Source organism: Alteromonas macleodii ATCC 27126, from assembly GCF_000172635.2.
GTDB classification, from domain to species: Bacteria; Pseudomonadota; Gammaproteobacteria; order Enterobacterales; family Alteromonadaceae; genus Alteromonas; species Alteromonas macleodii.
The window spans coordinates 3,056,592-3,114,262 of sequence record NC_018632.1 but is presented as its reverse complement, the minus strand read 5'-3'; the positions used below and the strand labels follow the sequence as shown (position 1 = coordinate 3,114,262).

The following is a 57,671-nucleotide window of genomic DNA, read 5'->3' as shown; positions in this document are numbered from 1 at the left end:
GAAGACGATTACGACTTCTAGCGATAACCCGGGAAATAGCAAGCAAATTATGCAGCTGGTTAAAAGCATTTGTTCGTATAAAGAAGGTCAGCCCAAAGCAATTAAAGCTATGATCACGGGTATTCCTAACGTGGGTAAATCGACGCTAATAAATATTTTGGCCGAGCGAATCATTGCGAAAACTGGCAACGAGCCAGCTGTAACGAAAAGCCAGCAGCGCATTAATTTGGGCAGCGGTATTATCTTGTTTGATACACCGGGAGTACTGTGGCCTAAGCTTGAAAACCCACATTCAATTTATCGGTTAGCTTCATCGGGTGCTGTTAAAAACACCGCGATGGAATACGACGATGTCGGTTTTTTTGCAGCCGATTATCTAATCAAAGCGTATCCAGAGGTAATGAAAGAGCGCTATAAGCTGGACGAGCTGCCCGACACTGAAATTGAATTTTTAGAAGCCGCCGCTAAAACGCGCGGAGCAATTCAAGCGGGGGGCCGCGTTAATCTTCATAAAATATGTGAGATCCTGCTTAAAGAACTGCAGTCGGGCAAGTTGGGGCGAATAACCCTAGAGACTCCGGAAATGCTGGAAGTTGAAAAAGAAGAAATGGCACTCGAAGCGGCGAAGAAAGCTGAAGCGAAAGCCAAGCGTAAAGCAAAATTCAAAACAGGTTCGTTGACGCCAGATAAGAAAGATCGGAAAGAAAAACGAGAAGAGAAACGTCAAGAACAAAGCCGTAGAATGAAGAAAAACAAGCGCTAACCCAAGAATAGACTTAATCGATTAAGAAAAAGGTTGCAAAAATTCGGCATTACTTGATACTAACATTAGGTTAACAACTTTTGTTGGATGTTTTATGCGCGTATTTTTGCTCCTTCTATTGGCCGTCTCCTTGCCTTCAATTGCTAATGAGTTATCGGTTCTCTCCCCAGATAAAAAAGTAAAGTTATCGTTTACAGATGATGGCGAACTCGCGCAATATCGTGTGTCATTTAACGGGGAACCCGTTTTAGGGCTCGGTAAGCTTGGTTTCACTTTTGCAAAAGCTCCTCCTTTATACCGCGACTTCGAGGTAGAAGAGGTGAGCAGGCACTCTGTAGATCAAACATGGCAGCAGCCGTGGGGAGAGCAGCGAGATATTCGCGACAATCACAATGAGCTTTTGGTCAAGTTCTATAACCCAAGTGACAAAGACCGCACTTTTCTTGTAAGGGCAAGAGTTTTTAACGATGGCATCGGCTTTCGCTATGAGTTGCCAACAAGCGGTAATCGAATAATTACTAGAGAGCTAACTGAATTCAACTTGGTAAACTCTCATCAAGCCAAAGCGTTTTGGATCCCCGCCCATGGTCGAGATAGATATGAGTATGTGTATCAAGCCACGAACCTGCAAGACGTTCACACCGCTCACACGCCATTCACAGTGAAATATGAAAATGGCACTCATGTCGCTATCCATGAAGCTGCCCTTGTTGATTACGCGGGTATGAGCCTTAAAAGGCAAGAGTTAGGGCGTTTTACAGCGTCGCTGGCACCTCGTCACGACGGGAGTTTGGTGCATAAAACTGGTAGTTTTGTTACCCCATGGCGCACTATTACGTTAGGAAATGACGCAACGGATTTGATTAATTCGTACCTTGTTTTGAATCTTAATGAGCCAAATAAGCTCGGTGACGTGAGCTGGGTTGAGCCAGGCAAATACATAGGTATTTGGTGGGGAATGCACATTGATGAGTATACGTGGGGCTCTGGAGATAAGCATGGTGCTACTACTCAGCGCACAAAGCAATACATGGACTTCGCCGCTAAACACGGTTTTGATGGTGTATTGGTTGAAGGTTGGAATAAAGGTTGGGATGGTGATTGGATAGCGAATTCAGAGCTATTTTCTTTCACAGAAAGCTATCCAGACTTTGATATTGAAGCGGTGACCAGCTACGGCGATAAAGTTGGCGTGAAGTTAATAGGACACCATGAAACATCAGGAGGAATAACCAACTACGAAGCGCAGATGGAAGACGGTTTTGCCCTGTACAACAAGCTGGGGGTTTCTCAAATTAAAACGGGCTATGTTGCCCATGGCCAAAATCTCAAAGTGCGCGACGACAACAACGTACTGCGCTATGAATATACCGACAGCCAGGACGTGGTAAACCATTTTATTAAAAACGTCACAACCGCTGCGAAATATCAGTTGTCTATCAACACTCATGAGTCGGTAAAAGATACTGGCCTTCGCCGTACTTATCCGAACTGGATATCGCGAGAAAGCGCTCGAGGTCAGGAATACAACTCAGGGTGGGCGGCACCTAATCCACCCAACCATATTCCTATGTTGGCGTTTACTCGCATGCTCGCTGGTCCTATGGATTTCACACCTGGCATTTTCAACTTTGACTATGTTCGGAAAAATGACGGCGGAATAGAGTGGGGCAAAGGAGAGGTTATGCGCCCTCAAACAACACTTGCCAAGCAACTGGCCCAATATGTAGTGCTGTACAGCCCTATCCAAATGGCTGCAGACTTGCCTCGTAATTATGAGAATAATTTACCGGCGTTTCAGTTTATCAAAGACGTCCCTACAGACTGGTCTCATAGTAAAGCGCTTCAAGGGGAAGTGGGCGAATATATTGTAATGGCGCGTAAAGCGAGCAAGCACAAATCCTACTCTGGAAACGATTGGTATGTTGGTGCAATTACGAATGAAGAAGCCAGAGAGTTATCACTACCGCTAACCTTTCTAGAGGAAGGTCAGCAGTATGAAGCGCAGCTCTATCTAGATGGAGAGAAAGCGCATTGGAAATCAAACCCCTACGCAATGAACATTGAGAAAAAGGTAGTCACATCTGCCGATGTCTTGTCATTAAAGCTTGCGCCATCGGGGGGAGGAGCGATACGCTTTAAATTACTAGCGCAATAATAGACAGGGTGTGATGTTGGATAAGATTCAGTATTTTGATAAAGCGTTGTTTGAAACGCTTAAACAGTCGGCTGAGGAAAGTCCTCGCCGACGGGCTAATTTGAACGTACATAAATCTTATACCGACATGGTACAGCGTTTGTTTATTGCAATGATGCCTGACTCCTACGTGCGGCCTCATCGACATGTACAGTCTCATAAGTGGGAGTTCTTCATGGTGGTAGAGGGCGAATTAGACATTCTATTCTTCAGCGACGATGGCGAAGTCGAAAACAGAGTAACGCTAACCGCTCGTGGAGAGACCTGCGGAATTGAGATTCCACCTAATACCTGGCACGCAACGGTGTGTCATAGCCCAGTAGTTTTCATGGAAGTTAAACAAGGGCCTTACGAAGTCACCGATGATAAAGGTTTTGCAAGCTGGTCTCCTGAAGAAGGAAGCGATCAGGTCCCCAATTTTCTAGCATCACTTAAGCAAGCGGCGGTGGGTGATAACGTACGTTTTTTAAAGCCTCTACTTGCCTAATAAAGCGCTTATAGCCGGCTTTCGGCACTTTCCTTTTTGGAAAGTCATTGCTATTGCTTATCTACATGGTATGGTTAAGGATAAGTGACAGAAGGCCGCTGCTATATATTTAAAAAGCACCGAGGCCAATACATTTAGCTTAGTCGCGGCAAAGGGCCGATTGTACAAGCACATTGTGAAAAGAGAATTATCATGCAAAACGTTTCAACTGGTTATTTTTATAATTTTAATTACTGATTGCACCTGACCGTCGGTGTTCAGGGGCAAGTATTGGCTTCTGGGCACTGCAGGTAGAACGTTTTGCAAAAGCCCAGAAGGTATCACCATCTGGGCTTTTTTAATGCCCGTAATTCTCGGTAAAAGACAATGAAAGAAATCACACTAGGTGACATCAGAAAGCAGCACAGAGTTAAACAGGAAGTAGTAGCAATGGCGTTATCGGTCACAGCTTCTGGTGTAAGTAAGTTGGAATCAAAACGTATTCAGGACGTTTCACTTCAACGTGCGGCTGCATATTTAGCTGCGGTTGGCGGGAACATGAAAATTGAAGTAACTATGCCTGATGGCGCTACTTTACAAGTAGGGTAGTAGGGCGTGTTAATTTGTTGCTGCATAAATGCACAGCAAGGAACGACAAATCCTAGTTGTAATACCAGTCCTCATAGATAATTACCCACTCAGCGAGACTTAAAATGTTCGTAATCGCTGCGTGTTACCGCAGGTATAAATATGGCTAATCCAACCACTGCTGGGTTGGACTTGCCATGTTATTGATTACTTTTTAATACAAGTTCGCACTACGTATCCTAGTGATAGTATGCCGCGCTATTTTCTCTAAAGCGGCGTGACGTAGCAAACGTGTGTAGCCATTCGTTAAAGGAAATACCCCGCGCACTCTGCTCATTATAAAATGGGCTAGGTGAGGATACTGGGAAGGCATTATCTTCACAAAAATCGTTTAGCACCATGTGGCAGGTGCCTTCACCAAGGTAAAATTGATAATTCCATGTGAAAGCTGACAGCGCATGAAGTGACGCATTAGCCTGAAGCTGCCAGCCAAGTATGTAGCCTAAATCAGATTCTGTTACACCCCATGTCGTTGGGTCTAAATTACCTCTAGAGACCTGATCAGAGATTTTAGAAAACTGAATTTGAACAATGTCGGTTCCTGTTGAATATTGCGCCCGCATAGATAATTACCCACTCAGCGAGACTTAAAATGTTCGTAATCGCTGCGTGTTACCGCAGGTATAAATATGGCTAATCCAACCACTGCTGGGTTGGACTTGCCATGTTATTGATTACTTTTTAATACAAGTTCGCACTACGTATCCTAGTGATAGTATGCCGCGCTATTTTCTCTAAAGCGGCGTGACGTAGCAAACGTGTGTAGCCATTCGTTAAAGGAAATACCCCGCGCACTCTGCTCATTATAAAATGGGCTAGGTGAGGATACTGGGAAGGCATTATCTTCACAAAAATCGTTTAGCACCATGTGGCAGGTGCCTTCACCAAGGTAAAATTGATAATTCCATGTGAAAGCTGACAGCGCATGAAGTGACGCATTAGCCTGAAGCTGCCAGCCAAGTATGTAGCCTAAATCAGATTCTGTTACACCCCATGTCGTTGGGTCTAAATTACCTCTAGAGACCTGATCAGAGATTTTAGAAAACTGAATTTGAACAATGTCGGTTCCTGTTGAATATTGCGCAAAACGGTTCCAAGGGTACTGATAAGCTAATCGCAGCATCACCTGCTTATTGAGCATTAGATGGTTAAAATTGCCAATCAGTGATTGGAAATTACGTGGTAGTGTATCTTCTATCCCCCATGGCCCTTGATAGTTTAGTACTGTTTGCGTAAAGCCTCGGGATATAACACCAAGCGACGCATCAGCGAAGAGGGCAACCTTTGTGCGACCAAACAGCGATTGAAAGTAGGGGAAGTTGAACGTTGCACCATAACCGCCCGCACTGCTTCCACTGAGTAGCACTTTGTTGGGTGATAAATCATCGTTGTTCAGTTTTTCTTTAATCCACTGCATAACAACTAGCGCGTTGTCGTGACCACGGTGCTTTAAAGTAACTTCGGCACCAGGTAGACCTGTAACGATACCAAGCTCGTCAACGTACTGCGTGTCTTTTGAGCCTAAGTGTAGGTCGCCAGTACAGTAGGGAATGAAAACTTTTGACCAAGTTTGAAAAGGGTTCTCTTGTGTATCTTCAAATATTCCGCCTGAAATAAATGGCGTATTTTCGATTACGGCTGATGGGTTATAAGCGGCTCGCGACATCGGGTTGTCGTCAAACTCAAGCTGCATTGACGCTAAGCAAGTGGCACTGTCCCAGCAGGCGCCACCACCATTAAAATAGATAAGTAGGTTATCACTTTCTCCTTTTTCGAAATAAAACGAGAATGGGTTGGGTGCTAACCCCTCTGGTCCCGGTAAAGCAGGAAGAGAACATGATGGGTAAACGGTTTTTTCACCGCCGCCAGGTACTGATACCACCACCTCATTTTCAGGAGTGATTTGCTCCCATTGTGCAAAGGCATTATGGGCACAGAAACTCAGTGCCATTACAGCAAAATAGCGAAAACGTTTAGCGTAAGAATGCATAAACAATTCCTTTTGACATAGATAAACATGGTTTGAATAGTAAGTTTGATTCGGCTGTTATGAGAAAATTGAACTTCCTGAAACTTTCTCAATCGATCTCATTAGCGCGTAACTACGACAATTCATAGCGAGCGCTATACATTCATGATCGTGAATTGCGCCACGAACTGTGGCTATAGCCTACGCACTAGGTTATAGCATTTATCCACTCTGTCTAGCGTTGATGTGGAGTTTTAAAGCATTGAATAAACATATTTTTACGACTAATCGCTTTAACTAAAATACTTCTGGGTTAAAATATAGCTAAATCGATTACAAGGAGTCTTACATGGCCGTTCACGAAATTACCCACCCGCTTATTGCGCACAAACTAGGGCTTATGCGATACGCTAAAATTAGCAGCAAAGATTTTCGCGAGCTTGCCTCTGAAGTAGGGAACCTTCTGACTTATGAAGCAACGCGAACACTGCCTACTGAAAGAGCGACGATTAAAAGCTGGTCGGGGGATGAGGTAGAAGTAAGACAAATTAAAGGTAAGAAAATTACTGTTGTCCCTATTCTTCGTGCTGGCTTAGGTATGCTTGAAGGCGTACTGGAACTTATTCCAAATGCGAAGATTAGTGTAGTCGGTCTGTACCGTGATGAAGATACACTGCAGCCAGTTGCCTATTTTGACAAGGTAGTAAAAAACATTGATGAACGTACCGCACTGATTGTTGACCCCATGCTGGCAACAGGCGGTACGTTGATTGCAACAATCGACCTTCTGAAAAAGAAAGGGTGTCGAAGAATAATGGGACTATTCCTTGTTGCTGCGCCTGAAGGCATTAAAGCCGTTGTTGAAGCACACCCTGATGTTGATATCTTTACCGCCGCAATCGATGATAGATTGAATGAGAAAGGCTATATCCTACCGGGATTAGGAGATGCTGGAGACAAAATCTTTGGCACGCGCTAAGAGCGAAAATCTCTAAAAATTAAGCCATTGAGCAATTTGTTACACAACTCATCGAATTAGCGCTAAATTTCACGCGTTAAACGTTTAAGTTAATGATATAGTCAGAGGGTAGTCAGAGCGCACGCTTGCTACCCTTTTTTGTTTTTAAATCTGGGTAGTTAGTTTCGTGAAAAGAGCTAAAAATAATGAATAAAACAAAACTTACCCTAAAAGATGTTGCTGAACAGTTGGGCGTTTCAACGGCAACCATTTCAAATGCATTTAACCGCCCGGACCAATTATCAAAAGCGAAGCGCGAAGAGATTTTAGCGCAGTGCAAAAAGATTGGTTACAGCGGCCCCAATAAAGCAGCACAGATCCTCAGAAAGGGCACATCAAATATTGTGGCTTTAGTATTAGCCGACAGCATTTCATATATGGTGAGTGACCCCGTCGCGAGTACTTTTATTAAAGGTGTTTCTTCTGCGCTTCAAGAAAATGGCAAGCATTTGTTACTGTACGCGGGCGACTCTGACAGCATTCTTGATGTTGTAGATTTTGTTGATGGTTTTATCTGTTACGGACAACCGCGCAACAGCAACTTGGTAGCGGAGTTGGCAGTGTCGCCAAAACCTGTGGTCACCGTTGACTTTGATATCGAAGACAAGCCATCTATTAATATTGATAACGAAGAGGCGGCCTATCGCGTTGCGTCTCATGCGTTAAATGAAGGTGACAATGTGGCAATCTTTGGGCTTCGCCTGATTGACTCGCCTTCTACATGTCGTATTTACGATAGTCCGTTGATTGACGTAGACAGCTCAATTGCTCACCGTCGACTTGATGGTTATTTAAGGGCCGCTGAAGAAAAGAACATCACGGTAAGCAATGAGCGTATTTGGCACCTTCCAGAAAGTGACAGACACTTTGCAAGACAGGCAGCCAAAGAAGTACTGACCAGCTCTCCAAGACCTAATGTGGTTTTGTGTATGAGTGACATTATAGCACTTGAGCTACTTCACTTAGCCTTGGATATGAATATTAAGGTACCGGAAGAGCTGAAAATTACAGGGTTTGATGGTATTGGGGAAGCCGAGCGTGCGCGCCCGCGTCTTACTACAGTTTGCCAATCCAGCAGTGGCAAAGGCGTAGAAGCAACAAAAGCATTGCTTAATCAAGTAACAGCAAAGAGTACGCTGCCTTTTGAATTGCAAGTCGGCGAGACGGTATAGGCTGAGCCAAGAGGTTCAGCCCGCGTTAAATAAGGCAGATTGCTTATCAAAGTTTAACGAGCAGCGATTAAAAAATGCGGCAAGTTTCTTTTCTTCAAAAAGATCGCCGCTTTCCTTCAAAGAAGCGGGCTGATTGAGTGCCGGTGGCGGGTATACACCATAGCCAGACAACAAACAGTGCCATGACGTAGTGCTGAAATGTCGACCAATACCTTGCCGCTTTATTTCCTCAACAATATCCCCTTTTCTGTACCACACATCAAGTAAACTAAGCAGTGATTCGGACAGCTTCATGTTAGCTCTGTTGTCTCTCCAATAGTCACTGTCGTTGCGCCCGTTTAGCTTGTAATGACACACGATATAATCTCGGACGCGTTCAAAGCGCTCTGAAACTTCCCGATTAAACGCCTGTCTCTGTTGAGCACTTGTTTCGTTGAAAGAATAGTTGTCCGCGAAAAGCTCGATGCTCGTTTGAACTAGGTGTAGTGCCGTTGCTTCTAAAGGCTCAATAAACCCTTGCGATAAGCCTAGTGCAAGACAATTCTTCTCCCAGTGTCTTTCACATTGACCTACACGCATAGATAAATGCTTTGCTTCAACGTCGGTATTTTCCATCCCCAATGCGCGTCGCAATTCACATTCTGCAGCGTCTTTCTCTTGGTACTGCTGACTATACACATATCCGTTTCCCGTGCGGTTGCGAAGCGGTATCTGCCAACGCCAACCGTTCGACATGGCAACCGACTCGGTTTCAACCGGTAAATTAGCGCATGCTGGTGTAGGCAACACAACGGCCGAGTCATTGAATAGGTTGTCACTAAAGTCCCTAAACGGTACGCCTAGCGTCTTTTGTAAAAGGAGTCCTGAAAAACCCGTGCAATCTATGAACAGATCTCCATCAAGTTTTTGTCCGTCTTGACAAACGAGATGTGAAATGTCGCCAGATGGTGAGGTATGCACCGATTCAATATTACCAACAACGTGATATACGCCTTTTGATTTAGCGAGCTCGCGTAAGAATCGTCCAAGTTTTAGAGAGTCAAAGTGGTAGCCGTATTCTATATCGAATGGAAAATTATGTGAGGGAAGAGGGGCAAGGTTTTTCTTTGCCAAATACCCCGCCATAAGAAACTTATCAGGTCGAGTTTCAACATCGAGACCCAGCCTTCTGGTTAAGGCATTAACGTGAAATGCCCGTTCACTAAAAACATCTAGCTGGCTAATAAAGGGATGAGAGTAGCTGTGTGAATTATTGCCATTCCAGCCCGTGAACTTGATATTAACTTTATACGTTGCTTGGCACTCTTCCATCCAATCATACTCGGGAATATCAAGAGTTTGGAAGAAACGCTTGAGAGTAGGTGTCGAGCCTTCGCCTACGCCTATTGTGCCAATGTCTTCTGATTCTATGAGTGTGATGGTCACAGCTTGATTAGCCCAGCGGTGAGCTAAAAGGTTGGCAGCCATCCAACCTGCTGTGCCGCCTCCAGCAATAACAATTCGGTGTGGTGTTGTCATTAAAGGCTCTGCAATAAAAGAAGGGTGAAATTAAACAGTATCAGAGTTGCGCATTACTGCCACACTTTACATGGCAGTAATGCAAGGCACGTATCCACTATCTAAAGATGCGTGCCATTATTTTCGTACGTTCAAAAGGGATAGTCCCTTTTAATAGAACGAATAGTTGAGGTTTAGCATATAAGAAGGACCAAACTCGCGGCGGAGCGTAACAATGCCCGCATCATCAATGGTTTCTTCTTTCTCATCAGTCAGGTTGACGCCTTGTAACGATACTCTTAGCCCTTCCAAGTACTCAATTCCGCTATCTGCAAAATCGTAGCTAATTTGAGCATCGACTTGGGTAACGGCGTTACGAGTTGCTGGCTCAATTTTGTTTGAACCTCCACGCTGATATGTGAGGAACTCAGAACGATCGGTTGCCGCAACCCTAATCTCAAAGCCGTTCATCTCATAGTACGCTGTAATGCTGTACGTATTGTCTGATTGGCCTGGAATGGCTGTTCCATCTTCAAGCTCCGCATCTAGGATTGTTGCAGAAGCGGCAATACCAAATCCATCCAGAGAGTCAGTGAGCATTCTCAAAGGAACATTGGCCGTTAGCTCAACCCCTTTCATTTCACCTTTTAGGCCATCTTCGAAGAATGAATAGAAGCCTTGGTCTGGCGGAGTTACTAAATCGCCCACTTCGTAAGGCGTGTCTTGCGGGCCGTAGTTACCAGCAACATCCACGATCCTGTCATGGAATCCAGGGATGAAGTAGTTAGCACCGTCATTGGTCACGTCATTCGTGAAATCAATAAGCTGGTTACCGTCGCGGGTCCAATTGACCAAATCTTTATAGAAAAGCGCAATCGAGACATAACCTTCTTCCTCGAAGTAGTTTTCAAATGAAATGTCAAAGTTGTTGGCTTCTAACGGACGAAGGGTTGGGTTACCTGTAAATTTAGACCAAGGTGACCCGAACTCTCTCACCGCCGCCTCAGAATTCTCTGTGGCAATCAGCTCAATATTTTGATCAAACTTAACAAAGCCCGATGCTTTCATTTGGTCGATACGCGCTCGACTAATGGTTTTCGATGCCGCCAAGCGCAGGTAGCGATTCTCATTAAGTTCGACACTTACGTTCAGGCTAGGCAGGAAGTGAGAGTAATCGTCGCCATCGGTAATAATACAGTCCGCATCGACCACTTGGTTGCCATCGTCGTCACACACGGCAAAGTTCGGGCCTACAATACCAATGAAACCCGTTGAGCTTTGGTCCGTTTGTACATATTGTGCACCCACGTTACCTTTTACATTGAAACCTTGAACTTCAGTCTCAAAGTCTAGCTGGGCGTACAATGTAGTTACTTCTTCATCAATGGTGTAGGTATCACCTAAACGATCAGGCTCTAGAAGCCCTGCATCATTAAGCGTATATTCACCATCGTTGTAAGGGGCAAAGCCGTCGTAGGCTACAACGTAACCCATGCCAGCCCAGGTTAAGTCAGCTAAGCCGTTGTACAGATACTGCTCAGGGATCGCTTCAGAAAATGGATAAGATGATGCGGTTGCGAAGAAACCTTTGTTATCTTTTGCTTTGTATCGGTCGCTATAGTTTACGCCGGCCGTAAAAGTGTTGAAGATTCCCCAATCTACATAACCAACTGCCTCAAAACGTATTGTGGTCAGCTCTTCTTCAAAATCAGCAAAGTTCAGGAAGCCATCTTGGGCGTTGAAATAGCTGTAAGGTTGACCATTTGCCTGTAGAACATCGGTGGTAAACTGATCGGCAATGTTAGCCATACCGCCCCCCCAAACTTGAGGACCCGCAAGCTGTAACATGGTGGGATCAGAGAATGCATCAAGGCCGCTACTGCCGGTAAAGTAAATACCATCAGTGCTCATTTCGAATTGACGTGAACCTAATTGCCCTTCGCCGAGCGCACCAGAACGCGCTAAACCAGCGTATGATTCACCACGCAAGTCACGTTTGTTCGACTCACTGTCCGCCACGTCTAAAGTAAGAGACCACTCATCGGTTATGTCGTATTTGATATTTAAACCGAAGGTTTGAAGCTCGCCATCTTTTTGCGCGGGATCTGTACGCAGTACTGGATTCGCGTTAACTTGCGTGCCCGAGTTGTTAATGCCTGTACCACTTACATTTGCCGCAGCGAAGGGTTCGATGAAACCGCGAATAACACCTGAGTCGGAATAATCAATATCTAGCGCATCAAAAACAATGTCTAGTCTATCGGTGGGACGCCATTGAAGAATGGCTGAAATCGTGTCGCGTTCTAGCACGCGGCTAATAGCCTGAGTGTCTAAACCAAACGGAAGCACTTGGCCATCGTCATTCTCACCATAACCCCAAACACCGTATTTTCTCTCGTTTCTGGGGGACTCCGTTGATGCAATGGCAAGTGCGAGACCTACCGTGTCATCGGCAAACTTTTCTACAAAGGAAAGGGCAAAACGGTTGCCGCTATTGTCGAATTCTGGATTATCTGAATCGTTGCCACCAAGTTCGTAGACCCCAGTGACGGTAAGGGTTTCCTGGGCTGCTAGAGGGCGTACTGTTTGCAAGTCTACTGTACCGCCAATACCTTGGACAATAAGCGACGCGTCAGAGGTTTTGTAAATAGTGGCGCCTGTCATGATTTCAGCAGGGTATAAGTCGTACTCTACGCCACGGTTGTCGCCAATACCAATAAGTTCTCGTCCGTTCAGTGAGGTGCCGGTAAAGTCTTCTTTGAAGCCACGTACCGAAATACCCGACGTTCGTCCGCCTACGCGCTCACCTGATAGGCCTGGCAAGCGGGCAAGTGATTCTGCGATTGAAGAGTCTGGAAGCTTACCGATGTCTTCTGCGGAAATGGCCTCAACAATGGAATCGTTGTCCATTTTCACCGCTTGGGCGCGCATCAAAGAGCCTCGAATACCCGAAACTTGAATAATTTCTACTTGTTCGTCGTCTGGTGTGTCTTGTGCTACTACTGAACCGCTGTTAAGGGCGGCGGTAATTGAAATAGCGATTAACGCAGGTTTAAACGTACTGGTGTGCTTCATGAGTCATACCTTGCTGAGTGTGTTAAACAAAGGTTTTATTATTTACAACGTTTTAACAATAGTAGTTGTTTTACTCATACGCAAGTGTTTTCTTAATTGTTTAAGAAAAGTGTTTTTAAATACAGGTCATAAACGGTTATTCTTGGCTAGCAAGAATGCTTAATGCTTTTTCTTACTACCTCTAGATAGTACCGAGAAAGTTTGGATAACGCCGATTGAAATCTGGCAAAGAGCAGAAGGGGGAGTGGCAAATTTTTTAGAGAATGAGAAGCGGACAATAAATGCTATAGCCCGCAACAGATATGAGGTTCAGTGACCGCTTATTTTAGTTAGGTTACTCGACGTTTGGATTTAGTCCCAAACGAGTTCTTTAAAGTGCTTGCGACACATTGATTCATAGGTGTCGTTGCCGCCAATTTGTACTTGATCACCATTTTTTACTGCATTGCCATTTTCGTCTAAACGCACCACGAAACTTGCTTTTTTGCCGCAATGGCAAACGGTTTTTAGTTCAGATAGTTTATCTGCCCAAGCCAACAAATAGTGACTGCCTTCAAAGGTTTCACCTAAAAAGTCGGTACGCAGGCCGTAGGCTAGTACCGGCACATCAAGTTCATCAACTACGTCCACTAGCTGCTTTACTTGTGCCTTTGTTAAGAACTGTGCTTCGTCAATAAAAATGCAGTCGGGCTTTAACGCTTCGCAGTCTTTGCTTATTGAGGCAAACAAATCATCGCCTTTTGCGTATAGCTTGGCATCTGCTTGTAAGCCGATACGAGAAGTGACTTTCCCAACGCCGTACCGATCATCTAGCGCTGCGGTATAAATCACGGAATGCATACCGCGTTCACGGTAGTTATAAGCTGATTGGAGGAGTGATGTAGACTTCCCTGCGTTCATTGCAGAGTAATAAAAATAAAGTTGAGCCATGGTTATTAGTAGTTTTCGTTATACCAAGAAATAAGGTCGTTGGCGTTCATTGGTCTAGCGAAGTAAAAGCCTTGCAAATAGTCGGTTCCAAGCTGGGACAAGTGTTGCCTTTGCTGCTCAGTTTCGATGCCCTCTGCAATGGTTTTACAGCCAAACTCTTTAGCCATTAAAAGTGTCGCTCTTATTATGGTATCACTCTCTTCAGAGCTATTCTGTATAAAAGAGCGGTCAATTTTAATAAAATTGAATGGCATAGATTGAAGACGGTTTAAAGATGAATAACCTGTACCAAAGTCATCAATTGATATTTTGACATCGCGGGCTACGAGTTCGCTCACTCGTTTAGTCACTAGATCTTTATCAATAGCGAATACGCTTTCAGTTATTTCTAGATAGAGACGTTCTGGTGAAATTTTAGTTGTGCTGAGGGCATTGTCTAAAACTTTAAAGAAGCTGTCATCGAGCAGCTGCGCGACTGATACATTTATCGACATTGCGAGACCGGGTTTGAACTGCCAATGTGAAAGGTCGATAAGCGCTCTATTTAATACCCACGCACCTATTTCTGGCATTAGCCCGCTGCGCTCTGCAAGGGGGATAAATACCGCAGGAGAGATGTTTTCTCCGTCGCAGTTCCACCGTAAAAGCGCTTCTACTGACGACAAGGAGTTTGTCGTGACGTCAATGATAGGTTGATAAAAAACAGTAAACTCACTATTTTCAATGGCTAATCTTAAGCGTTCACAAAGGCGCTGCTCTCGCTTTATTTCGTTGTGCAACGTTTCATTAAATACGCCAATAGAGCCTCTTTGCTTACGCTTTTGATCATACATAGTCAGGTCGGCCTGTTGAATTAAATCAACAGCGCTGTCGCCATGGACGGGGAACATAGCGATGCCGATAGTGGCGTCTAACGTTACCTGATTGTCGTTCGCAATAATGGGAATAGTGACGCCACTGCGCATAGCGTGTGCTACGGCCTTTGCGGTATCAACATTAGCATAAGGAATTACGGCGACGAATTCGTCTCCTCCCCATCTTCCCAGGTGATTTTCTTCTGTATAGTTACGAAGTCTGTTGGCAATTTCGGCAAGGACAATATCGCCGACTTTATGTCCTAAACTGTCGTTAACTTGCTTGAATCCGTCTAAGTCGATAAATAGAAGGGCGAGCGAGTTATCAAGCGCACGTGTGGTGTCTATCAAATTGTTGAGATGCTTGAGAAAGCCATTGCGATTAAGCAAATTTGTCAGTGGATCTCTGTTGGACAACCGATATAAATCCGCCGTTCTTCTTTCCACTTCCGCTTCAAGGTTGGCGTTAGATGCATCGAGCTTTTCGTTTGAAGCTATGAGTAGTTTGTTTACTTTAACTGTTTCACTACGCTCAATACGCATCTGTTCCATCAAACTATTATTCTTAGCTTTAAGGTGTAATGTACTGATGAAAAAGCGATGGTAGCGAAAAGCACTGGCGAAAATACCAAACCAGAAAACCAAGCCAAGCACACCTAAAATAAAAAATTTCCCGCTAGCATCTATTAACGCACATAACGACATAGGTACAAGAAGAGCAGTAGAGTAGAATCCGACGAGTTTTATGTTCGGAGACAGGACGGTTCCAGCTCCTCCGGACATAGCGGCGAGTACAACCATAGTCGCTGCTAGTTCGACAGTTGTCATGGATGAATAGAAAAGCACTGAATAAAGCGCCCAAATACAACCCGTAACATAGAGACCGGTCGAAAACCGAATCAAAGCAGGGCGCGGGTTATAAGCTTTTCCTGCCAAATTAGTGCGCCAATATAATGCATCAATTAGCCTCAGAAGTGAGACGCACACCATTACTCCCCAAATCTGTAGTTTATTTGCAAATGTTGAAGGGGAGTCGCTTTCAAAGAAAAATACCAGGCCAGAAAAGGCAAATATCGTCATCAAGAAGCCGACAAAGCTATTGCCAATTAGCATGTCGGTTGTGTCTCGTTCTATTTCAGTTTGTGATATCGATTCTTGATACGTGTTCAACCGGATAAAGCCTTAATTACATTGTGATTCAAATTTAATGCATTACTTCAAAAGCAAATTTAGTCGTACAGAGTAGCGGGAAGCGTACAAACTTAAGTGCACTAAATGATTGTAGTATAGGCTAAATATAATGCATATGACGGGGGCATTTTAAAATTCGACTAAAGCAACCCGCTTTTAGTCTATCTATGTTTTTCACAGTTCGTTCTAAATACCTGAAAGTGTAGTGTTCTTAATCGATATTGCTTTTTATTTCTTATCAGCGATGTGAACCGCTAAATATAGCTAAAACATAAGTATACAAAAGTTAAATAAGGCGCTGCGCAAGAGTAAAAACTTTTCACAGGATGTTTACAATGTTGTTCCTTTGTTATAAATTCTTAATCGATTAAGTTTAAATTGTGCTACCGCCTCCCTACGTTAAAGGGACAGAGGCTACCTTGGATTTAACAAATTCAACACATTGTCGGAGAAAAAATGAACAAAAATCACACACTCAACGCTTTGACCCTAGCGATTTGCGCCGCTTTTTCGGGCTCGGTTATCGCGCAGGAATCATCAACAGCTGATGCTGACGCAAAGTCGAAAGAAAAATTCGAACAGATTGTGGTTACCGCTGCACCGGGTGGTGCAACGATGCAAGAAGCTAGTGTTTCTGTAAGTGCATTCGATGAAGACGATATTCTTAAACTAGCTCCTCGTTCTACCGCTGAGGTATTTCGCGCGTTACCCGGTATTCGTGCCGAGTCTTCAGGCGGTGGCGGTAACGCAAATATTACTATTCGCGGTATTCCACTTGCGACGGGTGGTTCTAAATTCTTGCAAATCCATGAAGACGGTTTACCTGTTTTAGAATATGGTGATATTAACTTTGGCAATGCCGATAACTTTTTACGCTACGACTGGTCAGTAGCGAATGTGGAAGCAGTACGCGGTGGTTCAGCGTCAACATTCGCAAGTAACTCGCCAGGCGGTGTTATTAACTTGATCAGTAACACGGGCGAAGTAGGTGGCGGTGCCATTGGAACGTCATTTGGCGTCGATTACGAAGAGTTTCGTTTAGATTTTCGCTATGGCGGTGAAATTAGCGACGACCTTTACTACCACATTGCTGGCTTTGCCCGTGGTGGAGAGGGCCCGCGAGAAACGGGATACAATGGCGACCAAGGCGGTCAGGTTAAGTTCAATATCACTAAGATGCTAGATAACGGTCACATCCGTTTCTTCTATAAAAACCTTGATGACAAAGTATCAACATACCTTCCTTCTCCGGTATTGGTGAAAGGCGATGGTGAATATGGCCCGGTACCTGGTTACGATGCCAGCTCACAGGCATTAAACTCAGCTTACAACACAAACATTTCTACTTTTGACAGCTATGGTAACCCAGAGAATCGCGACGTCCGCGATGGTATCGAATCAAAAGTAAACTCATTTGGCGTTGAAGTTGACCTCGAAGTGGCTGAAAACTTGTTCTTATTAAACAAGTTCCGTATTTCAGATATCTCAGGTGGTTTTATTGCTCCATTTACTGATGGATTTCCAGCGGGCCCTGGCGATGTATCGAATTTCGCTTCTGCACTTTGTGCCGGCGCTACTGACGGTGACGGAAATGCGCTGAATTGCGACAGCACAAGTGTTGTACTCGCGAACGGACCTGGCGCTGGTGAAGTGTACACAGGACAAGCATTTACAAACCTTCAGTTCGACACTCGAATCAACGATCTGGGTAACATGATCAACGATTTCAGCTTGCGTAAAGAATTTGATAACGGTATCGACCTCACAGTAGGTTATTACTACTCAAACCAGGACATCGCCACAAGCTGGTCAAGCTGGCAGACATTTATACAAACTCTAGACGGTGACAATTCACAGCTTCTAACAATTACAGATGGCGATGGCGTGGAACTTGTTTCAAACGGTTTATTGTCACCAAGCTTCCTTTCGTGGGAGTGGGACTTAAACTATGTAACAAAAGCGCCGTACATGAACGTTGGTTTTGAATTGTCAGATAACATTCTTATTGATGCATCGGTACGTCATGACACGACCGAAGCTTCAGGTGAACTCATCAGCTCATGTTGCGGCGGAAATGCTGACTTCGACCTAAACGGTAACGGAACTATTGAGCAAATTGAAGATGCTTCAGCAATCAACAGCGGCTTCATTAGCGGTGGTGTTATCAACTTAAATCGCGCCGGTGCGTCTTCTCAAATTGTTGATTACAGTGCGAATAATACGTCTTATTCAATCGGTGGTTCGTACCTGCTAAGCGCCAGTCAGACATTTTTTGCCCGTTACTCAAAAGGTGGCCGTGCTATTGCCGATCGTTTACTGCAGATTGGCGGTACATTGAATACAGACGGCAGCTTAACAAGCACAACATCGGGTTACGATACAACGAAGCAATTCGAGGTAGGTTACAAATACGGTACGAAAGACCTCATGGTTAACGCAACCTTGTTTGATACTGTTACTGAAGATACGCAAGCAGAGGTAACCAGTGGTTTAACCTTTATGCGCGAATATGAAGCAACAGGTTTAGAGCTTGAAGGCCGCTGGACAGCAACTGATAATTTCGTGCTATCCGGTAACTTAACGTGGACAGACGCTGAAATCAGTAAAGATGTAAACAACCCTGCACTTGAAGGAAATACTCCACGCCGCCAAGCAGATTGGATTTGGACTATTACACCTGAGTACGTTACTGATACATGGTCTGTTGGTGCCTCACTACAAGGCTCGACAGAGTACTATGTTCAGGACAATAACGACCTTAAACAAGAGGGTTATAACCTTGTAAACTTGTTTGCCACTTATTGGGTGAACGACCAATTTTCTGTGTCGCTTAATGTGAATAACGCCACTGATGAATTTATCATCACTGAGTCAGAAGAAGGTTCAGCAGAAGTTGGTAGCTACATCAGAGCACGTCCATTGAACGGCCGTACTACAGTGCTGTCGCTTAAATATATGTTCGACTAACGAGCAAATATCTAGTGCGAAGGTACTAGTTATTGTTCAATTAACGCCCGCAATTGATGCGGGCGTTTTTTATTTATTCACTCTCCGCGGTTTTGAGCAATTGAAGCTGCTTGGTGATTGCTGCAGAAAGTTGGTCAATTAAATGGCTATGTTTCTTATGAATAACGTGTACCAATTCGTGTTCCACTAGAGGTATATACTCAATTCCAGATTGTTCGAAAATGGCTTCTTCAGAATAGTCACTCGGTAAAATAGCGTAGTCAAATCGCCCGTTGAGCAGTAAATTTATGACGTGGTGAAAGTCATCAAATTCAAAGATGTTGGCATTTAACTCGCCAGGTTTGGCGTGCATATTGAAGAAAAATCGGGTAGTAACGGCTATTGCCTTATCTGGTTGTTGAATTATGCTTTTATTGCACTCAGCTCCTCGTATACACAATAGAAATGATGCGCCATGAGACAGTGCTGGAGGAACTATTACAATGTTATTGTCAGGCTGAGACACTACGTCATAGCGAATAATATCTGCATCTGTCATTCCTTCATTCAACAGCCGTAAGCCTCTTTCCCCACCCACTTTTTCGAATGTAACCTCAATGCCGATATCTTGGTACGCACGTGCTATTAGGGGTTTATAGAAGCTACTTACTCGAGGATGAGTTAGTTCTCCAATGACGAAGTTAGTATCATCGTGCTGGGCACTGGCGTTTGAATTGAATAGCAGCGACGAGATAAAGAGAATAAAAAATGTTGAAACGGTTTGAATGCCAATAAAGCGCATCGTTTTCACTTTACAAATCCTTGTTTAAGAAAACCACGATAAGCTAAGGGTAGAGTACGAACGAAACAATAGAAAGGTAATTTAACGGGCAAATAAAAAGCCCCATCTCAAGGATGGGGCTTCGTTAATCAAGTTACTGCAATTATGACAGTTTACGCAGCGTTTTGACCGCCATCAATCGCTTTAAGCGTTTGAGACGCTGGAACAAGTTCCATATCGAACGTGTATTCGTCTACACGAACTGCTAGCTTGCGCTTTTCGTTATAGTCGTGAAGCTTAGCGGCTTCATCAGCCGTTACTACGCCTTTTTCTTGAAGCTTGTTAAGTGCATGTTCAAAAGAAATGAACGGCACTACAGGCTCTTTGCGAAGTGCTTTTTGCACTTTGCCAAGAAGGTGCGCTACCGCGTGCTTCGCTTTAAACGCTTGCTCGTTAATGTCATTGCCGTCTCCCGGCGTAACGCGAACAAGGTGAGTAAGCTGCTCTTTCACGCTGTTATCTTGCATAGACGCAATAGAAAGCTCACGCACTAGGTCGTCGCTAATACCCGCAACACTATTGGTGTAGGTGTTCGTAAGAAGACGCATTAAGCCACGTGTCGCCGTATTCGGGAAATTGTTGATAAAGTTAACAATTGCCTGATCAGCTTGTTGTAAAGACCACTGCATCGCGTATTCGAAATACGGTAGTGCAAGTTTTCTGTCTTCAATGCGCTGCTCGTAGAAACGAATTGCTGCCATTGCACCGTATAGGTAGCTCATTACGTCACCTAGACGTGCTGATAAAAGCTCAGCTTTCTTCAGGTCACCGCCTAACACAGCAAGTGACAAGTCAGCAAGTGGTGCTAGTTTTGCAGAGATGCTGTTAACACGCTTCTCATACTTGCGAACTTCTGGTAAAGCAGACTCGCTCTCGCGTAGGAAAGGAAGGTAGCCTTTACCTAGGCTGCGGAATGCATTTTTAACGCTGAAGCCAACAGTCTTACGAAGTACCTTGTTGAACTCTGCATCCGCAGAACTTTCGTTGCTGTGGATTAGGTCAACCATGTCTTTAAGGTAAGGGTGACAACGCATTGCACCTTGGCCAAAGATCATCAGGTTACGGGTAAGAATGTTTGCACCTTCTACCGTAATAGCAATAGGAAGCGCAGCATAGCCGCCCGCTAACGTATTCTGAGGACCGCGTTGAATCGCTTTACCTGCCTGGATGTCCATAGCAGAGTTCATCACATCACGACCTAGTTCAGTCATGTGATACTTAGCAATAGCGGTGACTACTGATGGCTTCACGCCTAGGCCTAGACCTTCAGTTGTAAGAACACGCATAGCCTCAAGTAAGAAAGTCTTACCCGCAATGTCAGCCATTTTCTCTTGAATACCTTCAAAACGACCAATTGGAAGACCGAATTGCTCACGTACGAAAGAATATTCAACCGTGCCTTTAAATGCAGATTGTGCAGTCGCTACGCCCATTGCTGGAAGTGAAATACCACGACCTGCACCTAGACAGCTAACTAGCATCTGCCAACCACGACCAATGTTCTTTTGGCCACCAATGATGAAGTCCATAGGAATGAACACATCTTGACCACGAGTAGTACCGTTGTAGAAGCGTACACCCATTGGGTCGTGACGGTTACCAAGTTCAACACCAGGGTGAGACTTAGGTAGAAGGGCACAGGTAATGCCAAGCTCTAGTTTGTCGCCAAGTAGTTGGTCTGGATCGAATACTTTAAACGCAAGACCTAGTACGGTCGCAATTGGTGCAAGTGTAATGTAGCGCTTGTCCCAGCTTACACGTAAACCAAGCACTTCTTCACCGTTGAACTCGCCTTTAGTCACGATAGCCGCGTCAGGAATAGCACCTGCGTCAGAACCTGCTTCAGGGCTGGTAAGCGCGAAGCACGGAATATCGCGACCGTCTGCTAGACGAGGTAGCCAGTAATCTTGTTGCTCGGTCGTACCGTAGTGCATAAGAAGCTCGCCTGGACCTAATGAGTTAGGAACCATTACGGTTACTGCAATTGCACCGCTTTTCGCTGCGATAGTGGCAACAATTGTAGAGTTTGCATACGGGCTGAACTCAAGACCACCAAATTTCTTTGGAATGATCATAGAGAAGAAACGGTTCTTACCTAGGAAGTCTAAAACGTCCTGAGGAATGTGCTTGCCGTTGCCTAGTTCAAAATCATCGATCATGTTCAGCAACTCGGTTACTGGACCGTCCATGAATGCTTGTTCTTCTGCGCTCAGTTTTGCCTGAGGGATATCGCGTAGCGCCTGCATGTCAGGCTTACCCTGATAAATAGAAGATTCAATCCACACATCGCCTGCATCTAAGGCTTCTTGCTCTGTGATTGAAATTGGGGGTAATACTTTCTTTAAGCTAGTTCTGATACTCATAATAACTCATCCGCTCATCTGACCAGTTGTTTAGGTTAATACTACACCTAATTTAAAAAAGATCAAATTTTGTAAAAATTATCAAATAATCATGTGGTTATATAAACTATCTGCGTCTTTTGTATACGAAAGTGTGATGCAAGGGATTAACATTGCTGATATTTAATGGTCAAAAAACGCTCTGCTTGTTGTGTCACCTTGATGTAGAAACACTATACCTGCGGTAACACGCCGCGATTACGAACATTTTACCTCTCGCTGTGTGGGTAATTATCTATACGGACTGGTATAGAACCCGCTTTTTCGTGCAGCTGTCCGTTAACTGTATTCATCTAAACTCTGTTTGTTCGTTTTAATCAGAGGCATTGTCTTTTATAGTGAGCGCTCTTTAACATGGAGAAGTAATTAAAATGCGCCGTCTTTCATCATTTTTCGCTAAGTTCCTTATTGGAAGTGCAGCTTTAACAAGCTTGGGTTTTTCTGGACTAGCATCAGCCAACGGATATGCAGTGGCAAATATTGGCTTTGGCAACGTAGATACTGAAATAGATAATGAGTCTGATATTAGCTATTCAGCTGCTTTAGGCTATCAATTTCACCGTCAGTGGTATGTAGAAGGTGGCTATATCTCTTTTATTGATACAGATAATGACGAACAATCAATCTCATCTAAAGGCCCTTATTTGGCGTTACTAGGTAAAGCGAGTAGCCAGAAAGGTGAGCTGTATTATAAATTAGGCGTGGCAAGCGTTGACATCGAGCACGCGTCGATAGATAGCTCTACCTGTGGCCCAGAAGCCGCTGTGTGTGGATACGATGACACAATTATCGCAGGATTAGCTGGGCTAGGCTTCGATTACTACTTAGGCTTACAGTCGATGGTACGCGTGGAATACACCTACTTTGGTGGCAAAGATGATTTTTCTGCGCATATTGTAAATTTAGGTTTTCGCTACAACTTTTAGGTTGTAGTTATTAACTCGCATAGTCGTTTTAAATATAGGCCCTAGATAAATCCAAAAATCGTTTGATTGTGTAAAAATAGATAAATTCTCAACAATGGATTTACAATGAAAAACGAATTAGACAGCAAGTTCTTACTTCAGGTTTTCGACAAGATCCGCCAGCATGGCGCGAAAGAAGATGAACAGTATAAGCTTAATGGGATTACTGCGTTTACAGATCACGATGGCTATACGCTTTACATTGAAGACGTTAATGTGAAGCTGCAGTTCGGCTTTCACAATCAATACCATTTTGACTATGACTCAAAAGAGCAATATGAATCGTTTGAGAAAAAGTTGAAGCAAATCGATAAAGAATATTAGTGACCTGATTTCAGTTTGTATTGCTAACAAGCAATATATTTCTTAAGCAGAGAAAGCAAGTATGGGCTCTCTCTGCTTAAGTGCTTCTATTAATCGCAAGAGCACTGTGGGCTGTCTGTCTCAATTAGCCCCACCAAAAACCTTCTGCTACAATGCCGCCCACTTCGTTTCAAAGGATACAGACATTGGCGGCGGCAATTAAAGCTCCTAAATTTAAACTAGCATTTTTAGGCCCTAAGTTTTGGCCTGTATGGTTAGGTGTTTTCGTTCTTTATACAATTACATGGTTGCCTTTACCCGTGATACGCGCTATCGGTGGCGGTACCGGTAAACTTATCGCATTAATTGTTCCTAAACGGGCAAAAGTCGCAAAGCGTAACTTGACGCTCTGGAACCCTACACTTTCCGCCAGTGAAGTAGAGGCGCTTTACAAAGAAAATGTGCGGCGTACAGGCATGGCACTATTTGAAACTGCTATGGGGTGGTGGTGGCCTAGCTGGCGCGTAAAACGAGCCATTGAGATTGAAGGCACTGAGCATGTTGAAGCGGCCCTTGCAAATGGCAAAGGTGTATTTGGTATGGCACTTCACAATATGAATCTGGAATTTGCCTGTAGAGGTATTGGCTTCTTCCGTCCAAGCATCGCGTTTTATCGCAAACACAACAACCCTCTCGTTGATTACCTTCAGTATCATGGGCGAAACCGCTCGAACAAATACATGATTGATAAACGCAACGCAAAAGCCTTACTTGCTGCACTTGACGATAAAGAACTTTGTTTGTATTTGCCCGACCAGGATTATGGCCCGAAACAAAGTATCTTTGTGCCATTCGGTGGGGTGAAAGATACCGCGACAACTACAGCAACGCTGATGTTTATTCGACGTAGTCACTCTGAGCCAATGATCATCACGTCACAGTACACCAAACGCGGTTACAAAATTAAAATCTATCCACCGCTTTCTCAGTTAGGCGATATGGAAGACGCTGAAGCACTAACATTACTGAATCAACATGTAGACGCTGCGGTTAAAGAACAGCCAGAAAGCTATTTGTGGATGCACAAGCGATTTAAAACCAGACCGGAAGGTAACCCTGAATCGCTGTATAAATCACTATAGCTGTGTATGAATAAACACCTAGCGATGAAAATTAGATAAATAGAATAATAGGCTTTCCGTTCGAAGGTAGACTAAAATAGAAGAATTATGCTTAAGTTCATACACATAGCATAAGCTGATTTTCGATTAAAAGTGGCTACACATTGGTAAGGTATGGGACAGACAAGTTACTCAAGTTCATCGTTTTGGGCAAAGCAAATTGGCATAGCTGCAGTGCTTGTGATCATTGCTGGCGTACTCATTTACATGCTTCAAACACAGGACCAAGAGCCTGTTCCTCAAGGGCAAGCGGAAGAAAAGTCTGTATCACGTGGGTTAAGTGAGTTCTATCGAGACTTCCGTATGTCTGCTACTGACCCAGCAGAAGAGGAGCAGGGAGACTTTGTACTGGATATTGCGGGCGTTGATCCAAATTTAGACAACAAGCTTGCACAAATGTCTAGCCAAACACGTCCGGTTGAAAAGAATTGGACCGGCGAACATAAATACCGCACGTTCCAGGAAGGGAACACACTGCGCGAAGCTATTTCGCAATATGCTCAAGCTGAAGGCATGCAGGTGATATGGAACCTGGAGCAAGACTTTGTTATTAAGCACCAGTTTCAATTGGACAACACGGTTGCAGGATCGCTTGCTAAAATTGCCAGTGCCATAGACAGTAGTTTTGAAGGGCAAGTAAAAGCATATTTATGTGCAGAGCAACGCTCGCTGGTGGTGACTGCCCAAGAAACAGAATTTCTCACCACCAACTGTCGTTTGGTTAGAGGTTAAGCTTCATCGCCTAGCCGCTACACGTTCCAAATAGTGTATTCCAGTGAATGGTTACTTGCTCTCGTATGGCATCTAGTTCTTCGCTCTGATCTGCGTACTTGGTATCTGCTAACGTTAAATGGTGGTATTGCTCTCGCAGCTTTAAATACGCCTTTTGCAGTTTGTGCGCAGTGGCGACATCAATAATGTTGGTCTTGGCTGCGGCGTCAAAAATGCGAAAATTGTCAGGATATTCTGTCATGGCAGCCTGTGACTTTGCATTAGCGAGTACAAGGTATTGAGCCATGAACTCAATATCGGTAATACCACCTACACACTGCTTTAAGTCTACCTTTTCGTTGTCCTTTGAAAGCAAGTGCTCCCGCATTTTTAAACGCATTTTGCACACATCGTCAGCCAACGTTTTAGCGTTTCTAGAGCGAGTTAGTATAGAATTTCTTACCTGCGTGAAGTCATTCAAAAGGCGTGGGTCTCCGCAAATGGCTCTTGCACGAACCAGCGCTTGATGTTCCCAAGTCCATGCTTCTTCGGTCTGGTATTTTTCGAAACCATCGATATGGCAACATAACAATCCCGCATTGCCAGAAGGGCGTAGACGCAAGTCGGTTTCGTATAATTGTCCAAACAACGTCTTCGTATTGAGAAGATGCATGATGCGCTGCGCCAACTTAATGTAAAACTGTTGCGCTTCAATAGACTTCTTACCGTCTGTACTTATGCCGCGAGGGGCATTATGCAAAAACACTAAATCTAAGTCTGAGCCGTAACCTAATTCATACCCGCCTAGTTTTCCATAGCCGATAACGGCAAATCCTTTGTCAGTTCCCTCTAGGTGTGCTGGAACGCCATAGCGCTGGTGCATTTGCATCCAGGCAGCATCTTTTACGTTCTCCAATATCACTTCAGCTAGCACCGTAAGCTTATCGCTCACGTTGTTTATAGGTAGTGATTCACTGATGTCGCTGGCGGCTATGCGAAGCTGTTGGCAAAGTTTGAACTGCCTCCATCCATCCATAAGCATTTCAACATCGTCTTGTTCAATACGAAGCATGATTTCACGCAGTTCCAGCTGATATTCCTGCTTGCTGGTATGGATATCGGTATTTTGCTGACCGAGGTATAACGGCGTGAGTAATTCGTCTAATAGTAATGGGAAGCGCTTAATTTCTTGAGCTATCCAGTCGCTTCGTTCACATAGCCTTACTAACTGTTTTAATACATCCGGATTTTCAAGTAGTAAGTCAAGGTAAGTGGTTCGGCCTGTAATCGCTTCTATAACACCGAGTAAACGGTCGAGTACCTGAGGGATGTAGTTTGGATGTTGGTTGATGAGCACATACAAGATTTCGGGAAGCAACTTATTTAACGTGTCTTCACCTTTTTGGCCTATGCGATAATTGCGTTGCTTATCCTTGAAGACGACAAGAATAGAATATATGCCTTTAATATCGCTAGCAGACAGGTATTCGCCAAAGGTTTCAGTAAACTCATCCTCTTGCAATGCAAGACGCCACGCATCTTGGCAGGCAGTGAAAAGCTGGTCTTCTTCTGAGTGCGTATCATGAGACTCTTCTACTAACTCGTTGAAATGGGCATGAATACGCGCCATTACAGTATCTAAATGCACTAAAAATTCACTGTAAGAATCAAAACCCATGACTTCAATAAGCGCAGCTTGTTGCCAAGGTAACTCAGGAAGAGTTTGGGTCTGGCGATCTTGAGCTTGTTGAAGCGTGTGCTCTACTTTTCTTAGGAATAAATAGTCACTTTTTAGCTGTTGCGTTACATCGCTTTCGACTATATCGAGTTCAGTTAATGCGTCTAACGTGCTAAGTAATGACTTACTTTGTAATGCTGGCTCTCGTCCTCCGTGAATCAGCTGAAAACTTTGGGCAAAAAACTCCACTTCACGAATGCCACCTGCGCCGAGTTTTATATTGTTACTCAGTCTGCGTCTGCGTATTTCTGTGGCGATCAGCTTTTTCATATTACGAAGGGCATCTAATGTGGTGAAGTCTAAGTAACGACGGAAGGTAAACGGGTGCAAAATGCTCTTTAACCATTTCACATCTTGCGAATTATCATCGTTAATCACCCGCGCTTTTACCATGGCAAAGCGCTCCCAGTGTCGACCTTGGTCTTGATAATAATCTTCAAGTGCCGCGAAATGCATCACAAGGGGGCCAGAATCGCCGAAGGGGCGTAAACGCATGTCGACGCGGTAGACTTGACCGTCATTAGTCACTTTGTTCAATGCTTGGATAAGTTTTTGCGCGAGTTTGGTAAAAAACTGCTGATGCTCTACGCTTTTTCGACCGCCTTGGGTTTCGCCTTTTTCTGGGTACGTAAAAATCAAATCGATATCAGAAGAAAAGTTGAGTTCCTTTCCTCCTAATTTCCCCATACCTAAGATATACATGTGCATGTCTTGGTTATGGCTTTGTGGTTTTCCATAGCGCGCAGCTAAATGTTGATAAAGCCAGTGGTACGCACCGTTAATAAGTACATCAGCTAATGCTGAAACCTGCATAAGTGATATTTCGATGGGTTGCTTGTTCAATACGTCGAGGAAAGTAATCCGCGCCATCTCTTTATTTCTAAATTCCCTCAACACTTGCATTAAGTCATCTTCGCTGGCGACGTTGTGCAATTCATTGTCTAGGTTTGCGAGATAGTCAGATGACATGGTATGAACACGGGATTTAAGCGCTTCACTTTTCTCAAGGGGTTGAAAAGGCTCAACGATGCGAGAAACAAATGAAGGGTTTTGAATCAAAGTCTCTGCCAAGAAAGAGGAACGCGTGAAGGAGAGCATTAGTGTTTCACAATGAGCCTCAATCACGGCTTTGTTACTTTCGCTAATTGCTGGCGCTGTTAACAACTGCTGCCAAAATTTTTCGGCAAGTTCTACGTTTGTCATGCTATTTTCGTTGTCTGTTGGCATAATGCTCGCGTCTTATGAGATATCGCTCGTGTTTTACGGTTGAATACTCACAATTGCTATTGCAAGTACTCAAAACAAGGTCTGCTAAGTGCGCTAACGTGCAGCTCCGCATTCGATGTGGTTAAGTGCCTGCTAACCCAGGGTGTGATCTACAGGTCATTTAGCCCTAACTAAAATAAATCTGAACAAGTTCGATGTCATCGTTGTACAAGTTTGTATTAGATGAACGCTATTCAATTAGCCATCACTGATTTTTCGAAACTACATCAAAAACTAATCAGAAGAACTTTGTGTGTTCAAGGAGTAAAGATAACGTGGAAGCCTTAGTAAAACTAGTACCTCTAACGCAAGAACTGCTGATATATCTCGCTATGGATGTCGCAATTGCGTTAGTACTGCTAATGATTATGAAGTGGCTGACAGGCGCATTTAGGAAATACTCGGTAACAGAAGAACTAGGTGTTAAAGATAACTTCGCATTTGGGATAAGCATTGCGGGAGGCATGCTGTCGTTGTGCATAGTATTGAGCTCGGTTGTTGGCCGTCATATTGGCGTGGGTTATAAAGAAGCGGCGATTGGAATGGTAACTTTCGGCATTGTGGGCATTATATTGGTGAAGTTCGGACGCTTCGCTCACGATAAACTAGTACTTAATAAAGTTGATACGCATGCGATGATTGCCGAAAGGAGTGTGAGTGTGGCGCTGGTTGATGCGGCTAGCTTGGTGGCAAGCGCAATTGTTTTACGCAATATTATGGTGTGGGTTGATGGCAGCGACATGAACGCAATCATTGCTATTGTGACCGGTTTTACCGTAGTTCTGACCATGTTGCTTGTTATGACGCGCATTTTAGAGTTTAGATATGCAAGAGATAATCAAAACGACTCATTTCAAGGGGCGCTAGAGAAGGGCCAGTTAGCACTCGCTATCGAGCACACTGGTAATTTACTTGGAACTGCTATGATTGTGTCGGCAGCGAAGAATTTACTCATTTATAACCCATCAGGCTACGTGAGCAATATAACAGGTTGGCTGATTGTTAGTGTTGGCCTAGCAATCGCACTTCATATTTTGGTACTAGCGAGCAAAAAAATTATTTTATTTGGCATGAATTTCCGGCAGGAAGTCGACCAACAGCATAACGTTGGTGTAGCTGCACTTGGGTTTACCCTTAGCATAGGAAACGCGATGATCATTAACGGTGTTTTAGGCGGGTAGGGGCATACTCTTTTCTGGATAACGAACCTAACGCAACCCAATGTCTTAATCTTCAAATTGGGTTTTCATACACATTAGCTCATTGAGTTGCCCTTTACGAATAATCCCGTTTTTTTGAGGGCGGCTCATTCTCTTTACCTCATATTCAAGCTTTGAGGCATGTGACTTGTCAATCATTTCGAATATGGCTTTAAAGGTCAGTGGTGCCTTACCTTTTAAGGCCTTGGCGCCCCCTTTTAACTCTCCTCGGTGTTGCGCTATGCGGCGCTTGGGGTTAGTGGTAATTCCTGTGTAGAGTTGGCCAAGCTTATTTTCAACTAAGTAGAGATACCACGTAGCTTTTGTACTTCCCTGGTGGGTATTGCCTTCGTTGGCTGGTATACTTTGTGCCAATGTAATTCAATGTATAGAAATTTCTCGTAGCTTTATGTTAGCAGAATTAACTAGTGCTTGTTGACCTTTGCTGTACAACATAGATCAACCAGCCCTAAAGACTCGGCGTAAATATATTACTTCGATAATCGCGCGATGTTGGTTACCATATATACGAGAATAAGCGCGCTGTTTCGAACTCACGTGTTCGCACTCATGTTTTCGAACGCACATTTTTAATGGAAAAACGGTAAATTGCATGTACGAAAGTTATTATGGACTTAACTCGAAACCGTTTCAGTTAACCCCAGATCCAGAATTTTTCTTCGCAAGTAAATGGCACAAACGCGCCATGTCTTATCTACAGTATGGACTTTCTCAAGCTGAAGGGTTCATCGTTATTACCGGCGGAATTGGACCGGGAAAACCACCGTAGCAAACAGCTTACTTGAAGAAATTGAAGACGACATTGCGGCAGCTCAAATAGTTACGCCAAAGCTGTCGCCAGATGAACTGGTAAAAATGGTCGCGTCTAAATTTGATATCCCTACGGAAGGTCGCTCAAAAGCCGATATTTTAAAAGCGCTTGAAATTTTCTTATACGATCTAAACAAAGCGGGTCGCCGCGCCTTACTATTGGTTGATGAAGCGCAAAACCTTCCGTTAGAGACCATTGAAGAACTAAGAATGCTGAGTAACTTTCAGCTGAACGGCAAACCGTTGATTCAAAGCTTTTTGCTGGGGCAAGAAGAATTACAGCCTATTCTACGCGCACCGAATATGGAGCAATTTAGGCAACGTATTGTGGCGTCTTGTCATCTCGCTCCGCTTTCGTTGGAAGAGTGCAAAGAATACATTGAGTACCGATTGCACCACGCGGGATGGAATGGCTCACAGTTATTCAGTGAAGAGGCGTTTGAACGAATTCACATGTTCTCTCGCGGTATTCCTCGCAAAATTAATACCCTAATGGATAGGGTAATGCTCTATGGCTTTTTAGAAGAACTAGAGAGCTTTGACGCGGACGCGGTAAACGAAGTAATTGAAGAAGTAAAAGCAGAGATGTTCGAGCCTGATAAAACGGGCGCGGAAGTGACGGAGCATATGGGATTTGCTGACCACCCTGAAAGCCAAACTATCATGACACCTAAAGGCAATGTTATTCGCGACACCAAATACTACTTGGACATGTTAGCAGAATTAGTTGATGCTTTAGATGACGCCATTTCACAAAAAGTGAAAATGACGCAATACGTTGATAAGCTTATGAAAAAGAAGTTCAAAACGTATGTCCGACTTAAGAGTGATGATAAAAAAGAGTGAGGATAATAAAGAGTGATACTTTCTTTGTAGCCACCATCATTTGATAAACAAAAAAAGCGCCTTTTTACTAACGTAAAATCGGGCGCTTTTTTTTGAGTTTAGTTGACTAGTACTGCCTACAAACTACAACCGGTAGATTGAAAAAGTCAGTGAATTAGTCATAGGTGTAGGTAATAGAGGCGCTTAAGCGTCTGTCAGTATAGTTGTTACCAAACTGAGATATGCCCGTATTCAAATCCCCCTCTTGTTTAAGGTACCTAGCATCAATACTTGCTTTTAACCGGCGACCGAACTCTCTTTCTAAACCAATGGATGCATTCCAGTTGTCGCTTTCGCCTCTGAATACGTCTTCTGCACTCTGACCTGTGATATTGGCGTAGTTAATACTGCTAGTTATGTTGGTATAGCTACCAATTTTATAGGCTACGTTTGTACCGAAAGAGTAGGTGCGTCTTAGTCTATCTTCGTCTAAGTAATCATCTTCGGCATATCGCCAAGAAAAAGCGAGGGTAATTCTAGAAAAGTCATAACCTGCTTGAAAATTTGCACTTTTTCGCAGAATGATGTTGTCGTCAAACTCTAGATTTTGAGAAGTAAGCTGCACCAATTGCTCTCCCGCGGAGGGTGTATAACTTAAGCTATTGGGCTGAAAACAATCAGCAATGGATGTCGACGAAGTTGGGCAAACAAACACGCCTAAGTTCTCTGGATCAGCTAACAAGCGAGAGGTGTTAGTAACGTCTTCCGAATAGCTGAACGAGGTTCGTAAGTACTTAGAATTATATCCGATTGTTGCTGAGGCAGATTCCCCATAAAAGCGACGTCCATATGTTGCAGCGATGCGAGTTCGGGTACTTAGTGCCCATTGCAAATCAACGCCTATGAATGTCTCACCATCATCTTCTTCTAAATCAGACTCACTCTTATTGGCCGTCAGTGATATATAACGATTCTCAGCTTGACGGTAAGTTAAACCGGCACCGTAAGAATTAAACTCTCTAACTAAGCTATTGGTGTCGTCTCTGTCAGATATTTGGTTTGCCTCGTGCCTGGCGGTTATACGGATAGCCCAGTCACCATAAATTCGAGTGTCTATATAACCATTAGCGGTTCTCGACTCAAAATCACCACTGTTTGCTTGGCCTCGTTCGGTATTTTGATAAGTGCCGGTTACTGACCAGATGAAGTACTTAGCTTCATCACCATTAATTAAGTTACCAGTAAGCTGATAGCTATCATTGTCTAGAGCGTTATTGTTAGTTAGAGAGCGCTCAGATGCGGTGTCGGAGTATGACGCCGTGCCTTGCCCCCTTACCCAGTCGCCTTGATCTAGTGTAAGCGTAGAAGATAGTCGATTCGAGCGAGTTTTCGCCAAACTGTCAGAGTTTGCAATAAAATCACTTATTAAAAAGTTTGCTGAATTGGTATTTTGGTAATTTAAAGCCCCAGCCGCTTGAAAGGACAGTAAATTTTCAAAAGGTACCCATTGCGCTGAATAGCTGTACTCTGCGTAATCTTGGCGCTGGCTCGCATCGTCGTTATCGCGCTCAAGATGGGTGTAGGTACCAGACCATAACCCTTGAAATGTTCTTGTTTGATAAGTTGCGTTTACTTTTGGCGCTACAGTCACCGTGGTAAGTGAACGGTTGCCATTTTCCTCAGTATCGACACTTTGGTAGATGGTATCGGCTGTGGCAACAGCATTAACGTTAAGCTTTGCAAAAGCCGGTAGACTTGTTGCGACGGCTGCAGCAACAAGTGTCGGCTTTATTATTCTTCTTTTAGGCATTGTATTGCGCCTATTCGCTGCGCTCTGAGTAATAATACCCATAATATCCGCTTCCATCGGTGTCGTTATGTACAGACTTGTTCACTACAAATCCTATGGCCATTTCCGGGTTCAATCGCTCTACAGACATTTTAATATCGCCTATCTTCGCTTTGCCCTCTTCAACAACAACAACCGCTTGGCCAGCGAAATTAGCGAGAATCGCACTCTCGTTTATACCAATAAGAGGAGGCGTATCAAAAATAACTATTCGGTCTGGGTATCTGTTAGCAAATTCATTAACAGTGTCATGCATTTTTTGACTTGCTAGCAGTTCGGTAGACAAATGGTGAGATTTTCCAGCAGGAATTATTTTCAGCTTATCGATGTTGGTTGGGTACAGCACATCTGAAATATCGTCAACGTCCCCGGTCAAGTATTCCATTAGCCCTTTACGACGCTCTAACCCTAAAGTATTTAACACATTAGGCTTAAGCACATCGGCATCCACTAGCAGTACGGTTTTATCCTGCTCCGATGCGATACTCATTGCCAAGTTGGTTGCAGTGAATGTCTTCCCCTCAGAAGGGCGACTACTGGTAACCATAATAATGTTCGGGTTGTGAAGGGTTTTCGCTAGTGAACCAAAGGCATTGGCTAAAAGCTTACGCTTTATTTCGCGGTACTCTTCATTAATTTGCTTTCTCTCACCGTTTAGCGAAATATGCCCATTTTTATCAAGACGGGCAAAATCGATAACAAATTCGTCGAGTGGAGATTTCTTATTGATAAATTCTTTTTCATCAGCGAGCACGGTTTCAGCAGGAAGCTCTGCGGGTGCAGGTTTGTCAATTGATACCTTCGACTCTTCAGGCACGTTTGAATGATTAGCGTCTTCAAGCTTTTCTGTAGACGAAGTCTTTTGACTTGCTGCTTTCGCCTCTTTTTGTTTTTGAAGTGCCTTCTCAATTGTATTTTTCATTAAAGAAGCCCTCCAAATAAATCTATATTCATAACTTCAGCGGCGACCAAGGCGCTATACATTGCCAGGATAGTACCACTGGAAAGCAGAAATACTAAAAGACGGTTTCGATTAGTCTTGTTTATCTGTTCGATATTCAAATGAGTTACCGTTCCCCATATAGGGTAATCCGACACATTGAGTAACTGCTTAGGTCTAATCAAGATAGGGTTAAGTTGGCTTATAAGAAAGGCGATACCAATTCCCGAACCAAAACCCAATATTAATACGGCGGTGTAAAAAATGAGTCTATTGGGGCCTGAAGGGCGCTTTGGAAGAAGCGGGGGCTCGATAATTCTAAATTGAAGGTCTTCTGCTGACACGTCAGCTCTTCGAGATAAATCTGCTGATTCTTTCCGTGATAATAGTTCTTCATACTTACGTTTTGTAACATCATAATCTCTATTCAATGCAGAAGATTCGGCTTCTATTTGCGGTATGAGGTCTACTTTACTTTCAAGTTCGCTTATTTTTCTTTGTAAATCAGTTTCTTTCACACGCAGTGAAGCGATCTGGCTTTCCAATCTACTAGCTTCAAGTTTAATTTCTCTATTGAGCTCTGAAAGCGGTGCATTATTGCCATCTTCTTCGTTACTCAAAAATGCTTCAATTTCTTTTTCTCGAGATTGCTCAAGACTAGATAGCAGAGCTCTGGTCTCTACAACGTCTGGGTGTGCGTCAGTAAAGCGAAGTGTGAGGCGATCCAATTCCTCTTCAAGCGACCTTATACGGTCGTCATATCTAGTTCGAAGCGTTGGCTCTTCTTGATTAGTAACTCCAAAACTATCATTGCGTTTTGCGTTGCTAATTTGTTTATTCAACGAATCAGTTTGCTGTTGGGTTTGCTTTATCTGAAGGCGTGTCGACTCTAATTCGTTATTTAAATTCTGAAGGCTGGAATAATAAGTGCCTGCTAAAGGCAGAATATCATTATATTGACGTTTGAAGTTGGCCAAACGCTGCTCTGCCTCAGTTAGCCTCGATTCATACTCGGAGATTTGTTCATCTAGAAAGCGGCCTGCCGTATCTGTGTCTTTTCTGTTGTTACCTAAAGCGCCTTCTACGAATAGATCCAAAGTCTCTTGAACTACTCTTTGAGCAACAGAGGGAAGTTCATTGGAAAATGAGATATTGTAGATATTGTCCCTTCCGGTTGATGACAATTTTATTTCGTCTGATAATTTAGTGACCAAAGTTTCAAATTCTAGTTCTGAAGCAGTTGTAATATCTAAATCACTTTCTCTGGCAATTTTCTCAACATTACTTCTACTTAGCAGTGTTTTAGCCATCATCTGAATTTCTTGGTCGGGGTTTGTTTGAATCGCTAGCCCGCGAAGTAATGGTTGCAACACCGATCGAGTATCTACGAACACTTGGGCTTTTGAAGAGTAGACATCGGGAAGGCTGGCAACATATAAAAAGCCAATAGGGCAGATAAGCCATGAAAAAATAATCACGTAACGCTTTTTAATCCAAACCCCTTTAATGTAATCAAGAATTTGGATTAGCGTTTGTTGTAAGTCCTGCATTTTATTATTTGTTCCGTTTACTGCTTTACAACTAGAACCAAGCTTCTGGAATAATTACAATATCACCAGGTAGCATATCGACATTTTTTGAGATATCACCATCTCTAATCAAATCGTCAATGTTTATTTCGAACGTTTTTTGTTTTCCGGCGATTACTCGAACCAGTTTCGCGTTATTTCCGTCTGCAAATTCCGTTAAACCACCTACGGCTATCATTAAATCCAGTAACGTCATGTGCTCGGAGTAACTTACAGCACTTGGATTTGTAGCTTCACCAATCACGCGAACCTGTTCACTCAAAGGACCAGTGAAATTGTTCACACTTACCGTCACTCTCGGGTTGTTTATGTAGGTAGAAAGCTGTTCTTCTATTTCCCTTGCAAGCATTGTTGGTGTTCTACCAGCCACATCAATATCTTCCACTAGAGAAGTGGTCACCTTTCCGTCCGGTCGAACAATAAAATTGCCAGAAACCTCTGGGTTTCTCCAAACAAAAATAGTTAGGGAATCACCTGGGCCAATTAAATATTGGTAATCATTAACATTGGTAGTTAGTGAAGGTCGGGTAGTTGCTTCAGGCAGGATGCCAGTGTTACTGCAACCATTAAGACCGATAAGTAAAAGTGGAGCACAGCACGTTATTAGTTTTTTAAAGCGGAACATAAGAGATCATCCTACACTCATTATGGTTAATTTATGGCTTTTGCCGTTTACCCTACGGTAAATGTCACTATAATGCCAATAACAATTGTAGTCTATTGGAATAAATCCCTTTATGATGGGAAAAACGCCGCAGTTTTAGGGGGCCAGGGGTGGCAGTAAACAAGCGCAATCAAAATAAACGCTCAAATATACTAGTAATAACAGAAGCGTTGCTCATTGCTTACATGGGCTATATTTCTCACTTTATCCTTACGCAAATTGGAATGTCGCCAAATGTGGCGGTGGAAAAACTGATAATCAACGTAGGAATGCTTACAGTTTCAATATTGTTGTGTTCGTTATCCGTTGGGTTGTATGAAGCGAAGTTAAGAGAAACTTTTCGGGGGATCATCCGTCGCATATTCGTAAGCGTGGGACTGAGTTATTTTTTAGTCGAAGTGCTAAGTCGAGCATTTTTTGATGACTTGGTTATGGATTCTTATTTCCTGCCGGCATCGGTTTGTTCAATTATTATAACCTTAGTTGTTTTCAGGTATTTCACAAACCGTCTTGGCTTGTTAGGCCTAGGGAAAGTGCGCATATTAGTCCTTGGGGCAGGGGAAAGAGCTTCAATTATTGAAAAGCGTATGCGCAGAGATGTGGATAGAATTGGGTTTGAGCTTGTAGGGTTCATCCCAATTCCAGGAGACAATCGCGAAGACGGAATTCGAAAAGAGAAGATTATTCATCTTAAAGTAGACGAGAGTTTTCAACAGTTCATTGCAGATAATGAAATAGAAGAAATAGTCATTGCTTGCGACCAACGTCGTGGAACGCTTCCTGTAGAAGTGCTTTTTGACTGTCGGCTTAGAGGCATAGAAGTTACCGAGCTATTGGATTTCATGGAACGTGAAACAGGGCAAATTGTGGTAAACCTTATGTATCCTAGCTGGGTCATTTATTCGAATGGGTTCCAAAGCCAGAACTACTTGCGAGATGCCCTCGACTATACACTTAACGCTATTTTAGCTTTCCTGATTTTTCTTTTCGTTTGGCCAATTATGCTCACAACGGCGCTGATTATTTACCTTGATGATGGCCGAAGAACAGGCGTGTCAGTTTTTTATAAGCAAGAGCGAGTAGGATTAAACGGAAAGCTTTTTAAAATAATTAAATTTAGAAGTATGCGACCTGATGCAGAAAAAGATGGCGCTAAATGGGCGAGTAAGAACGATGATCGTGTTACCCGTATTGGACATTTCATCAGAAAATACCGCGTTGACGAATTACCACAGCTTTTAAATGTGTTTAAAGGTGAAATGGCATTTATCGGACCTCGCCCAGAGAGACCGCAATTTGTAGAGCAGCTAGTACGCGAAGTGCCTTATTACAATCAGCGCCATAATGTTAAACCTGGTTTGGCTGGGTGGGCACAGCTTAATTACCCTTACGGCGCCAGCGTTGAAGATTCTATGGAAAAGCTCAAGTTTGATCTTTACTACGTAAAGCATCAAAGTTTACTACTCGATATTCTCATTCTAATTCGTACAGTTGAAATTGTATTGTTTGGTAAAGGGCGATAAGTATGAAGTTAGATAATCGCCTTAATGCAATGACTGTAGACGTAGAAGACTACTTTCAGGTTTCAGCTTTTGAAGACGTAATAGCAAAAGATAGCTGGGACTCTCAGCAACTAAGAGTTGGGAAAAATACACATCGTCTTTTAGATTTGTTTGCTGAACACAATGTCAAATCAACTTTCTTTACATTGGGTTGGGTTGCGAAGCGCTGCCCCGATGTAATTAAACGGATTGTAAATGAAGGCCATGAATTAGCTAGTCATGGACTTGAACATCAACGTGCGACAACAATGTCTAGATCACAGTTTGATAAAGACGTTTATGAAAGCAAAGCTATTTTAGAGGATGTAAGTGGTACGGCTGTTAAAGGGTATCGAGCACCAAGTTTTTCAGTTAACGATACCAATACGTGGGTTTATGAAGTGTTAGCAGAACAGGGGTTTGTTTATTCTTCAAGTACTTATCCCATTATGCATGACCTCTATGGTGTACCTGATTGGCCACGGTTCAAACACCAACGTGATGAAGGAATTATAGAAATTCCTATACCCACTATTAGAAAAAAGGAAGCTAATGTCGGAATAGGAGGCGGTGGCTTTTACAGACTGTACCCTTATTGGCTTTCTAAAAAGCGCATTATGGCATTCATGGAACACGAAACTGCACCATACAGTTTTTATTTTCATCCTTGGGAAATAGATCCTGAGCAGCCTTACGTAAATGATGCAAATTGGCGCTCCAAATTCAGGCATTACATCAACCTTTCAAGAATGGAATCTAAAATTGAAATGCTGTTAAAGGATTTTAACTGGGGTAGCATGTATGACGTTTACATCAAGTGATGCACCAAGAGAAGTTTCTAGAGTTACAATAGCGCCTGCGCATGCAGGCAGCCTAGCTTTTTTAACGTTCTTTTGGTTTTTTGCTTACTTCTATACTTTTGAACGCATTGTAACAACATGGTTTGAATCGACCACATTTGAACATGCAGTATTAATTGCACCCATTGCGGTCTGGCTAATATACCGCAAGCGGTTTGCTTTCGCGCTTGCGCGTAGAAGTCGGGTAGACGCTTGCTTAGGGTTGCTTGGGCTATTGTGTGCGGCAGTAGCCTTCATTATCGGTAAGTTATCACTGATAAATGCCCTGCAACAATTTGCGCTCATGTCTATGCCTCTTTTCTTTATTTGGAGTGTTTTTGGTTTAATTACATTAAAGCATCTACTATTCCCACTTTTCTTTTTGATTCTTTCAGTACCATTTGGCGAGTTTATGATTCCGCATCTGCAAGAGGTGACGGCAGACTTAACGGTAATAATGCTTAAGTTAGTAAATGTTCCAGTTTATCGAGAGGGCTGGTATCTACAGATACCAGAAGGCCTTTTCCACGTTGCTGAAGCGTGCAGTGGTATTAGGTTTCTTTTCTCCACTATTACTATAGGGCTACTCATAGCACACCTTGAAATTCGCTCACGCATAAAGCAAGTTGCGTTCATGCTGAGTGTAATAGTTATTCCAATTTTAGCGAATGGTATGCGTGCATTTATAATGGTTTACATTGGACATGTAAGCAATATGCAAGCCGCAGTTGGTTTTGACCACCTTGTTTACGGATGGGTATTCTTTTTCTTTGTTACGGCATTGATACTCATGTTCTCAAGGCTTTTTTATGATGGTAAAAAGTTACCTAGAGTTAGCGATGAATCAGCAAAGCTAAGGATCCCTAAAAAGCGCTTCTTAGCCAGTTTCTTAATTATTGGTTCGGCGCCGTTATTCATGCTTATTTTCAGCAGTCAGAAGACATTTGCTCTTGCCAGCCAAACAGTCGAAGAACAAAACTCTAGCGTCATATCTTTGTTTGCAGGTTGGCGGCCTATTTATTCGGGCTATGACGAATATCGAACAGAAACACTTTCCATAAAAGGTGAAATGGTAGTTTTTCATGAAATCAAATACTTAACTGAGGGTGAGAAAAAAGAGCTGCTAACATGGAGTAACAGAGCCTACGACCCTGAAGTATGGTCTGTTGCTAAATCTGAAGTTCTCGAACACAAATATGCAAACGAGCGAATTCATTACAAATATCTGGTGCTAAAAAATGGAATAGGTAAGTCAATTAACTTGGTTTATCTTTGGAAAGTTGGTAACGAATTTTCTGCAAACCCGATAAAGGTAAAGAGCTTACAAGTACTTAGCAAATTAGCGCTAGATGACTTCGGAGGTAAAGCATTATATGCTGCAAGTACAGAAAATGTATCGCAAGAACGCCTGATTGAAGTACTTCTAAAACAAGAACAACAAAAGAGTGAGTAAACAAGTGGATATTTCAGTAGTAATTCTGTCTTTTAACTCTGAACAGCATATCAGTAAGTGCTTAACCGCTCTTTATGACGCGTTACAAAGTGCAGAATTGATCGGCGAGGTTTTTGTCGTTGAAAACGGGTCGGTGGATAATTCACTTGAATGTATAAATCAATACGCTGACAAGTTTGGTAGTGCACTTCATGTAATAAATCTTGGTGAAAACACCGGTACAACATTTTCAAGAAATCAAGCATTAAAGCGAGCATCAGGCAAACACGTGTTGGTTTTAGATTCGGATGCTTATGTTAACGCAAAAGCACTTAAGCGATTAATCAGCTATTTAGATCAAAATAAGCAAGTAGGCTTAGCTGTGCCGAAAGTGACTTACGCATCAGGTAATTTCCAACTTTCGTGCGACAAGTTTCCTACGCTATGGGGTAAAGCAAAGCGTTTCCTATTTTTGAAGAAGATGGAACAGAAACCCAGTGACTTATCTTTAGTCAGCGCTCCCCAAGCGGTTGATTATGCTATATCTGCATGTTGGATGTTACCCAAGCACGTGGTAGATAAGGTGGGAATGTTAGATGAAAAGATCTTTTATTCTCCAGAAGATGTTGATTACTGCATTCGTATTTGGGAGGCTGGCTTCCAAATTCATTACGTCCCTGACGTATCTGTAATACACGACGCGCAGGAGTTATCGCGTGGGTTTAAACTCAATAAATTCCACTTTTCGCATCTTGCGGGCATTTTTTACCTTATGAAAAAGCATAGATATTTCTGGGGTTTAAATGGACTCTACAAGCGAATTCAAAGGAGATAGCTTCCGTGTGTGGCGTAGTAGCTTGGGTAAAAGCGACAACTGACGGAAAAGTCGACGAGTCTACTTTGCGTTCAATGACTGAAACTCTTCACCATAGAGGCCCTGATGGTGAAGGATTCTATATTGATAGCAGTGTGGGGTTAGGACATAAGCGATTATCAATTCTAGATGTTGAAAATGGTAAGCAGCCTATCGAAAGTGACGGTATTGTCTTAAGTTACAACGGAGAAATTTATAATTTTAAGCAATTAAAAATTGAGCTAGAGAGTTTAGGCCACGTTTTTGCTTCGCAGTGCGATTCAGAAGTTTTGTTATTTGCTTGGAAAGAATGGGGAGCATCTGCGGTTCAGAAACTGCGAGGTATGTTTGCATTTATCATTTACGATAAGCCTCGAAACAAAATATTTGTAGCCAGAGACCGTTTAGGAATTAAACCATTACACTGGGCAAAAACGACGCAAGGAGACTTATTATTTGCGTCTGAACTAAAAGCCATTACTGCGCATCCTGATATTGAAAAACATTTGAACCCCTGTGCCATAGAAGATTTTTTCTCGCTAGGCTATGTGGCCGATCCCAAAACCATCTTTAAAGATATTTTCAAGTTGCCACCAGCGCATGTTATTACGATAGATTTAAGTACACGTGACAGTGAAGTTGCGCCAGAGTGTTATTGGAATATAGAAGACTTCGTGTCTGATGACATAACTTGCGAGAAAGACATAAATGAAGATTTTTCTCGACTAACGGAAGAAGCTATTAGTCTTCGCATGATAGCTGACGTGCCTTTAGGTAGTTTTCTCTCAGGTGGAATTGACTCTTCGGTTATCTCTGCTGTTATGCAAAAGCACTCTAAAGTACCTATCAATACGTTCTCAATTGGTTTCGATTTATCGAAGTACGACGAATCTTTTTATGCAAAACAGTTAGCCAAGCAGTTGGGCTTTAAGCATTTAAACACCAGTGTTTCAATTAATGACTTAACCTTTATGGAAAAGCTTGTTGATATTTATGACGAGCCGTTTGCTGATAACTCAGCAATTCCAACTTTTATACTGTCAGGTGTCGCAGCACAGCACGTGAAAGTCGCACTATCTGGCGATGGAGCAGATGAGCTGCTCTATGGATATCGTAACCATAAAATGCTGTGGGTTGAGGAAAAAATTCGTAAGTGCTTGCCTGACGGCGTGCGCAGAAAAATGTTTGGTACATTAGCGAAACTCTATCCAAATTTAAAAACTGCACCAAAGTTTTTGCGTGGTAAAACTACGTTAAGTGCTTTAGCTGGTAGTGCCATTGGTAGCTACCACAATGCGATTTCAATTACACATCAAAACGAATTGTCACGACTTTACTCTGCGAAGTTAAAAGCGCAATTGAAAGGTTACAGTAGTTTAAGCCTATTTAACGATATAGCCAAAAAATGCAGATGCACTAACAGCCTTAAAGCAATACAGCTTATAGACTTCAAGACCTACCTTGCAGGCGGTATTCTTACCAAAGTAGACCGTGCAAGCATGAAAAATTCACTTGAAGTGCGCGTACCCTATTTAGATCATCATCTGGTTGAACGCACGCTGGCAGCGGCTCCATCACTCAACCTATCAATGACCCAAACCAAGCGACTATTGCTCAATGGCTTCAAGCACTTGCTTCCGCCGTTCGTAACCAAGCGAAAAAAAATGGGATTTTCATCACCTATTGATGAGTGGCTTCGACAGATCCCCAAAGAGAGTTTGAAAAGTAAACTTTCAGAGGGGGCATTGGCGCAAACTGGGCTATTTTCTCAAGACGGTATCAGCATACTGCTAGATGAACATCACGAGCGTGGTCACGAGCATGGGATGACTATTTGGTCACTTCTTATTTTTAACGCATTTTTAGAAAAACACTTTGGAACACAAGAAAGTGAAAATATTGTATCACCATAGAATTGCCTCGAAAGACGGACAATATGTTCATGTTGAAGAGCTCACAAACGCACTTTTAGAACAAGGGCATGAACTTCATTTTGTGGCGCCACAAGTAAACGAAAATGCAGAATTTGGTGGTGACGGCGGTTTTGTTAGTAAACTGAAAAAAGCGCTGCCACATGCGTTGTATGAAATTATTGAGCTTGCTTATAGCATGTGGGTGTTTATAAAACTGGCTGTTGCCATTATTAAGTTTAAACCCGATGTGATTTATGAACGTTACAATTTGTATCAGCCCGCGGGTGTATTGGCAGCAAAGCTTTTCAACGTGCCATTGATACTAGAAATAAATGCACCACTCGTGGAAGAGCGAAGCAGGTACAGTGGACTCGCACTAAAGAGCTTTGCCCAAAAAATTGAAAATTTCACGTGGACAGGGGCCGACTGCTGTTTGCCTGTGACTAACGTGCTTGCCGATTATGTACGAGCGGCGGGTGTGCCCGATAGCAAAATAGAGGTTATTCACAATGGAGTGCGTCAGTACTTTATTGATGAAATGCTTGCGCAGCCAAATATTGAAGAAAAAGCACAAATAACGATTGGTTTTACTGGTTTTATCCATCCGTGGCACGGAATGGACAAAGCAATTGAAGCTATTGCCGAGCATAAAGAGTTACCACTTAAACTGGTATGCATTGGCGACGGTGCCATTTTACCTCAACTAAAAGCTCAAGCGGAGGAACTGGGTATCGCCGATAAAGTTGAGTTTAAAGGCCTTGTTTCCCGAGAAAAAGTGCTTAACTTCGTAAAAGATTTCGATATTGCACTTCAGCCAGATGTCACGTCTTACGCATCGCCCCTAAAGATGTTCGAGTATATGGCCGTTGGAGCGCTGATTATTGCGCCTAGAACGCCTAATATTGAAGAAATATTAAGTGACAACACTGCATTGTTCTTCGAAAAAGGAAATCAACAGGCCTTCAAAGAGACATTAACCGAAGCTATTACCCATTACACCAAACATATCGCGAAGCGAAGCGCAGTAAAACAGAGCGTGGTAGATAAAAGGTTTGTTTGGCAAGAAAACGCGAAGAGAGTGATAATCCTTGGTAAGGAGTTAAGGTGTTATCAATAGGTCTTTTACTACTAAGTGCTTTTGCGACAATTTATTATTTGACTATTGCGGCAAAAGAAGATGCTGAAGAGCAAAATAGCCACGAGGTGAAAAAGAAATGATATGAGGGATATTGTATTTTTTCTTATTTTCTTTCCGTTTGTATTACTGGCTTTGAGGCACCCTTTTATAGGGCTATGCGCATGGGTATGGACAATAACAGCAGTCCCAAAAAATGAATTATTTGGATTTGCAGCTGAACTTCGATATGCATATTTTTTAGCCCTAATTACTGTTATATCGATGGTAATAAACCGTGATAAGTTGAAAACAGGTTTACACAGCAATCTCTTTTTTATAATGGTTCTCTTTTTAATACAGACTGCAATCAGTAACTCTATGACTATGAGTTACAGCTTTGCTTCTTGGGCGGTATGGAATGATTTTTTAAAAGCCATCATTTTCTGTGGTCTTATATTATGCTTGATGACCACAAAGACTAGAATACATGCATTACTTTATGCATACGTATTCGGAATCGGCTTCAATATCGTCGCTGAAGCTTCAAAGTTCGTTCTCACTGCCGGTACATATCCCTTCCCAGGCATAAAAAACTCTATGATGACAGACAATAATCTTTTCGCTCTAGCAATAATTATGTCGCTTCCTATTAGTTTGTACCTATTATCGACATCAAACAGAAAATTTTTTAAATTAGGAACGTTAGGGATAAGTGGCGCTTCACTCGTAGCGGTAATTGGCTCTTTCTCTCGGGGAGGGTTTGTTGGGTTGATTATTGTAATGTGGGAAACATTTTGGAAGTCTAAATATAAATTACTTATGCTATTCGCAGGAACAGTTGTGCTAATAGCCGCCATAAGCGTTTCTTATTCCAGTTGGTCAAGCAGAATGGGAACAATAGAAAATGCCGCACAGGATCAGTCTTTTATGGGGCGCGTTACTGCCTGGAAGTTGGCAACTCTTGCAGCTATAGATAATCCTGTATTTGGAGTAGGCCAAGATAGTATGCAATATGGGCATGTTTGGGCGTACTATTATAGAGATATAAATAAATTCGATTTTGTTTCCACTTACAATACAGCAATTGACAATCCGAAAGCTGCTCATAGTGTTTATTTTCAGGTGTTGGGAGATGCAGGCTTTGTAGGATTGTTCCTCTTTTTATTATTACTTTTTAAAGGATGGCGGCTTTCAGCTTATTTATCCAAAAATAGTGGCCAAGATTGGATACGGCGACTTAGTAAAGCTATTAAAACATCGCTCATTGCCTACGCAGTTTCAGCTAGTTTATTAAGTATGGCATATTACGACATACTTTATATGCTATTGGCAGTGTTAGCGTGTTTGCAGCGAATAGACTCAAAATCGAAGGTAGAAACCAGTGTTAATATTTAATGTTCCTATAAAGGCAAGTGATTCTTTTCGCATAGTTGCCGATTGGATAAGCAATCTAGTGATCAAACCAGTTAAAAAAAATGCCAATGCTAAGTTTCACTTCGTATATTTTTCATATAAGCCAGATTTTGATTATTTGAACTTATCAATACAGTCGCTGGTAAATCATATTGACAGTGAAAAAATTGGCAGTGTTAATCTTTTTGTAGATCAAAAAGCGCCTTTCAATACAAATCAAATAGATAAGTTGAAAAAAATATGTCCTAAACTTGCGATACATAGGGTTTATGAGTTTGCTTGGGCGTCGACCGAGACAACGATGGCAGAGATCACATCGTTCCTAAAGGTATGTGAGAACGCGGAGGAACACGACTTCATTGTTAAGGTTGACTCGGATATTCTATTCTTTCGTAATAAGCGTTTAAGCCGCATGTTAACCAGTAAATATGACGCAGTTGGTGACGGTCACCACCTACAATATAAGTATGCTCAAGGCGGCCTTTATATGATACGTGCTGCTGTTATCAGAGATGTCTTTAATACGATTGAGAAAAAACACGTAAAAGAAGTTGAACTCCATTGTGGAACTAAAGGGGAGGATAGAGTGATATCCACACTTTTAGCACAAGCTGAAAGCCCTTTCTATTTAACTCGCCTTATGCTTTTTCCTGATGAATATAAAATTATGAAAAAACTGCCAAAATTAGTGCGTTGGGAATTTTGTGCCAAACATTTCGTGAAAGACAAGCATAATATGTCGAAGTCGTCTTAAACTAAGCATGAGAAATTTAAATTCAGTAGCGAAGAACTCTGCCATTATAGGCGTAACCAGAATGTCGGCTAGATTGTTAGGACTTTTGGGAACTATTTTCGTAGCTAGAATTCTGAGTCCAGAGGATTATGCAGTCATTGCTGCGTGTATGGTTGCTCAGGATCTGGGGTTGAGGTTGCAAGAGATTGGTATAGGACAGAATGTTACAACGAAAAAATATATATCTGATGATTTTCTTGGTTCGCTATTTGTGGTGAAAGCTACTATCGGTTGTTTGTTAACAATCAGCATTTTTTTTACTTCTAATACAGTATCAACTTGGCTAGGAGAGCCAAATGTAAGTATGGTTCTTAAGGCGTTGTCTTTCATTTTCGTAATTCAATCGCTTTCAAATATAAACTTAGTAGTTGAAACAAGAAACCAAAACTTTTCGCCATCTATGAAGGTAACCATTATTACGAAAGTAATTTCGGTTTCTGCGACTCTCTTGTTCGCATTGCTGTTCGAAAATTATTGGGCTCTTGCCCTTGGAATGCTTATTGCTGCCTTCGTATCAACTCTTCTAAGCTATGTGTTTTCAGCTCCCTACGTTCCTCGTTATTTTTCATTAAAGGAAGTCAAAAGTATTTTTTCTTTTTCGAAGTGGTTTACAATTAATCAGTTAGTTGAGTTTTTTAACGCAAAATCGGGAATAGTTGTACTTACAAAATATTTTGAGGCAAAAATTGTCGGTTTTTTTACCATCGGATTAGAGATATGTATGTTGTTTTCTTTAGAGATAACTAAGGCTATCGACAGCGCGAATCAAGTATCTTTGAGCAAGCTAAAACGTTCTACATCTGAAAGCGACTTTTCCAATATCCTATTATTGAATTTATCTCAAACAACGATCATTAAATCATTTTTACTTCTTCCTGTGTACTTAACATTTTTCTTTCATTCAGAGTTCGTAGTATTAGTTCTGTTGGGAGAACAATGGCTGGAGCTTGCCCCATACTTCAAATATTTCGCTTTAACCTCCTTAGTTATAGGTCTATCGGAATCATTCTTTAAACCAATAACAATCTATCGAGTACCTCAAAAGCTAATAATTATAAGTTCAATTATTTTAATTTTACGTTTAATAGTTTTAACTATTGCAGTAGCGTATTCAGATCCACTGCTAATTGCATATGGAAGTATTGTTATTCAACTTATAAGACTAGCAATTTTTATAGAAATACTGAAAAAACTTGCGAGTCTTAGATTTAGTAGTATAGCCAAAGTTTTAACTCAAATTCTTCCTCCATTTTTAATATTTTTATTTTTCAATTATTCATTTTTTTCGATAAGCCAATATTCTCTAATTAATATTATTTTATCTAATATTTCCGGCATTGCAGTATTTCTTTTTTTCTGCAAAGCCGCAAAAGGCTCACAATTCAACTTCATTTATATTAAATTGATTGAACAGTTACGCTACCCTAGCAAGGATGTCCGATGAAGAAAAAAAATTTACTATTTACCTCTTTTGGAGATCAAAGTGTTATATCAAGTTGGTGTGGCAACGGCAGCTTTGATATCTGGGCATGTTATTACGGTGACGAAGAAAATATAAAAGAAGAGAGCATGGTGGACTTTTTTTTTCGGAAGAAAGGCGGAAAGCTTCAAAACTTTGATTATGCGATTAAAAATTATAGCCAGAAACTGATGGAATATGATTCAATCTTATTGGCTGACGATGATATAATAATTTCTCGTTCAGAGATTGAATCACTTTTTGAGATTCGAAATAGATATGCTTTCAAAGCGATGCAGCCTGCCTTTGACCTAAGAGGTAAAATAAGTCATCCACCAACCAAAGTTAAGTTATTTAGTCATTATAGGACAACAAATTTTATCGAGATAACCTTTGTATTATTCGAAAAAAACGCGCTGTTTGAATTTATGAAATATTATAGACCTGAAGTTAACTGTTGGGGTGTAGATTGGTGGTTTTCTTACTTCATAAGAAATAAATATGGAGATAACTCGTTGGCGATAGTAGATAGTATAAAATGCCTCAATCCACACGATGCAATGAAAAAAAATGGCAGTGAAATAGCTAAGTTAGCGTCTCTTAAATCGTTGGCTGAAAATTGGGCAAGATTTCAAGAGAAAAATAATATAGTGACAGATTATAAAAATTATAAAATATATCACTCGGTTGCCAAGTATGATTTTATTCAAACAATGAAATACATTGAAATGGTTTTCGGTTTTTATCTTTTCAGAGCGAAAAATATGTTCAAGAAGTTTTTAGGTATAAATCAATGAGCTTGTCAAACGTTTTAGATGGCGATTTTTGCATAGGGTGTGGAGCGTGTAAATCCCCACTAGGCGATAAAGTTGAAATAACTATTCAAGATAGCGGTTTCTATAAGGCAAGGATTAAAGATAACCTTTCACAGCAAGAGAGAGTCTCAGCAGACGCAGTATGCCCCGTTTCTAAATCTAGTGAAGATGAGCTTGGATTAAAACTCTTTGGCCGTCTTCGGCACTCTCAAAAAATAGGTTTCTACAGTAGTGTTAAGATTGGGCATGTGCTAGCGAAGAAAGAACGAATGAATTCTAGCTCTGGCGGTTTGACTACATGGTTTGCAGAAAAGCTATTGTTGAAAGGGTATATTGATTCTGTTGTGCATGTTGGAGCTGCTGAGGGGGCACTTTTTAATTACACAATCTCTCGCAGTGCAGATGAGTTAAGGCAGCCAAGACGTAAGAAATCAAGATATTATCCAGTCACCTTTGAAGGCTTAATTAAGTATCTAACAAATACAAAAGACAAAGTTTTATTTATTGGAGTTCCATGCTATGTAAAGGCGATTAGACATCTACAAGAATTTATGAAAGTAGATAGCGTTAAATTTGCTTTTTCTTTGGTATGTGGTCATATGAAATCGACCGGCTTTGCTGAAAATTATGGATGGCAAATGGGTATACATCCTGATTCTCTCGCGGATATAGACTTTCGAGTCAAAAAAGAGGGCTATAATGCTGGCGATTACTTTGTCACCGTAACTGGTTTGGACGGGAAAACACAAACTTCAAGGAATAAATCTCTTTTAGGCAGTAATTGGGGCCACGGTTATTTTAAACACAAATCCTGCGATTTTTGTGATGATTTGGCTGGAGAATTAGCTGATGCGACTTTTGGTGATGCATGGCTAAAAGAGTCTATCAAAGACTTTCAAGGTACGAATATTTTCATTTCAAGAAATCAAGTCATAGACGAAATAATAGAAGAGTTCAAAATGGAAATTTTTACACAAGAATCTTCAGCAGAAGATTTTTATAAGTCTCAGGCTGCCAACTATAGGCATCGAAGAGATGGACTGCCGTTTAGAATTGAAACTGCTTCAAGTTGGACTCCACCCTGCAGGGTTTATTTGTCGGAGGCCGTAAGTAGTTCAAAAAGAAAGCGCTTATACGTTTTTAGACAAAAGTTGTCTCACTACAGTATTCTCTTATTTTCAAAAGCCAAGTACTACAACAGCTATTCGATTTTTTCACGAAGGATGAAATTACTTGGTGTTTATTATGACTACCTTCATTTAGGTACTAAAGCCTTTCTAAATAAAATATTGGGTAAATAGATGAAGTCAAAAATAAATGTCGGTATATTAAATCTTCAACATAGTAATTTTAATTATGGTGCCGTACTGCAAGCAGCCGCATTAGAAAATGCATTAGGTAGGTTAGGCTTTAACGCAATGCATATTAATTTTGTCCCTCAAATAGAACCTACACCACCGTCTACTATTAGGGACTATATTGGAGCCATGTTTCGGCTTTTGTTTTCAAAAAGTTTATTGACTTCTCTTAAAGGCTATCTAGATGGGGCTGGTCCATTCATCAAATTTAGGAAAAAAAATTTGACCTTAACCAATGAAGTTAACTCTAACGATGATTTCATAAAGCTATGTGAGGAATTTGATATAGTGATTGTTGGGAGCGATCAGGTTTGGAGAGTTAGATACACAAAACCGTTTGAAATGTCATATTTCTTAAAAGGTGTCCATGATTCTGTGAAAAGAGTTGCATATGCTGCAAGTTTCGGTGTTGACTTCTGGGAAGCGCCTGAAATTGTTTCAAGTGTCTCCAAAGAGCTGTCAAAATTTAGTGCCATATCGGTAAGAGAGCGTTCGGGTGCAAGTATTTGTAAGGAAAAGTTTAGCTTAAACAGCGAGCATGTTTTGGACCCGACGCTCTTAGTTGGTTCAGATTACTTTTTTGGCCTAATAAACGATAAGTTATATAAGTCCAGTGGAATTGCGTACTACAAGTTGGACATGTCTGCGGAATTTAAAAAAAGTATTGAGTTGCTTTCAATTAATAAAGGGTGCCAGCAAACTAATATCTATTATGATGAAAGCCTTGGCAAAAGGCGTTTTAGAGAGGTCAGCGAGTGGTTGAGTTCAATATATTCAGCAAAGGTTGTTGTAACTGATTCTTACCACTGTATTTGTCTTTCTATAATTTTTGAAAAGGATTTTATTTGTATTGCAAATGAAAAACGAGGTATTACTCGTTTAGCTAGTTTATTAGAAAGCCTGGAACTCGAAGATAGAATTTGTTTTGACGATAATGATTTGGTGCTACATTATCAAAAGCTCAGCCCGATAGATTACAAACGAGTGTCTGCAAGTTTAGATAAGATGCGCGTAGATTCGTTTGAATATCTTCAATCAAGCCTTGAACTTTAGGAGTTGATGATGTCAAAGTTTTCTAACCTGAAGTCCAATTTAATGCATAAATATTTTGATTGGGACGTCAAGAATGCACTGGGGCTTAAAGCTATAAATCGGGTAGAAGGTCGTCATGAAGACCTATGTGTACTCTCGATGTTATGTAAAAGGGATTTCTATCAATATCTAATTTCTATCCACAGTTTTGCTTCTCTATTTAATCCTGAGAAAATTGTTGTTGTTAATGATGGGTCGCTAGAGAGATGGCACGTCGCTCACTTAAAATCCTTTATTGATGATGTCGTTATACTAAACGGCACCGACTTCGTTGATAAGCGTGTTCCAACGTACACATCTTGGCGCCGCATGCTCGCCATAGAAAGTTTTGTGAGCAGATACTATGTGATTCAGTTAGATGCTGACCTTTTATCACGTCATAATCTTAGTGAAGTAAAACATGCTTACCAGAACAATTACTCATTTATTTTGGGCACAGAGTGTGAAAATTTGAGTACATTAGGTGAGGCTAAACAGGCAGCAATTGACAGAAATCAACCTACTAACGGGCATGTACAGCATCAATCTGAACTAAATTTAGATGCGCTACATAAAATTGGATTCTCCCATTATGTGAGAGGTTGCGCAGGTTTTGTGGGTTATGCAAAAGGATCGTTTAGTAAAGATACGTTAATTCGAATAAGTAACTGTATGTTTTCACGAATTGGAGAAAAATGGCGTGAGTGGGGTTCGGAGCAAACCGCGGCTAACATGATGATATCGAACATGCCAGGTGCTAAAGTTCTCCCGCTTTCTTACTACGGTAGCGTGGCCCGTTATACGCGCGAACTTAAGCTCATACATTTTTTAGGAACCTGGCGTTTTCAAGGGCTTTTATATAATAAGCTAGCGAAACAGTACATTTCAGAAAACTTGAAGAAATAATATGTGCGGAATATTAGGTACGTTAAATTTTACCAATGCAGTGGATGCAGAACGTATTGCAATCATGCGAAACACCATGTCGTATCGTGGCCCAGACAGCAACGGATTGTGGGTGTCAGACAATGGTTATTGTGGGTTAGCTCATCTACGATTGAGTATATTAGATCCCACTCCGGCAGGCCATCAACCTCGGGTAGATGAAAGCGGCCGTTTTGTTATTTCGTATAATGGCGAAGTGTATAACTATATTGAAATTAGAGCCGAGCTCGAGCAAAGAGGCTATACGTTTGTAACCGGTACCGATACCGAGGTTATTTTACAAGCTTACGTAGAGTGGGGAAAAAGCTGTTTAAGCCGTTTTAACGGCATGTTCGCTATTGCAATATTTGATAACGAAACACAAGAATTGTTTCTGGCCCGAGATCGCTTGGGGATAAAGCCCGTTTATTACTATCAAGGTGCTAACGAGCTTATTTTTGCCTCTGAAACTAAAGCTATATTAAAAGGTCTAAGTGTCCTCCCAGAGTTAAATGTTGAGTTAATCGACGACTACATGAGTTTTGGCTATATTCCTGGCGAAAATACGCTTCATAAAGGCATTAAGCGCCTAATGCCAGGCCATTACGCCATTGTGAAGAATGGCCAACTAACAACAACACGGTGGTGGGATCTCGAGTTTAATAACGTTGAAGATAAGGGATTTGACTTCTATGTAAATGAAAGCAAAGCGTTACTTGAAAGTGCGATAGACCTTAGGCTTCGCAGTGACGTCCCTCTCGGTATTTTCTTAAGTGGTGGTATAGACTCTAGCGCAGTTGTTGGACTACTTGCTGATAGAGTAAAAGAACCCCTAAAAACATTCTCGATAGCTTATGACTTTGGTAAGAACTACGACGAAACGCAGTATGCAAGAATGGTTGCAGAGAGGTTTGGTACCGACCACCATGAGCTAAAAATTACTCCGCAGCAGTTTGCCGACTTTATTCCTGAGTATATTCATTTAATGGATGAGCCTGTTACCGAGGCTGCTGCTATTTCCCTGTTTTTTGTTTCCAAACTGGCGAAAGAAAAAGTCACAGTAGCACTTTCGGGCGAAGGGTCTGACGAAATATTTGCTGGTTACGACCTGTACCAGTACATGAACGTATTAGAAAAGTACCGTAACGTAGTAGGGCAGTGCGGAACAGAATTTTTTGCAGGTATTTCAAATAAAGTGCTGGGCAAAAGTCATAAGGTCTCTAAATACCTGAATATGGCCACACAACCTATTGAAAAGCGCTACAAAGGTATGTCTACCTACCCAGACGCACAAAAACAAGCGTTGTATAGAGACGACTTCAGCAAACGATTACATTCCGTCAAAGCAGCAATAAATTACGGTGAATTTTCTAAGCAACTGTTTGACAATACTAAGGATAACGACCAGCTAAGCAAAATGCTTTACTTCGATACAAAAACGTGGCTAGTTGACGACTTATTAATCAAAGCCGATCGCATGAGTATGGCAACATCGGTTGAGCTTCGAGTGCCGTTTCTTGATTACAGATTAGTAGAGTTTGCGGCAACTATACCGTCGAAGCATAAAATTAAAAAAGGCGAAGGAAAGTATCCACTTAAAAAGATGATGGAAGGCATTTTGCCCAACGACATTATTTATCGTAAGAAAATGGGGTTCCCCACACCACTTAAACTAATGTTTCAAAACGAGCTTCGGGACTACGCGAAAGACTTATTATTGTCGAATAAAACAAAGCTTCATCAGTTCTTTAAGGTTGAACGCATTCATCAGCTGATAGAAGAGCATAATGCAGATAAGTACGACCATCATAAAATACTATGGCAATTGGTTGTACTCGAAGAGTGGCTTAGGAAAAATTATCACAATCGAGATGCATGTGGACAGTAAAAACGATCACACAGTTCGTAAAAAAATATTGGCGATTAGTTACCTTTTCCCTAACCCAGAAAAACCTAATCACGGCATTTTTGTGTACAACCGCTTAAACGCGATGGCGAAATATGCTGATATTACGGTCATAAACCCTATACCTTGGTCACCCATTCATCTTTTTATCGATAAGTTTAAACACCTGAGCCATATTCCTTCCAGTACACAACGCGGAAACTTGAGCATATATCACCCTAGATACCTATCAATTCCTGGGCACTTTAAAGCGTTAGAAATCTTATCCTATCGAAATGCAGTGAAAAAGGTTATTAAAAAAATTAGATTCGATTTCGATTTAATTGATTTACACTGGACTTTTCCAGACCTCCCCGCTGGGGATTATCTGAGCAATCGTTATCATACTCCTTATCGCGTAACTTTGAGAGGGATGGAAGCTTTTCATCAGCAAGACGGTGATATCAGAGAAAGAACTGTTGCGAAGTACCTAAAAAAGGTAGACAGCATTATCTCACTCAGCGAAGAGATGGCCGACACTGCTGACAGAATTGCAAGTTCACGACACAAAACAAAGGTGGTAAGAAACGGAGTGGATACTGATGCATTTTTTTATAAAGACAAAACGGCCTGTCGCAATAACCTTGAAATTCCAAGCGAGAATAAAGTAATAATAGGTGTTGGCGCACTTATTTATAGAAAAGGGTTTGATGTAGTTATTAATGCACTTAGCCATATCGTTAACACTGAAGCATTACATAACACCCACTTCTATATTCTTGGTGCAGAAGGGGCTGAGGGGGATTACCGTAAAGAGCTTAGAAAGCTGGTTTTTGATTTACAATTGAGTGAACACGTGCACTTCGTTGGTGCGGTACCAAATGAAAAACTTATCGATTGGTACAATGCTGCAGATTTATTTTGCTTGTCAAGCAGGGGGGAGGGGAGCCCGAATGTACTCACAGAGGCTCTAGCTTGTGGGTGTCCTGCATTAGCTACAAAGGTCGGAAGTGTACCAGAAATAATGGCGAGTGAACCAAATCTGGGTAAAGTTGTTAGTCCCGACGATAACCTTGCAATTGTCAATGCGTTAATTATGTTATTACAGCAGGATTTAAACCGTGAAGAGCTAGCTAAAAGCTTTAGAAAATACACATGGGACTGGTGTAGTTTGCAGTGCATTTAAAGCAATCTTGCGGGAGGCACCTTGAGCCATTCTAAGAAACTACACACTTTAGACTACAGGCCTGAGATAGATGGGTTGAGGTCTTTTGCGATAATACCAGTGGTTTTATTTCATGCTGGGGTTTCGTTATTTAGTGGCGGTTTTCTAGGCGTAGACGTTTTTTTCGTAATTAGCGGTTATCTGATAACGTCTATTCTTGTGCAAAACGCAAGAAAAGGCCAATTATCTATACTAAAGTTTTATGAAAAAAGGGCTAGAAGGATACTGCCAGCATTATTCTTGATGATTTTTACTACCAGTATAATCTACCCATTGTTCAACAGCCACCCGAGTGATTTGAGCGATTATGGCTTAAGTATTTTATCGGTACTGGCATTTGTTTCTAATATCTATTTTTGGACAGAGGCCGGATATTTCGGAACGGCATCTGAGATGACGCCTCTACTCCATACTTGGAGTTTGGCGGTTGAAGAGCAATTCTATATCTTTTTACCTTTAATTATTCTCTACTTTTACTCTCAGTATCGCAGATTCCTAGGGGGTGGGGGGGGGCTTATTATTTTCGCCTCGCTCATGATTGCTGAGTGGGGAGCGCAAAACTCTGCTGAGGCAAACTTTTATTTATTACCAAGTCGTATATGGGAACTATTTATAGGTTCGATGTGCGCACTTTATTATTACCGTGTAAAAGAGAGTTCGTTTTATTCTCAATTTAGTAAAACTATATCAATAATCGCTTTATTCGGTTTAACAACTTGCTTTTTTATCTTTGACTCTGAAACTCGTCACCCTAGTATCTTAACGGCCATTCCCGTTCTGTTCGTTGCTACCATCTTACTATTTAGTGCTGAAAAATCACTTGCTAAAACTATTCTTAGCCATAAGCTTTTAATTTGGATTGGATTGTTAAGTTATAGCATCTATTTATGGCATCAACCAATCTTAGTGATTTTCAAAACGCTATACGGCCAGCACCTTTCTGTCTTTTATATTCTAGTAGCTCTATCAATCACTTTATTGCTAAGCTGGCTATCTTGGAAGTATGTGGAAGCACCATATCGTAATTCAGTCGTTGTAAATAATAAAAAATTGGTTAAACACGGTGTTTTTTGTTCATTGATTTGTTTTGGTATCGCTTTGTTTTTCATAAATAACAAAGCTTTTCAAAAATTATTGGATCCAGAATCTATTAAGCGATTTAACGTAATCGAGGAGGCAATCAATCATGAAATGAATAGACCCGTAAGTCGAGACTGCCACCTTTGGTCACCTTCTTTTGATGATTCGTTTATTTCTGAATATGACAAGTGTAGCGAAAAGTATGGTAGGGCAGTCTTTATTCTGGGGGGCAGTCATGGTATGGATATGTACAATGTCATATCGTCTTCTTTTGATACGAAATTCGTAGTAAGCGTGTCACGTGGATTTTGTCGTATTCATGCGCCTCTTTCTGGAAAACGGCCCCATAGATGTCAGTATGATGACTTTTTAGCATTTGTCGACGACAGGGCCGACACTATAGAGACGCTAATTTATACACAGACTGGCGACAGACTACTGAAAAACGGGTTGCAAAACGCCTCTTCTCCAGAAATATCAGATGGTGCAATACATCAAGTAGTAAAATATATGGCAACCGTGCAAAAAAAGTATGGGTTAAATGTAACTATTGTGGGCCCATTGCCCACGTTGAATTTTGGGCCGAAACGTCTCGATTACAAAATTCCATTGCATAGCCAATTATCTGAAATGTATTCAGAACGTTTAGTTAATCTCTCAACCTTGATAGATAGTAGAATTGAGAAAGTAGCTGCTGCAGAAGATGTTAGATTTATCAGAAAAACTCACTTGTTTAAGTTGAAACTACCCGATGACCTAATTGTAGATGGTAAACTTACATACTCAGATAGTCGTCATATCAGCAAACATGGCGCAATAGTGTTTGGGAAAAGAATTTTAAAAGAAGAGCTGCTTTAAACTTGGTTGATAATAATAGGAGCGAGCTAAAACAGTACATATGTGAGCGTCCGGTAATCCCACCTAGCGCTTAGCAAATAACCATGGTAGTGTCCGTCCGATAATCCCTATATTCAATTCATAAATTGAATATAGGGATCACCAAATGTTTACGTACAAATTAACCAGTATACTCATAGTTAAATAGCTTTATGTCTTTAGCGTATATTTCCCCAACAATATCAACGAGGTCGGGGGTGTAGTATTGGAAGAAGTTTTTACTTTTGTCCGAAACATTTAGTTTAGGTATGTTAACGTTGATACCAATTTTAGTTTCTAAGTAACCAATTTCACTATCTAAGTTTTCGAGTTTACCTATTCGGTTAACGGCACAGCGACTATTTTCATATAGCCACCAGTACTGAGGAGCGAAAACTACATCTTCTTTTTCAAGGTTTACTTCTACCAACCATTCTTTTACAAAAGATTCAAAAGAACGAAACTTTTTTGATTGGTAGACCTTGTTCTCAATCGGTTGGACATGCTGTGTTCCTCCTTGCTTAGCAAAATGATAGGCGGAAACAGTTCTATCCCAAGGGTTCCTTACAAATCCGTAAGAAAAGTATTGTTTAAAGGTTTTACGGCTAACTCTTATGTAATCTGTTGCCTTTCTGTGACCTACGCTCTGGCCATAAATAGACCTGGCTATACTTGTACCTGCCGCTTTAGGGACATGAATGAAAATAGATTTCGTTGGCTCAAAGCACTCTTTAAAGACTTGCGATTCTCCACGTATTACATCAATTTTTTGCTGAAGTAATTCAGGTAAAACCTTCCTGTAAAGAAGAGTAGATGCTTTTGAGTACTTAGCCATGTAGGACCTCGGTCAAATGAGTTGCTAATTTTCTTGCTTTTGATTTTCTAGAAAAGTGGGTTATGTCCAAGTCAGCGATATTACTTTTCCCTATCATTTCAATAATACATTCAGCTATTTCGTCTTTAGAGTAACCAATTTGTGCATAAGGTATAACTTGCGCTTCATACGCTGTTGCAGTGTTAGTCGGTGCGCAGACTAATATTGGTTTC

At 41.8% G+C, this 57,671-nt stretch carries 44 protein-coding genes and 1 pseudogene (2 of these 45 cut by a window edge); 29 read left to right on the top strand and 16 right to left on the bottom strand.

What is annotated here, in order from left to right; translation table 11 throughout:
• From ylqF to MASE_RS13325, 4 genes are all read left to right on the top strand, one after another.
• Positions 1-763, top strand: the 3' portion of a protein-coding gene (gene ylqF / locus MASE_RS13340) for a ribosome biogenesis GTPase YlqF (protein ID WP_014950271.1). The gene continues 242 nt to the left of window position 1, outside the view; 763 of the gene's 1,005 nt are visible here — the last part of the coding sequence; its start codon lies beyond the left edge, outside the window; it ends in the stop codon at positions 761-763.
• Positions 764-857: 94 nt separating this feature from the next.
• Positions 858-2,921 (top strand): glycoside hydrolase family 97 protein, encoded by a 2,064-nt coding sequence (locus MASE_RS13335; protein WP_014950270.1) that lies wholly within the window; start codon positions 858-860, stop codon positions 2,919-2,921.
• 13 nt (positions 2,922-2,934) lie between these two features.
• Positions 2,935-3,447 (top strand): WbuC family cupin fold metalloprotein, encoded by a 513-nt coding sequence (locus MASE_RS13330; RefSeq protein WP_014950269.1) that lies wholly within the window; start codon positions 2,935-2,937, stop codon positions 3,445-3,447.
• 366 nt (positions 3,448-3,813) lie between these two features.
• A complete protein-coding gene (locus MASE_RS13325) occupies positions 3,814-4,035 on the top strand; it encodes a helix-turn-helix domain-containing protein (protein WP_014950268.1) in 222 nt (73 codons plus the stop codon).
• 218 nt (positions 4,036-4,253) lie between these two features.
• On the opposite strand, the gene MASE_RS13320 is transcribed toward MASE_RS13325, so the two are convergent.
• Both MASE_RS13320 and MASE_RS13315 read right to left on the bottom strand, forming a co-directional pair.
• Positions 4,254-4,637, bottom strand: coding sequence for a hypothetical protein (locus MASE_RS13320; RefSeq protein WP_014950267.1), 384 nt, complete (start codon positions 4,635-4,637; stop codon positions 4,254-4,256).
• Between the two features lie 143 nt (positions 4,638-4,780).
• Positions 4,781-6,064 (bottom strand): pectin acetylesterase-family hydrolase, encoded by a 1,284-nt coding sequence (locus MASE_RS13315; RefSeq protein WP_014950266.1) that lies wholly within the window; start codon positions 6,062-6,064, stop codon positions 4,781-4,783.
• Positions 6,065-6,392: 328 nt separating this feature from the next.
• Between MASE_RS13315 and upp the strand changes: the two genes are divergently transcribed.
• Both upp and MASE_RS13305 read left to right on the top strand, forming a co-directional pair.
• Complete coding sequence (gene upp / locus MASE_RS13310) at positions 6,393-7,022, top strand: uracil phosphoribosyltransferase (RefSeq protein ID WP_014950265.1); 630 nt, start codon at positions 6,393-6,395, stop codon at positions 7,020-7,022.
• A gap of 185 nt (positions 7,023-7,207) precedes the next feature.
• A complete protein-coding gene (locus MASE_RS13305; RefSeq protein WP_014950264.1) occupies positions 7,208-8,233 on the top strand; it encodes a LacI family DNA-binding transcriptional regulator in 1,026 nt (341 codons plus the stop codon).
• A 15-nt stretch (positions 8,234-8,248) separates the two neighbouring features.
• Here the strand turns inward: MASE_RS13305 and MASE_RS13300 are convergent, their stop codons facing one another.
• The 4 genes from MASE_RS13300 to MASE_RS13285 form a co-directional block, all read right to left on the bottom strand.
• Positions 8,249-9,751, bottom strand: a complete 1,503-nt coding sequence (locus MASE_RS13300) for a tryptophan halogenase family protein (RefSeq protein ID WP_014950263.1) — start codon at positions 9,749-9,751, stop codon at positions 8,249-8,251.
• A gap of 150 nt (positions 9,752-9,901) precedes the next feature.
• Positions 9,902-12,805 carry a TonB-dependent receptor gene (locus MASE_RS13295; protein ID WP_014950262.1) on the bottom strand — a complete coding sequence of 968 codons (2,904 nt, stop codon included), beginning with the start codon at positions 12,803-12,805 and terminating at the stop codon, positions 9,902-9,904.
• A 351-nt stretch (positions 12,806-13,156) separates the two neighbouring features.
• Positions 13,157-13,735 carry a thymidine kinase gene (locus MASE_RS13290; RefSeq protein ID WP_014950261.1) on the bottom strand — a complete coding sequence of 193 codons (579 nt, stop codon included), beginning with the start codon at positions 13,733-13,735 and terminating at the stop codon, positions 13,157-13,159.
• A gap of 5 nt (positions 13,736-13,740) precedes the next feature.
• On the bottom strand, positions 13,741-15,759 hold the full coding sequence (locus MASE_RS13285) for a putative bifunctional diguanylate cyclase/phosphodiesterase (RefSeq protein WP_014950260.1): 2,019 nt from the start codon (positions 15,757-15,759) through the stop codon (positions 13,741-13,743).
• Positions 15,760-16,236: 477 nt separating this feature from the next.
• Between MASE_RS13285 and MASE_RS13280 the strand changes: the two genes are divergently transcribed.
• Positions 16,237-18,747, top strand: a complete 2,511-nt coding sequence (locus MASE_RS13280) for a TonB-dependent receptor (protein WP_014950259.1) — start codon at positions 16,237-16,239, stop codon at positions 18,745-18,747.
• 73 nt (positions 18,748-18,820) lie between these two features.
• Here MASE_RS13280 and MASE_RS13275 read toward each other — a convergent pair whose 3' ends face one another.
• Both MASE_RS13275 and MASE_RS13270 read right to left on the bottom strand, forming a co-directional pair.
• The gene (locus MASE_RS13275) at positions 18,821-19,528 is read right to left on the bottom strand and encodes a type 2 periplasmic-binding domain-containing protein (protein ID WP_232362850.1); all 708 of its coding nucleotides are present in this window, start codon (positions 19,526-19,528) and stop codon (positions 18,821-18,823) included.
• Positions 19,529-19,680: 152 nt separating this feature from the next.
• The gene (locus MASE_RS13270) at positions 19,681-21,930 is read right to left on the bottom strand and encodes an acyl-CoA dehydrogenase (RefSeq protein ID WP_014950257.1); all 2,250 of its coding nucleotides are present in this window, start codon (positions 21,928-21,930) and stop codon (positions 19,681-19,683) included.
• 410 nt (positions 21,931-22,340) lie between these two features.
• Here MASE_RS13270 and MASE_RS13265 point away from each other — a divergent pair, with 410 nt between their 5' ends.
• The 4 genes from MASE_RS13265 (at position 22,341) to MASE_RS13250 (ending at position 25,150) form a co-directional block, all read left to right on the top strand.
• The gene (locus MASE_RS13265) at positions 22,341-22,895 is read left to right on the top strand and encodes an outer membrane protein (RefSeq protein ID WP_014950256.1); all 555 of its coding nucleotides are present in this window, start codon (positions 22,341-22,343) and stop codon (positions 22,893-22,895) included.
• A gap of 105 nt (positions 22,896-23,000) precedes the next feature.
• Positions 23,001-23,258, top strand: coding sequence for a DUF3081 domain-containing protein (locus MASE_RS13260; protein ID WP_014950255.1), 258 nt, complete (start codon positions 23,001-23,003; stop codon positions 23,256-23,258).
• Positions 23,259-23,443: 185 nt separating this feature from the next.
• On the top strand, positions 23,444-24,379 hold the full coding sequence (gene lpxL, locus MASE_RS13255) for an LpxL/LpxP family Kdo(2)-lipid IV(A) lauroyl/palmitoleoyl acyltransferase (protein ID WP_014950254.1): 936 nt from the start codon (positions 23,444-23,446) through the stop codon (positions 24,377-24,379).
• A gap of 153 nt (positions 24,380-24,532) precedes the next feature.
• On the top strand, positions 24,533-25,150 hold the full coding sequence (locus tag MASE_RS13250; RefSeq protein WP_014950253.1) for a TcpQ domain-containing protein: 618 nt from the start codon (positions 24,533-24,535) through the stop codon (positions 25,148-25,150).
• Positions 25,151-25,160: 10 nt separating this feature from the next.
• Here MASE_RS13250 and glnE read toward each other — a convergent pair whose 3' ends face one another.
• Positions 25,161-28,094 (bottom strand): bifunctional [glutamate--ammonia ligase]-adenylyl-L-tyrosine phosphorylase/[glutamate--ammonia-ligase] adenylyltransferase, encoded by a 2,934-nt coding sequence (glnE, locus tag MASE_RS13245; RefSeq protein ID WP_014950252.1) that lies wholly within the window; start codon positions 28,092-28,094, stop codon positions 25,161-25,163.
• Positions 28,095-28,408: 314 nt separating this feature from the next.
• On the opposite strand from glnE, the gene MASE_RS13240 reads away from it, so the two are divergent.
• Complete coding sequence (locus tag MASE_RS13240; RefSeq protein WP_014950251.1) at positions 28,409-29,314, top strand: DUF350 domain-containing protein; 906 nt, start codon at positions 28,409-28,411, stop codon at positions 29,312-29,314.
• Positions 29,315-29,359: 45 nt separating this feature from the next.
• Here MASE_RS13240 and MASE_RS13235 read toward each other — a convergent pair whose 3' ends face one another.
• Positions 29,360-29,707 carry a GIY-YIG nuclease family protein gene (locus MASE_RS13235; protein WP_014950250.1) on the bottom strand — a complete coding sequence of 116 codons (348 nt, stop codon included), beginning with the start codon at positions 29,705-29,707 and terminating at the stop codon, positions 29,360-29,362.
• Between the two features lie 238 nt (positions 29,708-29,945).
• Between MASE_RS13235 and MASE_RS13230 the strand changes: the two are divergent.
• A pseudogene (locus MASE_RS13230) lies at positions 29,946-31,009 on the top strand (XrtA/PEP-CTERM system-associated ATPase).
• Positions 31,010-31,163: 154 nt separating this feature from the next.
• Here MASE_RS13230 and MASE_RS13225 read toward each other — a convergent pair.
• From MASE_RS13225 to MASE_RS13210, 4 genes are read right to left on the bottom strand one after another with little or no spacing between them, the layout of a single operon-like run.
• Entirely contained in the window at positions 31,164-32,840 is a 1,677-nt protein-coding gene (locus tag MASE_RS13225; protein WP_041693818.1) for a porin family protein, read from the bottom strand.
• Positions 32,809-33,759 carry an XrtA-associated tyrosine autokinase gene (locus MASE_RS13220; protein ID WP_014950248.1) on the bottom strand — a complete coding sequence of 317 codons (951 nt, stop codon included), beginning with the start codon at positions 33,757-33,759 and terminating at the stop codon, positions 32,809-32,811. The genes MASE_RS13225 and MASE_RS13220 overlap by 32 nt, the downstream gene beginning before the upstream one ends.
• Entirely contained in the window at positions 33,759-35,327 is a 1,569-nt protein-coding gene (locus MASE_RS13215) for an XrtA system polysaccharide chain length determinant (protein ID WP_014950247.1), read from the bottom strand. The genes MASE_RS13220 and MASE_RS13215 overlap by 1 nt, the downstream gene beginning before the upstream one ends.
• A gap of 31 nt (positions 35,328-35,358) precedes the next feature.
• A complete protein-coding gene (locus MASE_RS13210) occupies positions 35,359-35,991 on the bottom strand; it encodes an XrtA/PEP-CTERM system exopolysaccharide export protein (RefSeq protein ID WP_014950246.1) in 633 nt (210 codons plus the stop codon).
• A gap of 149 nt (positions 35,992-36,140) precedes the next feature.
• Between MASE_RS13210 and MASE_RS13205 the strand changes: the two genes are divergently transcribed.
• From MASE_RS13205 to MASE_RS19835, 16 genes are all read left to right on the top strand, one after another.
• Positions 36,141-37,553: a TIGR03013 family XrtA/PEP-CTERM system glycosyltransferase gene (locus MASE_RS13205; RefSeq protein WP_014950245.1), complete on the top strand. Its 1,413-nt coding sequence runs from the start codon at positions 36,141-36,143 to the stop codon at positions 37,551-37,553.
• A gap of 2 nt (positions 37,554-37,555) precedes the next feature.
• Positions 37,556-38,392, top strand: coding sequence for an XrtA system polysaccharide deacetylase (locus MASE_RS13200; protein WP_014950244.1), 837 nt, complete (start codon positions 37,556-37,558; stop codon positions 38,390-38,392).
• On the top strand, positions 38,373-39,863 hold the full coding sequence (gene xrtA, locus MASE_RS13195; protein WP_014950243.1) for an exosortase A: 1,491 nt from the start codon (positions 38,373-38,375) through the stop codon (positions 39,861-39,863). Before MASE_RS13200 ends, xrtA begins: the two co-directional genes overlap by 20 nt.
• Before the next feature lie 4 nt (positions 39,864-39,867).
• The gene (locus MASE_RS13190) at positions 39,868-40,677 is read left to right on the top strand and encodes a glycosyltransferase family 2 protein (RefSeq protein WP_148275226.1); all 810 of its coding nucleotides are present in this window, start codon (positions 39,868-39,870) and stop codon (positions 40,675-40,677) included.
• 5 nt (positions 40,678-40,682) lie between these two features.
• The gene (gene asnB, locus MASE_RS13185) at positions 40,683-42,608 is read left to right on the top strand and encodes an asparagine synthase (glutamine-hydrolyzing) (RefSeq protein ID WP_014950241.1); all 1,926 of its coding nucleotides are present in this window, start codon (positions 40,683-40,685) and stop codon (positions 42,606-42,608) included.
• Entirely contained in the window at positions 42,586-43,725 is a 1,140-nt protein-coding gene (locus tag MASE_RS13180; protein ID WP_041693529.1) for a glycosyltransferase family 4 protein, read from the top strand. The genes asnB (MASE_RS13185) and MASE_RS13180 overlap by 23 nt, the downstream gene beginning before the upstream one ends.
• Before the next feature lie 102 nt (positions 43,726-43,827).
• Positions 43,828-45,120: a putative O-glycosylation ligase, exosortase A system-associated gene (locus MASE_RS13175; RefSeq protein ID WP_014950239.1), complete on the top strand. Its 1,293-nt coding sequence runs from the start codon at positions 43,828-43,830 to the stop codon at positions 45,118-45,120.
• On the top strand, positions 45,107-45,892 hold the full coding sequence (locus MASE_RS13170; protein ID WP_014950238.1) for a hypothetical protein: 786 nt from the start codon (positions 45,107-45,109) through the stop codon (positions 45,890-45,892). Before MASE_RS13175 ends, MASE_RS13170 begins: the two co-directional genes overlap by 14 nt.
• Before the next feature lie 7 nt (positions 45,893-45,899).
• Positions 45,900-47,375, top strand: coding sequence for an oligosaccharide flippase family protein (locus MASE_RS13165; protein WP_041693527.1), 1,476 nt, complete (start codon positions 45,900-45,902; stop codon positions 47,373-47,375).
• Positions 47,372-48,187, top strand: coding sequence for a hypothetical protein (locus MASE_RS13160; RefSeq protein ID WP_014950236.1), 816 nt, complete (start codon positions 47,372-47,374; stop codon positions 48,185-48,187). The genes MASE_RS13165 and MASE_RS13160 overlap by 4 nt, the downstream gene beginning before the upstream one ends.
• Complete coding sequence (locus MASE_RS13155; protein WP_014950235.1) at positions 48,184-49,506, top strand: Coenzyme F420 hydrogenase/dehydrogenase, beta subunit C-terminal domain; 1,323 nt, start codon at positions 48,184-48,186, stop codon at positions 49,504-49,506. The genes MASE_RS13160 and MASE_RS13155 overlap by 4 nt, the downstream gene beginning before the upstream one ends.
• On the top strand, positions 49,507-50,616 hold the full coding sequence (locus MASE_RS13150) for a polysaccharide pyruvyl transferase family protein (protein ID WP_014950234.1): 1,110 nt from the start codon (positions 49,507-49,509) through the stop codon (positions 50,614-50,616).
• A 9-nt stretch (positions 50,617-50,625) separates the two neighbouring features.
• Entirely contained in the window at positions 50,626-51,540 is a 915-nt protein-coding gene (locus MASE_RS13145; protein WP_014950233.1) for a hypothetical protein, read from the top strand.
• A 1-nt stretch (position 51,541) separates the two neighbouring features.
• Positions 51,542-53,446, top strand: coding sequence for an asparagine synthase (glutamine-hydrolyzing) (gene asnB, locus MASE_RS13140; RefSeq protein WP_014950232.1), 1,905 nt, complete (start codon positions 51,542-51,544; stop codon positions 53,444-53,446).
• The gene (locus MASE_RS13135) at positions 53,430-54,629 is read left to right on the top strand and encodes a glycosyltransferase (protein WP_014950231.1); all 1,200 of its coding nucleotides are present in this window, start codon (positions 53,430-53,432) and stop codon (positions 54,627-54,629) included. Before asnB (MASE_RS13140) ends, MASE_RS13135 begins: the two co-directional genes overlap by 17 nt.
• Positions 54,630-54,650: 21 nt before the next feature.
• A complete protein-coding gene (locus tag MASE_RS19835) occupies positions 54,651-56,606 on the top strand; it encodes an acyltransferase family protein (RefSeq protein WP_014950230.1) in 1,956 nt (651 codons plus the stop codon).
• A 160-nt stretch (positions 56,607-56,766) separates the two neighbouring features.
• Here the strand turns inward: MASE_RS19835 and MASE_RS13125 are convergent, their stop codons facing one another.
• On the bottom strand, positions 56,767-57,459 hold the full coding sequence (locus MASE_RS13125; RefSeq protein WP_014950229.1) for a sulfotransferase family 2 domain-containing protein: 693 nt from the start codon (positions 57,457-57,459) through the stop codon (positions 56,767-56,769).
• Positions 57,452-57,671: the end of a glycosyltransferase gene (locus tag MASE_RS13120; RefSeq protein ID WP_014950228.1), read on the bottom strand. The gene runs 1,010 nt beyond the window's last position; the window shows 220 of its 1,230 coding nt (coding positions 1,011-1,230); its start codon lies beyond the right edge, outside the window; its stop codon occupies positions 57,452-57,454. The genes MASE_RS13125 and MASE_RS13120 overlap by 8 nt, the downstream gene beginning before the upstream one ends.

What these genes read in the sequence shown, in the direction of transcription:
- MASE_RS13335 (WP_014950270.1), top strand. Translation starts at nt 858, where the DNA reads ATGCGCGTATTTTTGCTCCTTCTATTGGCCGTCTCCTTGCCTTCAATT.
- glnE (WP_014950252.1), bottom strand. Translation starts at nt 28,094, where the DNA reads ATGCCAACAGACAACGAAAATAGCATGACAAACGTAGAACTTGCCGAA.
- MASE_RS13175 (WP_014950239.1), top strand. Translation starts at nt 43,828, where the DNA reads ATGAGGGATATTGTATTTTTTCTTATTTTCTTTCCGTTTGTATTACTG.
- MASE_RS13200 (WP_014950244.1), top strand. Translation starts at nt 37,556, where the DNA reads ATGAAGTTAGATAATCGCCTTAATGCAATGACTGTAGACGTAGAAGAC.
- MASE_RS13270 (WP_014950257.1), bottom strand. Translation starts at nt 21,930, where the DNA reads ATGAGTATCAGAACTAGCTTAAAGAAAGTATTACCCCCAATTTCAATC.
- MASE_RS13225 (WP_041693818.1), bottom strand. Translation starts at nt 32,840, where the DNA reads ATGGGTATTATTACTCAGAGCGCAGCGAATAGGCGCAATACAATGCCT.
- xrtA (WP_014950243.1), top strand. Translation starts at nt 38,373, where the DNA reads ATGACGTTTACATCAAGTGATGCACCAAGAGAAGTTTCTAGAGTTACA.
- MASE_RS13330 (WP_014950269.1), top strand. Translation starts at nt 2,935, where the DNA reads ATGTTGGATAAGATTCAGTATTTTGATAAAGCGTTGTTTGAAACGCTT.
- MASE_RS13135 (WP_014950231.1), top strand. Translation starts at nt 53,430, where the DNA reads ATGCATGTGGACAGTAAAAACGATCACACAGTTCGTAAAAAAATATTG.
- MASE_RS13315 (WP_014950266.1), bottom strand. Translation starts at nt 6,064, where the DNA reads ATGCATTCTTACGCTAAACGTTTTCGCTATTTTGCTGTAATGGCACTG.
- MASE_RS13295 (WP_014950262.1), bottom strand. Translation starts at nt 12,805, where the DNA reads ATGAAGCACACCAGTACGTTTAAACCTGCGTTAATCGCTATTTCAATT.
- MASE_RS13145 (WP_014950233.1), top strand. Translation starts at nt 50,626, where the DNA reads ATGTCAAAGTTTTCTAACCTGAAGTCCAATTTAATGCATAAATATTTT.
- MASE_RS13305 (WP_014950264.1), top strand. Translation starts at nt 7,208, where the DNA reads ATGAATAAAACAAAACTTACCCTAAAAGATGTTGCTGAACAGTTGGGC.
- MASE_RS13125 (WP_014950229.1), bottom strand. Translation starts at nt 57,459, where the DNA reads ATGGCTAAGTACTCAAAAGCATCTACTCTTCTTTACAGGAAGGTTTTA.
- MASE_RS13260 (WP_014950255.1), top strand. Translation starts at nt 23,001, where the DNA reads ATGAAAAACGAATTAGACAGCAAGTTCTTACTTCAGGTTTTCGACAAG.
- MASE_RS13275 (WP_232362850.1), bottom strand. Translation starts at nt 19,528, where the DNA reads ATGCGCTTTATTGGCATTCAAACCGTTTCAACATTTTTTATTCTCTTT.
- MASE_RS13280 (WP_014950259.1), top strand. Translation starts at nt 16,237, where the DNA reads ATGAACAAAAATCACACACTCAACGCTTTGACCCTAGCGATTTGCGCC.
- MASE_RS13325 (WP_014950268.1), top strand. Translation starts at nt 3,814, where the DNA reads ATGAAAGAAATCACACTAGGTGACATCAGAAAGCAGCACAGAGTTAAA.
- MASE_RS13160 (WP_014950236.1), top strand. Translation starts at nt 47,372, where the DNA reads ATGAAGAAAAAAAATTTACTATTTACCTCTTTTGGAGATCAAAGTGTT.
- MASE_RS13210 (WP_014950246.1), bottom strand. Translation starts at nt 35,991, where the DNA reads ATGTTCCGCTTTAAAAAACTAATAACGTGCTGTGCTCCACTTTTACTT.
- MASE_RS13290 (WP_014950261.1), bottom strand. Translation starts at nt 13,735, where the DNA reads ATGGCTCAACTTTATTTTTATTACTCTGCAATGAACGCAGGGAAGTCT.
- MASE_RS13220 (WP_014950248.1), bottom strand. Translation starts at nt 33,759, where the DNA reads ATGAAAAATACAATTGAGAAGGCACTTCAAAAACAAAAAGAGGCGAAA.
- asnB (WP_014950232.1), top strand. Translation starts at nt 51,542, where the DNA reads ATGTGCGGAATATTAGGTACGTTAAATTTTACCAATGCAGTGGATGCA.
- MASE_RS13150 (WP_014950234.1), top strand. Translation starts at nt 49,507, where the DNA reads ATGAAGTCAAAAATAAATGTCGGTATATTAAATCTTCAACATAGTAAT.
- MASE_RS13300 (WP_014950263.1), bottom strand. Translation starts at nt 9,751, where the DNA reads ATGACAACACCACACCGAATTGTTATTGCTGGAGGCGGCACAGCAGGT.
- MASE_RS13215 (WP_014950247.1), bottom strand. Translation starts at nt 35,327, where the DNA reads ATGCAGGACTTACAACAAACGCTAATCCAAATTCTTGATTACATTAAA.
- upp (WP_014950265.1), top strand. Translation starts at nt 6,393, where the DNA reads ATGGCCGTTCACGAAATTACCCACCCGCTTATTGCGCACAAACTAGGG.
- MASE_RS13265 (WP_014950256.1), top strand. Translation starts at nt 22,341, where the DNA reads ATGCGCCGTCTTTCATCATTTTTCGCTAAGTTCCTTATTGGAAGTGCA.
- MASE_RS13155 (WP_014950235.1), top strand. Translation starts at nt 48,184, where the DNA reads ATGAGCTTGTCAAACGTTTTAGATGGCGATTTTTGCATAGGGTGTGGA.
- MASE_RS13320 (WP_014950267.1), bottom strand. Translation starts at nt 4,637, where the DNA reads ATGCGGGCGCAATATTCAACAGGAACCGACATTGTTCAAATTCAGTTT.
- MASE_RS13165 (WP_041693527.1), top strand. Translation starts at nt 45,900, where the DNA reads ATGAGAAATTTAAATTCAGTAGCGAAGAACTCTGCCATTATAGGCGTA.
- MASE_RS13250 (WP_014950253.1), top strand. Translation starts at nt 24,533, where the DNA reads ATGGGACAGACAAGTTACTCAAGTTCATCGTTTTGGGCAAAGCAAATT.